Source organism: Actinoplanes sp. NPDC049265, assembly GCF_043197135.1.
Lineage (GTDB): Bacteria > Actinomycetota > Actinomycetes > Mycobacteriales > Micromonosporaceae > Actinoplanes.
This window is the reverse complement of sequence record NZ_JBICSP010000009.1, coordinates 151,485-207,855: the sequence shown is the minus strand read 5'-3', so window position 1 is coordinate 207,855 and position 56,371 is coordinate 151,485. Positions and strand designations below refer to the sequence as shown.

General features: G+C 71.6%; 49 protein-coding genes and 2 pseudogenes (1 of these 51 running past the window's edge). 33 read left to right on the top strand and 18 right to left on the bottom strand.

The features are described from left to right. Window positions 1-707 carry the 3' portion of an RNA polymerase sigma factor gene (locus ACGFIO_RS22665; protein ID WP_392828297.1) on the top strand. 214 nt of this gene lie to the left of the window's left edge, so the window shows 707 of its 921 coding nt (coding positions 215-921); its start codon lies beyond the left edge, outside the window; its stop codon occupies window positions 705-707. Here ACGFIO_RS22665 and ACGFIO_RS22660 read toward each other — a convergent pair. After that, window positions 704-2,455 (bottom strand): ABC transporter ATP-binding protein, encoded by a 1,752-nt coding sequence (locus tag ACGFIO_RS22660; protein ID WP_392828296.1) that lies wholly within the window; start codon window positions 2,453-2,455, stop codon window positions 704-706. The genes ACGFIO_RS22665 and ACGFIO_RS22660 overlap by 4 nt on opposite strands. 70 nt (window positions 2,456-2,525) lie before the next feature. On the opposite strand from ACGFIO_RS22660, the gene ACGFIO_RS22655 reads away from it, so the two are divergent. The 3 genes from ACGFIO_RS22655 to ACGFIO_RS22645 are packed head-to-tail and all read left to right on the top strand — an operon-like array spanning window position 2,526 to window position 4,311. Further along, the gene (locus ACGFIO_RS22655; protein ID WP_392828294.1) at window positions 2,526-2,957 is read left to right on the top strand and encodes a MarR family winged helix-turn-helix transcriptional regulator; all 432 of its coding nucleotides are present in this window, start codon (window positions 2,526-2,528) and stop codon (window positions 2,955-2,957) included. Between the two features lie 9 nt (window positions 2,958-2,966). Further along, window positions 2,967-3,746 (top strand): phosphatase PAP2 family protein, encoded by a 780-nt coding sequence (locus tag ACGFIO_RS22650; protein ID WP_392828292.1) that lies wholly within the window; start codon window positions 2,967-2,969, stop codon window positions 3,744-3,746. Beyond that, entirely contained in the window at window positions 3,688-4,311 is a 624-nt protein-coding gene (locus ACGFIO_RS22645; protein WP_392828290.1) for a phosphatase PAP2 family protein, read from the top strand. Before ACGFIO_RS22650 ends, ACGFIO_RS22645 begins: the two co-directional genes overlap by 59 nt. Window positions 4,312-4,356: 45 nt before the next feature. Here ACGFIO_RS22645 and ACGFIO_RS22640 read toward each other — a convergent pair whose 3' ends face one another. Continuing rightward, window positions 4,357-4,677 carry a hypothetical protein gene (locus ACGFIO_RS22640; RefSeq protein WP_392828289.1) on the bottom strand — a complete coding sequence of 107 codons (321 nt, stop codon included), beginning with the start codon at window positions 4,675-4,677 and terminating at the stop codon, window positions 4,357-4,359. Window positions 4,678-4,849: 172 nt separating this feature from the next. Here ACGFIO_RS22640 and ACGFIO_RS22635 point away from each other — a divergent pair, with 172 nt between their 5' ends. Next, window positions 4,850-5,830 (top strand): helix-turn-helix transcriptional regulator, encoded by a 981-nt coding sequence (locus ACGFIO_RS22635; protein ID WP_392828287.1) that lies wholly within the window; start codon window positions 4,850-4,852, stop codon window positions 5,828-5,830. A 61-nt stretch (window positions 5,831-5,891) separates the two neighbouring features. Next, window positions 5,892-6,887 carry a hypothetical protein gene (locus ACGFIO_RS22630; protein WP_392828285.1) on the top strand — a complete coding sequence of 332 codons (996 nt, stop codon included), beginning with the start codon at window positions 5,892-5,894 and terminating at the stop codon, window positions 6,885-6,887. A gap of 47 nt (window positions 6,888-6,934) precedes the next feature. Here ACGFIO_RS22630 and ACGFIO_RS22625 read toward each other — a convergent pair whose 3' ends face one another. Beyond that, window positions 6,935-8,548, bottom strand: coding sequence for a methyl-accepting chemotaxis protein (locus ACGFIO_RS22625; RefSeq protein ID WP_392828283.1), 1,614 nt, complete (start codon window positions 8,546-8,548; stop codon window positions 6,935-6,937). A gap of 110 nt (window positions 8,549-8,658) precedes the next feature. Continuing rightward, on the bottom strand, window positions 8,659-10,320 hold the full coding sequence (locus tag ACGFIO_RS22620; protein WP_392828281.1) for a methyl-accepting chemotaxis protein: 1,662 nt from the start codon (window positions 10,318-10,320) through the stop codon (window positions 8,659-8,661). Window positions 10,321-10,626: 306 nt separating this feature from the next. Between ACGFIO_RS22620 and ACGFIO_RS22615 the strand changes: the two genes are divergently transcribed. From ACGFIO_RS22615 to ACGFIO_RS22580, 8 genes are read left to right on the top strand one after another with little or no spacing between them, the layout of a single operon-like run. Then, on the top strand, window positions 10,627-11,235 hold the full coding sequence (locus tag ACGFIO_RS22615; RefSeq protein ID WP_392828279.1) for a chemotaxis protein CheW: 609 nt from the start codon (window positions 10,627-10,629) through the stop codon (window positions 11,233-11,235). Then, entirely contained in the window at window positions 11,235-12,065 is an 831-nt protein-coding gene (locus tag ACGFIO_RS22610; RefSeq protein WP_392828512.1) for a CheR family methyltransferase, read from the top strand. Before ACGFIO_RS22615 ends, ACGFIO_RS22610 begins: the two co-directional genes overlap by 1 nt. Further along, window positions 12,058-12,552 (top strand): chemotaxis protein CheD, encoded by a 495-nt coding sequence (locus ACGFIO_RS22605; RefSeq protein WP_392828277.1) that lies wholly within the window; start codon window positions 12,058-12,060, stop codon window positions 12,550-12,552. Before ACGFIO_RS22610 ends, ACGFIO_RS22605 begins: the two co-directional genes overlap by 8 nt. Then, window positions 12,549-13,601: a chemotaxis response regulator protein-glutamate methylesterase gene (locus tag ACGFIO_RS22600; RefSeq protein WP_392828275.1), complete on the top strand. Its 1,053-nt coding sequence runs from the start codon at window positions 12,549-12,551 to the stop codon at window positions 13,599-13,601. Before ACGFIO_RS22605 ends, ACGFIO_RS22600 begins: the two co-directional genes overlap by 4 nt. Continuing rightward, on the top strand, window positions 13,594-14,631 hold the full coding sequence (locus ACGFIO_RS22595; RefSeq protein ID WP_392828273.1) for a methyl-accepting chemotaxis protein: 1,038 nt from the start codon (window positions 13,594-13,596) through the stop codon (window positions 14,629-14,631). Before ACGFIO_RS22600 ends, ACGFIO_RS22595 begins: the two co-directional genes overlap by 8 nt. Before the next feature lie 9 nt (window positions 14,632-14,640). Continuing rightward, window positions 14,641-15,009 carry a response regulator gene (locus ACGFIO_RS22590; RefSeq protein ID WP_392828272.1) on the top strand — a complete coding sequence of 123 codons (369 nt, stop codon included), beginning with the start codon at window positions 14,641-14,643 and terminating at the stop codon, window positions 15,007-15,009. Beyond that, window positions 15,006-15,284 carry a lipid asymmetry maintenance protein MlaB gene (locus tag ACGFIO_RS22585; RefSeq protein ID WP_392828270.1) on the top strand — a complete coding sequence of 93 codons (279 nt, stop codon included), beginning with the start codon at window positions 15,006-15,008 and terminating at the stop codon, window positions 15,282-15,284. Before ACGFIO_RS22590 ends, ACGFIO_RS22585 begins: the two co-directional genes overlap by 4 nt. After that, the gene (locus tag ACGFIO_RS22580; RefSeq protein WP_392828268.1) at window positions 15,284-17,419 is read left to right on the top strand and encodes a chemotaxis protein CheW; all 2,136 of its coding nucleotides are present in this window, start codon (window positions 15,284-15,286) and stop codon (window positions 17,417-17,419) included. The genes ACGFIO_RS22585 and ACGFIO_RS22580 overlap by 1 nt, the downstream gene beginning before the upstream one ends. 262 nt (window positions 17,420-17,681) lie before the next feature. Here the strand turns inward: ACGFIO_RS22580 and ACGFIO_RS22575 are convergent, their stop codons facing one another. From ACGFIO_RS22575 to ACGFIO_RS22555, 5 genes are all read right to left on the bottom strand, one after another. After that, window positions 17,682-19,868: a hypothetical protein gene (locus ACGFIO_RS22575; protein WP_392828266.1), complete on the bottom strand. Its 2,187-nt coding sequence runs from the start codon at window positions 19,866-19,868 to the stop codon at window positions 17,682-17,684. 29 nt (window positions 19,869-19,897) lie between these two features. Beyond that, window positions 19,898-20,530 carry a hypothetical protein gene (locus tag ACGFIO_RS22570; RefSeq protein WP_392828264.1) on the bottom strand — a complete coding sequence of 211 codons (633 nt, stop codon included), beginning with the start codon at window positions 20,528-20,530 and terminating at the stop codon, window positions 19,898-19,900. Window positions 20,531-20,588: 58 nt separating this feature from the next. Next, window positions 20,589-21,833, bottom strand: a complete 1,245-nt coding sequence (locus ACGFIO_RS22565) for a hypothetical protein (RefSeq protein WP_392828263.1) — start codon at window positions 21,831-21,833, stop codon at window positions 20,589-20,591. Window positions 21,834-21,846: 13 nt separating this feature from the next. Further along, complete coding sequence (locus tag ACGFIO_RS22560) at window positions 21,847-22,347, bottom strand: SigE family RNA polymerase sigma factor (RefSeq protein ID WP_392828261.1); 501 nt, start codon at window positions 22,345-22,347, stop codon at window positions 21,847-21,849. A gap of 102 nt (window positions 22,348-22,449) precedes the next feature. After that, a complete protein-coding gene (locus tag ACGFIO_RS22555; RefSeq protein ID WP_392828259.1) occupies window positions 22,450-23,943 on the bottom strand; it encodes a glycoside hydrolase family 43 protein in 1,494 nt (497 codons plus the stop codon). Window positions 23,944-24,104: 161 nt separating this feature from the next. Between ACGFIO_RS22555 and ACGFIO_RS22550 the strand changes: the two genes are divergently transcribed. Continuing rightward, window positions 24,105-24,281 carry a hypothetical protein gene (locus tag ACGFIO_RS22550; RefSeq protein WP_392828257.1) on the top strand — a complete coding sequence of 59 codons (177 nt, stop codon included), beginning with the start codon at window positions 24,105-24,107 and terminating at the stop codon, window positions 24,279-24,281. A gap of 291 nt (window positions 24,282-24,572) precedes the next feature. After that, a complete protein-coding gene (locus ACGFIO_RS22545; RefSeq protein WP_392828256.1) occupies window positions 24,573-26,072 on the top strand; it encodes a diguanylate cyclase domain-containing protein in 1,500 nt (499 codons plus the stop codon). Window positions 26,073-26,189: 117 nt separating this feature from the next. On the opposite strand, the gene ACGFIO_RS22540 is transcribed toward ACGFIO_RS22545, so the two are convergent. The 3 genes from ACGFIO_RS22540 to ACGFIO_RS22530 all read right to left on the bottom strand — a co-directional run bounded on the left by ACGFIO_RS22540 (window position 26,190) and on the right by ACGFIO_RS22530 (window position 31,306). Then, window positions 26,190-26,861 carry a VOC family protein gene (locus ACGFIO_RS22540; protein ID WP_392828254.1) on the bottom strand — a complete coding sequence of 224 codons (672 nt, stop codon included), beginning with the start codon at window positions 26,859-26,861 and terminating at the stop codon, window positions 26,190-26,192. Between the two features lie 310 nt (window positions 26,862-27,171). Next, window positions 27,172-30,039 carry a WD40 repeat domain-containing protein gene (locus ACGFIO_RS22535; protein ID WP_392828252.1) on the bottom strand — a complete coding sequence of 956 codons (2,868 nt, stop codon included), beginning with the start codon at window positions 30,037-30,039 and terminating at the stop codon, window positions 27,172-27,174. A gap of 115 nt (window positions 30,040-30,154) precedes the next feature. Continuing rightward, entirely contained in the window at window positions 30,155-31,306 is a 1,152-nt protein-coding gene (locus ACGFIO_RS22530) for a cytochrome P450 (RefSeq protein WP_392828251.1), read from the bottom strand. 207 nt (window positions 31,307-31,513) lie between these two features. On the opposite strand from ACGFIO_RS22530, the gene ACGFIO_RS22525 reads away from it, so the two are divergent. Next, the gene (locus ACGFIO_RS22525; protein WP_392828250.1) at window positions 31,514-31,867 is read left to right on the top strand and encodes a PadR family transcriptional regulator; all 354 of its coding nucleotides are present in this window, start codon (window positions 31,514-31,516) and stop codon (window positions 31,865-31,867) included. Next, window positions 31,864-32,793 (top strand): permease prefix domain 1-containing protein, encoded by a 930-nt coding sequence (locus ACGFIO_RS22520; protein WP_392828249.1) that lies wholly within the window; start codon window positions 31,864-31,866, stop codon window positions 32,791-32,793. Before ACGFIO_RS22525 ends, ACGFIO_RS22520 begins: the two co-directional genes overlap by 4 nt. Here the strand turns inward: ACGFIO_RS22520 and ACGFIO_RS22515 are convergent. Continuing rightward, on the bottom strand, window positions 32,784-34,277 hold the full coding sequence (locus ACGFIO_RS22515) for an MFS transporter (protein WP_392828248.1): 1,494 nt from the start codon (window positions 34,275-34,277) through the stop codon (window positions 32,784-32,786). The two genes, ACGFIO_RS22520 and ACGFIO_RS22515, sit on opposite strands and share 10 nt — an antisense overlap. A 175-nt stretch (window positions 34,278-34,452) precedes the next feature. Between ACGFIO_RS22515 and ACGFIO_RS22510 the strand changes: the two genes are divergently transcribed. After that, window positions 34,453-35,619 (top strand): RtcB family protein, encoded by a 1,167-nt coding sequence (locus ACGFIO_RS22510; RefSeq protein WP_392828247.1) that lies wholly within the window; start codon window positions 34,453-34,455, stop codon window positions 35,617-35,619. Here ACGFIO_RS22510 and ACGFIO_RS22505 read toward each other — a convergent pair. Further along, window positions 35,616-36,644, bottom strand: coding sequence for an endo-1,4-beta-xylanase (locus ACGFIO_RS22505; protein WP_392828246.1), 1,029 nt, complete (start codon window positions 36,642-36,644; stop codon window positions 35,616-35,618). The two genes, ACGFIO_RS22510 and ACGFIO_RS22505, sit on opposite strands and share 4 nt — an antisense overlap. A gap of 442 nt (window positions 36,645-37,086) precedes the next feature. Between ACGFIO_RS22505 and ACGFIO_RS22500 the strand changes: the two genes are divergently transcribed. Genes ACGFIO_RS22500 through ACGFIO_RS22480 form a run of 5 tightly spaced genes read left to right on the top strand, consistent with a single transcriptional unit; the run spans window position 37,087 to window position 40,335 of the window. Beyond that, complete coding sequence (locus ACGFIO_RS22500) at window positions 37,087-37,254, top strand: hypothetical protein (RefSeq protein WP_392828245.1); 168 nt, start codon at window positions 37,087-37,089, stop codon at window positions 37,252-37,254. A 49-nt stretch (window positions 37,255-37,303) separates the two neighbouring features. Next, the gene (locus tag ACGFIO_RS22495; protein WP_392828244.1) at window positions 37,304-38,119 is read left to right on the top strand and encodes a hypothetical protein; all 816 of its coding nucleotides are present in this window, start codon (window positions 37,304-37,306) and stop codon (window positions 38,117-38,119) included. A gap of 54 nt (window positions 38,120-38,173) precedes the next feature. Continuing rightward, window positions 38,174-38,716: an RNA polymerase sigma factor gene (locus ACGFIO_RS22490; protein ID WP_392828243.1), complete on the top strand. Its 543-nt coding sequence runs from the start codon at window positions 38,174-38,176 to the stop codon at window positions 38,714-38,716. Then, a complete protein-coding gene (locus ACGFIO_RS22485; protein ID WP_392828242.1) occupies window positions 38,713-39,516 on the top strand; it encodes a hypothetical protein in 804 nt (267 codons plus the stop codon). Before ACGFIO_RS22490 ends, ACGFIO_RS22485 begins: the two co-directional genes overlap by 4 nt. Before the next feature lie 24 nt (window positions 39,517-39,540). Further along, the gene (locus ACGFIO_RS22480; protein WP_392828510.1) at window positions 39,541-40,335 is read left to right on the top strand and encodes an ABC transporter ATP-binding protein; all 795 of its coding nucleotides are present in this window, start codon (window positions 39,541-39,543) and stop codon (window positions 40,333-40,335) included. 264 nt (window positions 40,336-40,599) lie between these two features. On the opposite strand, the gene ACGFIO_RS22475 is transcribed toward ACGFIO_RS22480, so the two are convergent. The 4 genes from ACGFIO_RS22475 to ACGFIO_RS22460 all read right to left on the bottom strand — a co-directional run bounded on the left by ACGFIO_RS22475 (window position 40,600) and on the right by ACGFIO_RS22460 (window position 45,554). Continuing rightward, window positions 40,600-41,013 carry a hypothetical protein gene (locus ACGFIO_RS22475; protein ID WP_392828241.1) on the bottom strand — a complete coding sequence of 138 codons (414 nt, stop codon included), beginning with the start codon at window positions 41,011-41,013 and terminating at the stop codon, window positions 40,600-40,602. 127 nt (window positions 41,014-41,140) lie between these two features. Further along, the gene (locus tag ACGFIO_RS22470; RefSeq protein WP_392828240.1) at window positions 41,141-42,097 is read right to left on the bottom strand and encodes a TIGR03885 family FMN-dependent LLM class oxidoreductase; all 957 of its coding nucleotides are present in this window, start codon (window positions 42,095-42,097) and stop codon (window positions 41,141-41,143) included. A 72-nt stretch (window positions 42,098-42,169) separates the two neighbouring features. Continuing rightward, window positions 42,170-44,689, bottom strand: a complete 2,520-nt coding sequence (locus tag ACGFIO_RS22465; protein WP_392828239.1) for a M64 family metallopeptidase — start codon at window positions 44,687-44,689, stop codon at window positions 42,170-42,172. A gap of 25 nt (window positions 44,690-44,714) precedes the next feature. Continuing rightward, window positions 44,715-45,554 carry an alpha/beta fold hydrolase gene (locus ACGFIO_RS22460; protein ID WP_392828238.1) on the bottom strand — a complete coding sequence of 280 codons (840 nt, stop codon included), beginning with the start codon at window positions 45,552-45,554 and terminating at the stop codon, window positions 44,715-44,717. Here ACGFIO_RS22460 and ACGFIO_RS22455 point away from each other — a divergent pair. The 9 genes and pseudogenes from ACGFIO_RS22455 to ACGFIO_RS22415 form a co-directional block, all read left to right on the top strand. Then, window positions 45,435-46,295, top strand: a pseudogene (locus tag ACGFIO_RS22455) (BTAD domain-containing putative transcriptional regulator); the annotation flags it as partial. The gene ACGFIO_RS22460 and the pseudogene ACGFIO_RS22455 overlap by 120 nt on opposite strands. 146 nt (window positions 46,296-46,441) lie before the next feature. Further along, window positions 46,442-46,513: pseudogene (locus ACGFIO_RS22450) on the top strand (hypothetical protein); the annotation flags it as partial. 2,104 nt (window positions 46,514-48,617) lie between these two features. Next, entirely contained in the window at window positions 48,618-49,250 is a 633-nt protein-coding gene (locus ACGFIO_RS22445) for a type II CAAX prenyl endopeptidase Rce1 family protein (protein ID WP_392828237.1), read from the top strand. 283 nt (window positions 49,251-49,533) lie between these two features. Continuing rightward, a complete protein-coding gene (locus ACGFIO_RS22440) occupies window positions 49,534-50,481 on the top strand; it encodes an MFS transporter (protein ID WP_392828236.1) in 948 nt (315 codons plus the stop codon). Next, a complete protein-coding gene (locus tag ACGFIO_RS22435; protein WP_392828235.1) occupies window positions 50,439-51,908 on the top strand; it encodes an ATP-grasp domain-containing protein in 1,470 nt (489 codons plus the stop codon). The genes ACGFIO_RS22440 and ACGFIO_RS22435 overlap by 43 nt, the downstream gene beginning before the upstream one ends. A gap of 97 nt (window positions 51,909-52,005) precedes the next feature. Further along, entirely contained in the window at window positions 52,006-53,217 is a 1,212-nt protein-coding gene (locus ACGFIO_RS22430) for a Rossmann-like domain-containing protein (RefSeq protein WP_392828234.1), read from the top strand. Next, window positions 53,214-54,254: a PLP-dependent cysteine synthase family protein gene (locus ACGFIO_RS22425; RefSeq protein WP_392828233.1), complete on the top strand. Its 1,041-nt coding sequence runs from the start codon at window positions 53,214-53,216 to the stop codon at window positions 54,252-54,254. The genes ACGFIO_RS22430 and ACGFIO_RS22425 overlap by 4 nt, the downstream gene beginning before the upstream one ends. Next, window positions 54,212-55,261: a dipeptide epimerase gene (locus tag ACGFIO_RS22420; protein WP_392828232.1), complete on the top strand. Its 1,050-nt coding sequence runs from the start codon at window positions 54,212-54,214 to the stop codon at window positions 55,259-55,261. Before ACGFIO_RS22425 ends, ACGFIO_RS22420 begins: the two co-directional genes overlap by 43 nt. After that, window positions 55,258-55,815 carry a GNAT family N-acetyltransferase gene (locus tag ACGFIO_RS22415; RefSeq protein WP_392828231.1) on the top strand — a complete coding sequence of 186 codons (558 nt, stop codon included), beginning with the start codon at window positions 55,258-55,260 and terminating at the stop codon, window positions 55,813-55,815. Before ACGFIO_RS22420 ends, ACGFIO_RS22415 begins: the two co-directional genes overlap by 4 nt. The last annotated feature ends 556 nt before the right edge of the window (window positions 55,816-56,371 follow it).

Below are 56,371 nucleotides of genomic sequence, written 5' to 3'. Positions count from 1 at the left end.
TGCGGACCGTGGTGCGCAACGTGTGCCTGGCCCAGCTGCGCCGGCCCCGGCCGGTGTCCACCGACGACCTGGACCGCACGCTGACCGCGGTCGCCGCCGACCCGGCCCAGCTGTTCGACGGCCGGGCCACCCGGGACTGGGTCTGGCACGCGGTCGAGCAGTTGTCGCCGGCCCTGCGGATCGTCGTGCTGCTGCGCTACTTCACGCCGTTCCGCTCGTACCAGACGATCTCGCAGATCTGTGGCGTGCCGGTGGGAACCGTCCGCAGCCGGCTCAGCGAGGCCCGGACCAAGCTGACCGGGCACCTGCGGGCCACCGTCGAGCACGCGCACCCCGACGCCGGTCACCTGGCCCGGCGCCGCCGCCACGAGGCCGAGGACCTGCTGGTCGCGGTGGCCGCCGGGCGTGTCCACGCGGCCCTGAGCGACAGATGGTCCTCGATGGCCGACGTGGCCTGGCCGGACGGCGCCCGGACCTCCGGACTGGGCGCGGTCGTCGACGGCATCACCGGCAACTACGACGACGGCGTGCGCTACCGGCTGGCCGACGTGGTCGCGAGCAGCGACATCGTCATCTGGGAGGTGGAGAACCTCAACCCGGCCGACAAGCCGTGGCACTGCCCGCGGTCCGTCGCGTGGACGCATTTCCTGGACTCGGGCCGGGTCAGCCGGTTCCGCCTCTACTTCGCCACGCCGGCCTCGGCCTAAGCGGCCAGGGTCGCGTAGCTGCCGGCCGCCTCGAGCAGGGCGTCGTGGGTGCCGGACTCCAGGACGCGGCCGTGGTGCAGGACGGCGATCCGGTCGGCGGCGCGGACCGTGGACAGGCGGTGCGCGATGGTGATCGTGGTGCGGCCCCGGGACAGTTCGTCGAACGCCTGCTGGACGGCCCGTTCGGTGGCGGTGTCGAGGGCGCTGGTGGCCTCGTCGAGGACCAGGATCTTGGGGTCGCGCAGCAGCGTACGGGCGATCGCCATGCGTTGTTTCTCGCCGCCGGAGAAGCGATGGCCGCGGGAGCCGACGACCGTGTCGTACCCGTCGGGCAGGTCGCTGATCAGGTCGTGGATCTGCGCGGCGCGGGCGGCCCGCTCGATCTGCTCGTCGGTGGCGCCGGGGCGGGCGTACCGCAGGTTTTCCCGCACCGTGGTGTGCAGCAGGTAGGTCTCCTGGCTGACCACGCCGACGATGCCGGCCAGGTCGGCCAGGCGCATGTCGCGCAGGTCGACGCCGTCGATGGTGACCCGGCCCGAGGTCGGGTCGTGCAGGCGGGCGATCAGGCCGGCGATCGTGCTCTTGCCCGAGCCGGTCGCGCCGACCAGGGCCAGCGAGCCGCCGGCGGGGACGTCGAGGCTGACGTGGTCGACGGCGGGGGAGGGGCTACCGGGGTACGCCAGCGTGACGTCCTCCAGGCGCAGGTGCCCGGTGACGTGCGTGACGTCGGCCGGGTGCCGTGGCTCGGCCACCTCGACCGGCAGGTCCAGGTATTCGAAGATGCGGGCGAACAGGGCCAGCGACGAGGTCACCGACACACCCACGTTGAGCAGCTGGGTCAGCGGGCGGAACAGCGCGGTCTGCAGGGCGGTGAACGCGACGAGCGTACCGATGCTCATCGTGCCGGCCGTGGCCGGAAGCCCGGCGCTCAGATAGATCACCGCGGGGATCGCCGCGAAGATGATGCTCATCGTGGCCATCCGCCAGCGGCCGGCCAGCTCCGAGCGCAGCTCGAGGTCGATCAGCCGGGTGGACGACTCGGTGAAGCGGCGGACCAGCTCGGGGCCGGTGTGCATGGTCTTGCTGAGCTGGATGCCGCTGATCGACAGGCCCTCCTCGACGGTGACGTTGAGGTCGGCCAGCTCGCGCTGCCGCCGGGCGGTGATCGCGCGGCGCATCCGGGCGACCCGGCGCGAAAGCAGCACCGACGGCGGCAGCACGACCAGCGAGATCAGCGTGAGCGGCCAGGACAGCGCGGTCATCGCGGCCACGGTGGCGACGACGGTGGTCAGGTTGGAGGCGATCGAGGTGGCCGTCGAGGTCACCACCGACTGCATGCCACCGATGTCGTTGGTGATGCGGGACTGCACCTCGCCGGTGCGGGTGCGGGTGAAGAAGGCCACCGACTGCCGCTGCAGGTGACCGAACACGTCGACGCGCAGCCGGTGCATGACGCGTTGGCCGACGGTGGTGGCGATCCAGGTCTGTACGACGCCCAGCGCGGCGGTGACGGCGGCGACGGCGACCATGCCCGCCACCAGCCAGCCCAGCAGCCGGAGGTCGGAGTGGGGGAGCGCGACGTCGATGACCTCGCGCAGCAGGAAGGGCTGGGCCATGGAGATCACGGACGCGGCCACGATGATCGCGGTGACGACGGCGAGCTGGGCCCGGTGCGGCCGAAACAGCCGCCAGATGCGGGCGAGCGAGACCTGCTTGGCCTGCTCCTTCTCGAGATTCTTGCTTACCAAGTGCGACTCCTGAGTTAGTGAGGTTACCTCAACATGAGGGTACAACCGCTTCGCCTGTTACGGTATTCCGGTGGCGGAGCAGGGGCTGGGCGAGCTGTTCTGGGCGGTCGCCCGGGAGCTTCGATCGCGTACGCGCGACGCGCTCGAGCCGTGGGCGATCACCCCGTCGCAGTCCCGGGCGCTGAGCGTGCTTCTAGGCGACGAGCAGCACCGGCTCAGCGACCTGGCCGAGCGGCTGCGCATCGCACCCCGCTCGGCCACCGAGGTCGTCGACCACCTGGAGCGCAGCGGGCTGGTCGAGCGCCGCCCCGACCCCGCCGACCGCCGGGCCACCCTGATCGTGCTGACCGGGCGAGGCCGCGCCGCCGCCGACGACATCCGGGCGGCGCGGATCATCGAGGCCGACCGGTTCTTCGGGCGGTTGGAGCCGGCCGACCGCACGGAGCTCGCCCGGATCCTCCATCTGCTCCAGGAAGGTGAACAGGCGGCGAATCCGGGGTAACGCCATGATGTGCGTCCACCTTTGCTGCGCCTCGGCCTCCGCGCCGGCCTGATCATCCTGTTGCTCGTGCCCTTCGCCCTGCTGGCGATCTTCGTGGCCGCGAGCTGGGCCCCGCTGCACGGACTGGACGCCCTGATCAGCGACTCGGTGCACGTGTGGGCCGTCCGGCACCCGGCCGTGGTCGAGGCGATGCGGGTGTGGAGCCTGGTGTTCTCGCCGATGGCGCTGCGGGCCGCCGCCCTGGTGCTGGTGATCTGGCTGTTCCGGCGGCACCGGCCGCGCCTCGCCTGGTGGGTGATCATCGTGATGACCGCCGGTGGCCTCGTCGCGGCCGTGCTCAAACTGCTGGTGGAACGGGACCGCCCGTCGTTCCTGGACCCGGTGGCGCGGGCGGCCGGCTACTCGTTCCCGTCCGGGCACGCCGCCAACGCCGCCCTCGCGTCCGCGGTCTTTCTTTTCATTCTTCTCCCGTACGCCCGGAGCCCGCGGTGGCTGTGGATCGCCGCCGTCACCGTGACCGTGGTGACCGGGCTGAGCCGCATCGGCCTCGGCGTGCACTACACCAGCGACGTGGTCGCCGGATGGCTGCTCGGGCCGGCCGTCGTTTTCCTGAGTATCCGGAGATCCACCTGGGTAAGAACGCGGCGTGTCCGTAACGTTGCAAGCCTTGAAACGAGTGGTCCTGCCGATCGTGGGCTGGCTGGTCGTGATGATCGGGATCGGACTGCTGGTGACCAAGGTCCTGTCCCACGACTGGCCGTTCACGATCGAGGACGGTCTCAACCGTGACTTCGCGGCCGACCGCACCGGCGGCTGGAACGCGATCACCGGCTTCTTCAGCCTGGTCGGCAGCACCCCCGTGATCATCGGCGTGACCGTGGTGGCGGCCCTGGTGCTGCGCTGGCGCCTGCACAGCTGGCGCGAGCCGATCTTCCTGTGCCTGTCGGTGGCGGCCCAGGCGGTCGTCTTCTTCTTCACCACGCTGGCCATCGACCGGGCCCGCCCCGCCGTGCCCAAGATGGACGTCTCCCCGCCGACCAGCAGCTTCCCGTCCGGCCACACCTCGGCCGCGTTCGCCCTGTACGCCGGGCTGGCCCTGGTGCTGGCGACGCTCGTCCGGCGTACCGGGCTGAAGGCCCTGTGCTGGCTGCTCATCCTGGTGCCGGTGGCGGTGGCGCTGTCCCGCCTCTACCGCGGCATGCACCACCCCAGCGACGTGACGGCGTCCTTCGTCAACGGCGCGGTCTGCATCACGATCGCGGCCCGCGCCCTGCTCGACCGCACGGTGAGCTGGACCCGCACCCGCGTCGACCGGATCCGGCCCGGCGCCGCCCGTTCACCCGAACCGGCCTGACCACGCGGCCACGGGCACCCACCCCTGGCCGCGCGACCTGGTTGGTTACGGCTGATTCGTGGCCGGCGCCGGCTGCTCGGCGGGCACGGCCGTCTCGGCGGCCATCTGCCGCTTGGCCTTGCGCGCCTTGAACATCTGCACGATCGCCAGGATCGGCACGATGAACGCGTAGTAGCTGATGATCACCGTGCCGCCATCGAAGGCGAACAGCAGGTAACCGGCGTAGGCCACGAAGGCCGCCGCGAACACGCCGTCGATGATGCGCGCGCCCTTCGACTGGCCGAAGCCGCCGAGGCCGAGCACCGCGAGGATGGCGCCGCTGACAACGAGTAGGGCGATGTATGCGAAGAAAGTGCCGTCGGACACGAGGTCTCCAAATGGAAATGAGGTGAACAGCGCCGGAGACGTTAGGGCCGAGACCGGCTACTTCGCTGTCCCGTTTCAGCCTTCAGTGAGCTGGCTCACAGAAAACTTTCAGGCAACAGTCAGGCGGGCGTAGGCGCCAGGGTGTGTCACCTTGGTCGGGCAGACTCGGGACATGCCGAAGACCTCCGCGCGCCTGCTCGCTCTGCTGTCGCTGCTGCAGACCCGCCGCGACTGGCCCGGGTCGCTGCTGGCCGACCGGCTCGAGATCAGCCTGCGTACCGTGCGCCGCGACGTCGACCGGCTGCGCGAGCTCGGCTACCCGATCAACGCGGTCAAGGGTCCCGAGGGCGGCTACCGGCTCGGCGCCGGCACCGAGCTGCCGCCGCTGCTGTTCGACGACGAGCAGGCCGTGGCGCTGACGATCGCGCTGCAGGTCGCCGCGACCACGCCGGACAACGGGCTGGCCGAGCCGGCCGCCCGGGCCCTGACCACGATCCGGCAGGTGATGCCGTCGCGGCTGCGCCACCGGGTCGGCGCGTTGCGGGTCACCGCGGTCGAACGGCCCACCACCCAGCCGTCGGCCGCCGTCGGGGGCGACACGCTGCTCACCATCAGCGCCGCCGTACACGCCGGGGAGGTTCTGCGGTTCGACTACGGCGACGAGGTCACCGACCGGCCGCCGCGCCGGGCCGAGCCGCACCACCTCGTCACCTGGGACCGGCGGTGGTACCTGGTGGCGTGGGACCTCGACCGCGGCGACTGGCGCACGTTCCGCGCCGACCGGATCCATCCGCGTACGCCCAACGGGCCCCGTTTCACCGCGCGCGACCTGCCCGGCGGTGATGTCGCCAGGTTCGTCACCGGCCGGTTCCGGGGCGCCACCGACGCCGGTGGCGAGTGGCCCTGCCAGGGCACGGTGATGCTGGACATGGACGCCGGAACGCTGACCACCTATGTGCGGGAGGGCGTCGTCGAGGAACTGGGTCCCGGGCGGTGCCGGCTCACCGTGGGCTCCTGGTCGTGGGCCAGTCTGGCCGCCGCGGTGACCCGGTTCGATGTGGACTTCGAGGTGGTCGGGCCGGCCGAGCTGAGCGACGCCTTCGCCCGCCTGGCCGGCCGGTGCGCCCGGGCCGCCGGAAGATCGCCCGGGTGATGTCCGCCACCGTGAGGTCGCTCGCAACCCTCGATTAAGCGACGGACGCTACCTTGCGCGTGTGATCGCCGTGGTTCTGTGCGTGGTGTCCGCTGCGGCGTACGCGGTCGGCGCGGTCTGGCAGCAGCGCGTGGCCGACCTTCCCTTCCTGCGGCAGGCCCGCCACCCGCGGTTCTGGTCCGGCGCCGCGGCCAACTTCGCCGGGATGGGCCTGCACATCCTGGCCCTGCGGTACGGGTCGCTGGTGCTGGTGCAGTCGCTCGGCGTGCTCACTCTCGTGCTGGCCGTCGCCACCCGGGGCCGGCACGCCGGACGGCCCGAGGTGGCCGCGGCCGTCGCCACCGCCGCGGGCCTGGCCGGGCTGCTCGCCTCGCTCGGCACCACCGGCGCGGCCCATCCGGTCGCGCTCACCGGCACCCGCCTCGCCTGGCTGCTCGTGGCGGCGGCCGTGGTCCTGGGTGCGGTGTCGCTCGCCTCGTTGCGGCCCGGGCTGCACACGGCGCTGGGCGGCGGCGTCACCTTCGGTGTCGCGTCGGCGGTCACGCAGACCGTGGTGCTGAACCTCGCGCCGGTCGCGATCGCGGCGCTCTGCGTGCTGCAGCCGTTGGGGATCTGGCTGACCCAGCTCGGCTATCGCCGGGGACTGGCGGCGCCGCTGGCCGCGCACACCGTGGCCAATCCGGTGACGGCGGCCGTGATCGGCATCGTGCTGCTCGGCCAGACGGTCGCCCATCCGCTGCCGGCTGCTCTCTGCGCCGCGGTCGTCGTCTCGGGCATCGTGGTCCTCGCGGCGACAACCCGCCCCACCGCCTCGGCCCCGGTCCCGCCGCCACCAGCGGCGCCGGTCCTGCCGGCACAAGCCCTGGTCTCGCCGACTTCGGCCTCGGTCCCGCGGGCACCGGCCCCGGTCTCGCCGACTTCGGCCTCGGTCCCGCGGGCACCGGCCCCGGTCTCGCCGACTTCGGCCTCGGGCCCGGGGGTGCCGGCCCGGGTCCCACCCGTCTCGGGCCCCCCGGCACCGGCGTCGATGCCCACCTTCAGTGGGCCAGGATCCTAGGACGCACGACGCCGTGCGCCCGGGTGCCACGGGCAGGCGGGCTGGGCTCAGTACTGGAAGTTGGTGACCAGGGACTTCAGATCGGTCGACAGCCGGGCCAACTCGGCCGTCGCCTGCTGCGACTGGGCCACGCCCTCACTGGTCAGGCGGGCCGCCTGGGCCACACCGGTGATGGTGACGGCGATGTCGTTGGTGCCGGACGCCGCTTCGCTGACGCTACGGTTCATCTCAGCCGTGGTGGCGGTCTGCTCCTCCACAGCCGAGGCGATCGTGGTCTGGAAGTCGCTGATCCGGGCGATCACCTGGGTGATCTGCTCGATGGCGGTGATCGCGCCGGTGGTGTCGGCCTGGATGGCCTCGACCCGGCGGGAGATGTCCTCGGTGGCTCGGGCGGTCTCCTGGGCCAGGTCCTTGACCTCGGACGCGACCACGGCGAAGCCCTTGCCCAGCTCGCCGGCGCGGGCCGCTTCGATGGTGGCGTTGAGGGCCAGCAGGTTGGTCTGCTCGGCGATAGCGGTGATGACCTTGATGACGTTGCCGACCTCGGCCGAGGACTCGCCCAGTTTGGTCATCGTGGCCGACGTCGCGGCGGTGACGTTGACCGCCTCCGACGCCACCTGCGCGGCCTCGCTGGCGTTGCGGGAGATCTCCTTGATCGAGGCGCCCATCTCCTCGCCGCCGGCGGAGACCGTCTCCACGCTGCGGGAGATCTGCTCGGCGGCGGCCGACACCGTCTGAGCCTGGGCCGAGGTCTCCTCGGCCGACGCGGCGATCTGTTTCGCGGTGCTGGACATCTCTTCCGACGCTCCGGCCAGCGAGGTCGCCGAGCCGTCGATGGTGGCCACCGTCTGGCGCAGACTGGCCAGCGCGGCGTCCAGGGCCCGGCCCATCTGGCCGGGCTCGTCGCGGGAGGCCAATCCGCTGGTGCGGGTCAGGTCGCCGGCGGCCAGGGCGTCGCAGACCTCCTTGACCGCCCGCAGCGAGCGGACGATGCTGCGGGCCACGATGAAGCCCAGGCCCAGGGCGAGCACGGAGCCGACGACCAGCAGCACGATCGCCTTGGTCCGGCTGGAGTGGTATTTCGACTCGGCGGTGGCCGCCGCCCGGGCGGCGTTTTCGCCTTCTTTTTCGATGAGGATCTGCACGTCCTGGGTGATCTTGTTCATGACGGGTACGACCTGAGCGTCCCGAATGGCCTGATAGCCGGCCAGGTCGTCGGCCCGGGCCAGGGGCAGCAGCCGGGTCTCGACCAGCTCGGCGTAGCTCTGCCATTGTGTTCGCACGTCCTCGAGGACGGCGGTGTCGGCGGGGCCGCTGGCCGTGTACGCCGCGTAGGCCGTGTCGAACTTCTGTTTGCCCGCGGCGAACGCGTTGGCGTACTTGCTCCGGGTGGCGTCGTCGCGGGAGAGGGCCGCGTTGGCCACGTCGGAGCGGGCCTGCTTGACCGTGGCGTCGAGCTTGGCCATGGAGCTGACGCCGGCCACGTTGCTGGTGTAGATCTGCTGGGCCGCGGCGCTGGCGTCTCTCAAGGCCAGCAGGCCCATCACACCGACGACGATCGCGACGCCGACGCTGACCCCGATCGTCGCAAGGATCTTGGTGTTGACCCCGAGATTGTTCAGCAGCCCGCGGGCGCCGACGACCCGGCCCGTTGTCGTCATCGCATTGCCTCCGGGACTCGACCCCGCGTCTCGATGGCCGCGGGTGCGAGTCTCACCCTAGAAGTGGGAAACGGTTGCCTGAGTGGTTTCGCCGATCTTGCCGCGACTTCTCAGAATCGCTCGAACTTGGACTCCAGCTCGCGGGACCCGGTCTCGCCGCGCTGCGTGCTGTTGTGGTTGATCGCTGCGATGTCGCGGCCGCCGCGCTGGTAGGTGTCGTTGCGCCAGCCGCCGCGCGCGCCCGAGTGCGGTTCGGACGTGAGCGCCGGGGCACGGTTGTCGCCGCCGCCGGTGGCGAAGAAGCTCATCAGCTGGGTGAGTTGCGCCGTCTGGGCGGACATCTGCTGGGCGGTGGCGGCCAGTTCCTCGCTGGACGAGGCGGTCTGCTCGGTGACCTTCCCGATCTGGCCCATGGCCAGGTTGATCTGGCGTACGCCGGTGGTCTGCTCCCCGCTGGCGGCGGAGATCTCCTGGACCAGATCGGAGGTGCGGATGATGCTCGGAATGATGGTGGTGAGCAGTTCCCCGGCCCGTTCGGCGGTCCGCACGCTGCCCGCGGCCAGCTCGCTGATCTCGCGGGCCGCGACCTGGCTGCGTTCGGCCAACTTGCCGACCTCGGTGGCCACCACGGCGAAGCCTTTTCCGTGCTCGCCGGCCCGGGCCGCCTCGATTGTCGCGTTGAGCGCCAGCATGTTGGTCTGGAAGGCGATGTCGTCGATGATGCCGATCTTGCTGGTGATCTCCTTCATCGCCGTGACCGTCTTCTCGACCGCGTCGCCGCCCTCCTGAGCCTCGGTGGCCGCCTTGGCCGCGATGCTCTCGGTGGTGACCGCGTTCTCGTTGTTCTGCGCGATGCCCGCGGTCATCTGCTGCATGCTCGCAGTGGTCTCCTCGACGCTCGCCGCCTGCTCGGTCGCGGCCTGCGACAGGCTCTGCGACGCACCGCTGATCTGGGTGGCGGCGGAGTTGAGCTGGGCGGCGGACTCGATGACGGTGCTGACGGTCTCGTTCAGCCGGTTCATGGCGCTGTTGAGGGCGGCGCCCATGCGGCCGACCTCGTCACGGCCGCGGACCTCGAGCCGCCGGTCCAGCCGGCCGTCGGCGAGTCCGGTGAGGACGGTCACCGTCTCGGTCAGGGGCCGGGAGACGGCCCGCGCGATCAGCTGCACCACCACGAACGCCACCACGAGCGCGATCCCGACCAGCACGATGAGCAGGATGCGAGAGGATCGGTAGGCGTCCTTGGACGCGGCGAGGGAAGCGGCGGCGTTCGCGTCCTCACGGTCGATCATGCCGCCGACGGCCCCGTCGATGGCGTCCGAGACCGGGTTCACCTCGCTGTTGCTGATCCGGTTGAACGTGACCAGGTCGCTGGCCACCGCGGCCGGCTTCAATTTGGTCTCGGCCAGTGATTTGTAGGTGTTCCAGGCGGTCAGGAAGGCCTGCTCGTCGCTTTTCTCGCTGACTTTTCGCCGGCTCGCGAAATTGTCCCAGGCCTGGTTCAGCGTCGCTATGGCCGTGTCCACGGACCGGATCGCGGCCGAGGTCTCCGCGTCGCCGCTGGCCATTGCCAGCTTGCGCATCTCGATGCGTACCTGCTTGTAATCGGCCCTGAGGTCGCCGAGCGCGCGTACATCGGTGAGATTGGTCGTGTAAAGCCGCTCGAGCCGGTTCTGGGCGTTGCCCAGCTGGACGATGCCGAGCAGCCCGACCGCGAGCAGCAGGGCGCAGACCAGGGCCGCGAACGTGCGCAGCTTCCAGGCGATCGGCATATCTCGCAGTGATGACCCGCCGCCATGGTGGCGCGTGCCGTTGGTGTCCGCCATGTCCGGAACCCCTTTTCCATTCCCCGCCGGTCCCGCCGCGCCGGAAGATCGCGCCAGGCAATGACGGCCACAGTTTATCGGCGGCCGGTCGTGCGATTCGGTCTTTGGGAAAGGCGCGATCCGGCCGGCGAACCGGACAACCGGGCCGACCCGGGACTTCGGGCATTAGCCGGTACAAGAGCCAGACAGCCTGCGCGGCCGCCGCCCAATCTGGTCGAATGAAAATTCGACGAGTCAGGAGGGAATCCAGCGGTGATCGACAACGTCACGGCAGCGTCCACCTCTACACGGGGGCGTCCGGCAGCGGAATCGTCCCGCTACCTGACCTTCTCGCTGAACGGTGAGTCGTACGCGCTGGACATTTTCCACGTCAAGGAGATCGTCGAGTACCGCAACCTGACCGTGGTGCCGATGATGCCTCAGTTCATCCGGGGTGTGATCAACCTGCGGGGCCGGGCGGTGCCGGTGATCGACCTGGCGGTCCGGTTCGACCGGGGCAGCACCACGATCCGGCGGCGCACCACGATCATCGTGGTGCACATCGACGAGGCGGAGGCCGGCGACGACTCGGCCGGTGGCGCCCGGACCGAGCGGGCCGGCCAGGACATCGGTGTGCTGGTGGACGCCGTGAACAAGGTGGTGACGCTGGAGGACGGCGACATGGAGCCGCCGCCGGCGTTCGGGGCCGGGATCCGGGCCGACTACATCGGCGGTATGGCGCGGCGCGAGGACGAGTTCCTGATCGTGCTGGACGTCAGCCGGGTGCTGTCCATCACCGACATGGTCAGCCTGCGCCAGTCGGCCGACACTGCCCCGGACACCGGCGACATGAACGTACCGGCCGCGACGGAGTCGCCGTGATGTTGCCGTTCGCGACGGCCGCCGGCCTTACCGACACGGAGTTCCGCCATATCGCCAAGCTGTTGCACGAGCACACCGGCATCCGTCTCGGGCCCGGGAAGGAAACCCTGGTCACCGCTCGGCTGGACAAGCGTGTCCGGCAACTCGGGCTGAGCGGGTACGCCGAGTACGTCGACCTGATCGACGACCGGCACGACGAGGCCGAGTTGCATCAGATGATCAACCTGCTGACCACGAACGAGACGTTCTTCTTTCGCGAGCCCCGCCACTTCGAGTTCCTGGCGCAGGTGCTCGTGCCGGCCCGTCCGGTGGGGCGGGCCTTCCGGATGTGGAGTGCGGCCAGTTCGACCGGCGAGGAGGCGTACACCGCGGCGATGGTGCTGGCCGAGCGGATGCCGCCGCCGTCCTGGGAGATCGTGGGCAGCGACATCTCCAGCCGGGTGGTCGAGGTCGCCGGACGCGCGTTGTACCCGATCGAGGCGGCCGGCAAGATTCCCCCCGAGTTGCTGCGCAAGTACTGCCTGCGGGGGCGCGAGGAGTACGAAGGTCTGTTCACCATCGGCCGTGAGCTGCGCGGCCGGGTGGAGTTTCACTGCCTCAACCTGATGGGGGACGTGCGAAAGCTGGGCCGCTTCGACGTCATCTTCCTGCGCAACGTGATGATCTACTTCGATGTCGATACCAAGCGCGACCTGGTCAGCCGTCTGCAGAACATGCTGCACCCGGACGGGCACCTGATCATCGGCAGTTCGGAGTCGCTGAACTCGATCTCCGGTGGGTTGCGGATGGTCGAGCCGTCGATCTACCGCCTGGCGGGCGCGCATGTCTGAGCCGAGGATCGTGCATCTGCAGCCCGGCGACTTCCACTTCGCCGGTGGGGACACCCGCATGCACACGCTGCTCGGCTCGTGCGTGGCGATCACCATGTGGCATCCGGGACGACGGGTCGGCGGCATGTGCCACTACCTTCTGTCCACGGCCGATCCCCGGGTCAGGTCCTCGAAGATGGACGCCCGGTACGCCGACGACGCGGTCGAGTTGTTCGCCCGTGAGGTGGACCGGCACGCCGCCCGGCCGGCCGACTTCCAGGTGAAGATCTTCGGCGGCGCCGACCAGTTCCCGGCGATGCGCGGTCCGCTGTCCGGGGTCGCCGGCCAGAACGCGCGGACCGGGCTGGAACTGCTCGACCGCTACGGCTTCCACGTGACCACCCGGGAGATCGGCGGCGAGGGGTCGCGGCGGCTGATCTTCGAGGTGGCCACCGGGCACGTCTGGGTGCGTACCCTGAAGCCGCTCGACGCGGGGGCGCGCAGATGATCTCCGGAACCGTCTCGGTGCTGATCGTCGACGACTCGGCCGTCGTCCGGCAGGTGCTGTCCGCCCGGTTGCGCAGCAAGCCCGGCATCGAGGTGATCGGAGCCGTGCCCGATCCGATCTTCGCCATGGAGCACATGAACCGGGCCTGGCCGGACGTGATCGTGCTGGACATCGAGATGCCGCGGATGGACGGGCTGACCTTTCTCCGCAAGATCATGGAGACCCGGCCGACCCCGGTGGTGATCTGCTCGACGCTGACCCGGCGGGGCGCCGAGACCACCATGGAGGCGCTGGCGGCCGGTGCGGTCACGGCCATCGCCAAGCCGGCCACCGGGCTGAAGAAGTTCATGGAGGACGACGCCGGTGACATCGTCGCCGCGGTCCGGGCGGCCGCGGCGAGCCGGGTGTCCCGGCTGCGGCAGACCGAACGGGTCCCGGTGCCCGTACCCGCGCAGGGCGGCGCCGCCCCGATTATGCCGGTCGCCGACGTCGGACGGATCGTGGCCGTGGGCGTGTCCACCGGCGGCACCCAGGCGCTGGCGACGGTCCTGCCGGCCCTGTCCCGCGCCTGCCCGGGCGTGGTCGTGGTGCAGCACATGCCGGAGAAGTTCACCTCGGCGTTCGCCGAGCGGCTGGACGGGATGTGCCAGGTGCGGGTGAAGGAGGCCGAGCACGGCGACCCGGTGCTGACCGGGCAGGTGCTCATCGCGCCCGGCGGGCAGCACATGGAGGTGAACCGTACGGGCGAGCAGTACCGCGTACGCGTCTTCGGCGGCCCGCCGGTCAACCGGCACTGCCCGTCGGTGGACGTTCTCTTCCGCTCGGTGGCGAAGACCGCCGGGCGTAACGCGACGGGGGTGATCATGACCGGGATGGGCGATGACGGCGCGCGCGGACTGCTGGAGATGCGCCGCGCGGGCGCGTACACCGTGGCCCAGGACGAGGCGACCTGCGTGGTGCACGGAATGCCACGTGAGGCGGTGCTGCTCGGCGCGGTCGACCGTGAGGCGCCGCTCGGTTCGCTGGCGGAGGTGATCCACCGTGGTTGAGGCGATTGTGGCCGTCGTGGCGCTGGTGGCCGGCTACGGGATCGGCCGCTGGCACGGCCGGCGCAAGGTACCGCCGGCCGCGGCGCCGGCCGCGGCCACCGGAGATCTGGCCGGAGTGGCCGAGTTCGCCGGTGCCGTGGCGCCGGTCTGGTCGGCGCAGGTCACCTCGTCGCGGTCGCAGATGGAGACGGCGATCGGCCGGCTCACCGAGAAGTTCGCCGGCATCGTCGACAACCTCGACACAGTCCTCGCCTCCTCGGCCGGCACGGTGCACGACGGGAACACGGGCGCGTTCGACCGCAGCCGGGCGCGGCTGGGCGAGGTGGTCGGGACGCTGAACAGCGCGCTGACGGCCAAGCGCGACGCCCTTCAGCAGTTGCAGACCCTGCTCGGGCTCAACGACGAGTTGCGGCGAATGACCAGCGAGGTCACCCGGATCGCCGAGCAGACCAACCTGCTGGCGTTGAACGCGGCCATCGAGGCGGCCCGGGTCGGTGAGGCCGGTGCGGCCTTCGGGGTGGTGGCCCTGGAGGTACGCGACCTGGCCGAGCGTTCGCAGAGCACCAGCGAGCGGATCTCGGCGAAGGTCGACGGCGTCACCCAGGCCATCGAATCGGTGCTGGCCGGGGCCCAGCAGAGCGCCACCCAGGAGGACCAGGCCATGGCGCACGCCAACGAGGAGGTCCAGGCGGTGCTGGACGACCTGCTCACCGTGCTGTCCGCGCTGCGCGACTCGTCGCAGGATCTGGAGCGGGCCGCCGTGGGCATCCGCACGGACATCGGCGAGTCGCTGGTCAGCCTGCAGTTCCAGGACCGTGTCGGGCAGGTGCTGGAGCATCTGCGCGACAGCATCGACCAGTTCCCGGCGGTCGTCGCCGAGGCCGCCGAGCGGGCCGGCACCGGGACCGCCCTGGACGCGCAGGCCCTGCTGGACACGCTCGCGGCCAACTACACGATGGCCGAGGAACACGAGGCTCACCGCTCCGGCGCCGTCGCCGCACCGTCCCAGTCCGAAATTACGTTCTTCTAGAGGTGAACGATGGCTAAGACCATCCTGATCGTGGACGACTCTGCCTCCGTGCGGCAGGTCGTCTCCATCGCGCTCAAGGGCGCCGGCTACGACGTGGTCGCCGCCGTCGACGGTAAGGACGCGTTGTCCAAGCTGGACGGGCAGCGCGTGCACCTCATCATCTCGGACGTCAACATGCCGAACATGGACGGCATCACCTTCGTCGGCGAGGCGCGCAAGCTGCCGGCGTACCGGTTCACGCCGATCATCATGCTGACCACCGAGTCGCAGGAGGACAAGAAGCGGCAGGCGCAGGCGGCCGGGGCCAAGGCCTGGGTGACCAAGCCGTTCCAGCCGGACCAGATGCTGACCGCCGTCGCGAAGCTGATCGCGCCATGACCGAGCGGGAAGCGCGCCGGGTCGGCCTGGAGGGCGAGCTGACCATCCTGACCGCCGCCGCGCAGAAGGACCGGCTGCTCGCCGCGCTGGCGGGCAGCGGGGGTCTGCGCGTCGACCTGGCCGCGGTCGACGAGATCGACACCGCCGGTCTGCAGATCCTGCTGGCCGCCCAGCGTGCGGCGGCCAAGGACAACCTGTCGTTCGAGCTCACCGGGCCGTTGCCGGAGATCGCCCGGGTGCTGGCGATGGCCGGGCTGGCCGCCGAGGAGGACTGATGTCGGCCGACGACGAGATGAGAGAAGCGCTCGACACCTTCGTCACCGAGGCGCGTGACCTGGTGCAGCAGCTCGAGGACGGCTTCCTGGAGTTGGAGGCCGATCCGGCGGCGAGCGAGACGATCAACACCGTCTTCCGGGCCGCGCACACCCTGAAGGGGTCGTCCGGCCTGTTCGGCCTGTCCCACATGGTGGAGTTCACCCACGTGGTCGAGACCGCGCTGGGAATGGTCCGCGAGGGCGACCTGGAGGTAACCCCGGGCCTGGTCAGTGCCCTGTTGCCGTGCGCCGACCACATCGGTGAGATCATCGAGGCGGTGGCCGGGGGACAGGTGCAGGCCGACGCGGATCTGGTCGACGCGGGCGCACAGCTGCTGGCGGCGCTGCGGCCGTTCCTACCGGACGCGGCGGGCGTGGCGGTCGAGCGGCCCGCCGCGGTGCCCGAGGATGCCGAGCGGGTCTGGGACCTGAGCCTGCGCTTCGGGCCGGACTGCCTGCGTAACGGCATGGACCCGCTGTCGTTCCTGCGGTACCTGTCGACGATCGGGACGGTCTCGCGGACCACCGCGGTCGCGGACGCGCTGCCGGACGCGACGGAGATGGACCCGGAGACCTGCTACCTGTCGTTCACCGCCGAGCTGACCACGAGCAGCCCGAAGGACGAGATCGAGGGGGTCTTCGAGTTCGTCCGGGAGGACAGCGAGATCCGGATCGCTCCGGCCGAGCGTCAGCGCGAGACGTACGTCCGGGCCATCCGCTCCATGCCCGAGAACGACCGCGTCGGCGACGTACTGATCACCAGCGGCGCGGTGACCCCGCTGGAGATGGCCGAGGCACTGCGGATCCAGCAGGAACAGTCGATCGTCGGTGGCGGCCAGCCCCGCCCGATCGGCGAGATCCTGATCGAGCAGGGCATGGCGCCCCGGGAGATCGTGGACGCCGCGCTGAAGCGGCAACGCAAGACCGCGGAGACCCGGTCGCAGGACACCCAGACCATCCGGATCGACGCGAGCCGGCTGGACCGGCTCATCGACCTGGTTGGCGAGCTGGTCATCGCCCAGTCCAGCATCGGCATCCGGGGCGGTGGCGGTGAGGCCCAGGGCGAGGTGATGCGCCTGGTCGACGAGGTCCGGCACAGTGCGCTGGCGCTGCGGATGGTGCCGATCGGCAGCACCCTGCGCCGCTTCGAGCGGGTGGTCCGTGACGTCTGCCTGGAGCTGGGCAAGGAGGTGGCGCTGACCATCACCGGCGGCGACGCGGAGATGGACAAGGCGCTGGTCGAACGGATCAGCGACCCGCTGCTGCACCTGGTCCGCAACAGCCTGGACCACGGCATCGAGGCGCCGGCCGAGCGACGCAAGCACGGCAAGGCGGCGCAGGGGACGCTGCGGCTGAACGCCTACCACGACGCGGGCAGCATCGTCATCGAGGTGCAGGACGACGGGCGGGGTCTGGACCGGGAACGGATCTTCGAGAAGGCGGTGGAGCGCGGGGTGATCGCCGCCGGCACGCAGCTCACCGACGACGACGTCTACGACCTGATCTTCGAGCCCGGCTTCTCCACCGCGGAGACGGTGTCCAATCTGTCCGGCCGGGGCGTGGGCATGGACGTGGTCCGCCGCAACGTCACGGCGTTGCGCGGCTCGATCGAGGTGGAGACCACTCGCGGGGCCGGCACCACGATCCGGATCCGGCTCCCTCTCACCCTGGCGATCATCGACGGGTTCCTGGTCGGTGTGGGACCGTCGGCGTTCATCGTCCCGCTCGACCGGGTGACCGAATGCGTGGAGCTGCCGCCCGGCCCGCGGTCGCGCGAGTGCATGAACCTGCGCGGCGAGGTGCTGCCGTTCATCCGGTTGCGGGACCTGTTCGCCATCCCGGGCGAACCGGCGCGGCGTCAGAACGTCGTCATCGTGGAGCAGTCGGGGCAGCGTACCGGTCTGGTCGTGGACGCCCTGCTGGGTGAGCTGCAGACCGTGATCAAGCCGCTCGGGGCGCTGTTCAGCCGGCTGCAGTGCATCAGCGGCTCGACCGTGCTCGGCAACGGCGACATCGCGCTCATTCTCGACGTGGGGCCGCTGGTCGCCGACCACGCCAGCCTGGAACAGCGACGTCAGGCGGCGGTCCCGGCCTGAGCCCGGGCCCCTGATCAGGTCACCAGCGCCAGTGGTCGAGCAGCCAGGCGAACGGTTCGGGATCGCCGAGCAGCTGACGGAAGTGCTCGCGCGTCAGTGATCGGGTGTGCTGGGGATTGATCTCGATGAGCAGGGCGGAACCCGTTCGGCTCGATAGGCGGCCACCCTGTGGGCCAGGAGGTCAACGACGCCCAGGCTGTCGGGCACGTCGACGAGGACGCTCGGCGGTTCGGGTCTCTCGTCCATACGCGAGCCTTGTCCGCTAGCTCGCGACGATGGCCGTGATGACGTGACGCAGGGTGGCGAGAAAGCGTTCGTCCTTGTGCCCGATGCCTCGTGCGCTGGGCGCGTCGTGGTCGACGTCGGTGAACGGGCATCGGTCGTCGTCCACCAGCTCGCGGAGCGCGGGAAGAGCGGGCGTGGCGGCGGGGCCGAGCGTCCTGAGCACGTCGGCCATCTCGGGCCAGACCGGGCTGGGCGGTCGTCGCGTGAACGCCGGGACGACCGCCTCGGCGAGGCCGTCGCTGTCGCCGGTCAGCCGCCACAGCGCCAGCGCGGCCGCGGCCGACCGGGGCTCGCGGTCGCGCAGCTCCCGCAGCACCTCCACCAGGGCCGGGTCGCCGAGCTCACCGGCCAGCGCGATCTGCCGGCCGGCGCCCGAACCCGATCGCGAGTTGACGCGGGCGAGGCCGTTGCCGAGGAGGCGCCGCACGGCCGGCACGATCGCGTCGCGGTCGCCGGTGAGCCGCCAGACGAGCCGGGCCACGTCGACCATGCCGCTCTCGCCCGATCCGCCGCGGACCGGCTGGGCCAGCAGCTCGCGTAGGTTCGGAAGCAGCTCACCGGCCCGTTCGCCGAGGCCGTCGAGCAGCGGGACGACGTCGTGGTAGGCCGCCAGGTCGGGGTAGGCCACGATCTCGTCGAGCGCGGTCCGGGCGGCCGCGAGCGCGGGCCCGGCGTCGCCCGCGATGCGCCAGATCGCGAGCCGGGCGTTGACCCGGGCCACCCGGCCGGCCGCGCGTTCGTCGGCACCGGCGGCGTCGATCTCCGCGCGGAGCCATGGCAGCGCCGCGGTGTCCCCGATCGCGGCGAACGTCGCGGCCAGGGCGCGGTTGACCGGCGTGTCCTCGTGGTGGTCCGGGTCGAGGGCGAGCAGGCGCGGCACGGCCGTCGCGGCCGCCGGTCCCCAGGCGGCGAGCAGTTCCAGGATGCTGTCGCGTTCGGACTGGGGGAACCGCCAGATCCACCGGGGCAACCGGGCGGGCGGCGGCGTCTCCCGGGTCAGGAGGCCGAGCCTGTGCAGCAGCGCGTCGCACAGGGCCGCGTCGAAGGCCACCCGCTTGGCCGCCAGCACACCGATCGCGTCGCTGACCGGATGGCCCGCGGCTATCCGGGGCACGAGCAGGTCCGGCCATCGGGGGTCGCCGAGCTCGGCCACGGCCGCCGCGGCCTCACCGGCCGCCTCGTCGGTGCCGGCGGCGGCCAGGCGGGCCAGCGCGTCGATGGCCGTCCGGGCGAGCGGGCCGGCGTCGCGCAGGGCGATCGCGGCCGTCGCGCGGACCGCCGGCACCGGGTCGTCCAGCGCGCCCGTCAGCGCCGGGACCAGGGCCGGCCGGACCGAACGGTACAGACCGATCGCGCGGATCGCGGCGGTCGCCGCCTCGGCCCGGATCTCGTCCTCGGGCAGCCGCAGCAGGACGGCCAGGACCGGTGCCGCCGCCGGGCCGCGCCGGCCCATCCAGCGCAGCAGGTCGCGTAGTGGCTGCGGCCACCACGGGCACGGCCGCGGCACCTCGCCGCCGGACCAGCCGGCCTGGACCGCCGCGGTCGCCTCCGGCGTCCAGGGCGCGTCCGAGCGGGCCAGCACCAGTGCCGCCGCCGCGCGCAGCACCGGCGGATTGTCCGCGTTCAGGGCGGCGGCGACCAGGTCGGTATTCGGTTCCATCCACGCCACCGCCGACAGCAGCAGCGCGCGTACCTGAGGATCGTCCTCCACCGCGAAGCGCTCGCGCAGGCGGCGCACGATGTCCCGCTTGCTCTTCGTGCTCTGCGACACCACGAAGGACATCGCCGCCCGCAGGCGCGGGTCGTCGTCGTGCAGCAGCGGCAGCAGCCGTCCCAGCTCGGCCGCCACGGCCGCCCGGACCGCGCCGAGGTGCCGGGTCCGCTGGTTGCCGTGCGCCACCAGGTCGCCGAGCAGCCAGGCGATGCCAGCGCGGTCGGGCACGGCCGGATCGTCCACGAGCTCGACCAGGAACGGGACCGCCGGCGCCGAGGCGGAATAGGTGGTGCCCTGGTGCACGACACTGCCGCCCAGGCTGCCTCGGGCCTTGTCCGCGGCGACGGTGTCCGGGCCGGCCAACGCCCTGATCAACCCGGGAACCTCGGTGGCCGGACCGTACGCGCCGTGCAACCGATCCCAGTCCACCTCGTGCAGACGATCGAACACGCCGACGACCGTACAGCAGAAGTGCCCCGTCAGAGCTTCTTGCCGCAGGCGTAACCGCCCTCGGGCACGCCCGCGAAGACCCGGCCCAGGGAGAACGACTGATCAGTGCCATGGGGGCAGGGCTTCGGCGAGATCTGCGTCAGCTGGTAGCGGGGCGTGCCGCCGGAGCCGTCGCACGGGACCTCGTCGATGGACTTGCCGTCGACGTTCACGCAGTCCCCGGCGTCGATGGTCCCGCCGCCCCGGCCCGGGTCACCGGGATGAGGCTCCCTGAGGTTGCGCGCACAGAAATAGCCGAGGGTCGACGTGCCGCCGACGTTGCCGGGCTGGCTCAGCGCCAGGTCGGTTCGCGGCGGGCAGTCCGGCCTCGAGGTGAAGCGCTGGTTGCCCTCGGCCGTGCTCACCTTCGTCACCTGGGCCTGTGCCTCCGGCGCGGAACAGGCCACCTTGTGCCAGCCTCCACCGGCCTGGGTGACACAGTCCGACTCCCGCAGCGGTGTGGAGTAGTCAGGTGGCCGCACCGGAGCTTCCGGCCCGCCGCCGTGCTCGACACCGACGCCGACGCCGACACTGCAGCCGGACAACAGGACCAGGACCACACCGGCGACACCCGCCCACATCCGCACCTCCGCAGCGTCCCACCCGTCCGGCCGCGCGTCCATGCCGCATTGGTGCGGCATTGACGTCAGTCCAATGAGTCCATTCAGCCGGTCCGGGACGTCAGCGGCAGCGCCAGAGGGCGGCCTGGATGACGCCCTTGCTGTTGTCGGACTGGCCGGCGATGAGGTGGCCGTCGTCGCTGATCGTGCTGGCGATGGTGGCCGTGCCGTCGGAACGGTGCCGGCCCAGGTCGGGCAGGCGGATCGTGCGGTCTCCGGTGACCAGGGCGGCGTACCCGTCGAGGTCGGTGCCGACCAGCCAGCCGTGCGCGTTGATGTCGTCGGCCGGCTCGCGCAGCTGTTTGATCACCTCGACGTGACCGTCGCGCAGGTTCCATCGCACCGCGTAGACGCGGGTGTCGGCGCGGGCCGTACGCAGCGGGGACGTGCCGGCCATGCCGGTCGCCCAGCCGTCGCGGATCTCGAAGGCCTGGGCGACCGTGGCCGGCTGCTTGCCGTCCAGCAGCGGCATCGGCAGTTCGTGCAACTCGCCGTCGGGTGTCCACATGACCGGCTTGGCGAAGTCCAGGCCGCCGACGATGGTGCCGTCCTCGGCGATGTCGTTGGGCCGGGTCAGCTTCGTGCCGGGCGGCACCGGCAGCGGGACCGGTTCGGCCGTCGGTGACGGCCACATCAGCCCGGCGCCCTGGTCGACCCGGCCGCCGGTCTGGGTGTGGCCGATCACCACGCCGGCGTTGTTGACGGCGCGTGGCTCGGCGTGCTCGGGGCCGCGCATCCGGACCACCTTGCCGCCGGTGTACGCGTACGGCACCGGCCCGGCCTTCTCGCCCGCGCCCTGGTAGCTCCAGCCGACCGCCGTACCGGACGAGTTGACGCCGGTCAGCGACTCCTCGAGGTCGCCGGGCAGCATCACCTCGCGGCCCCGGCCATCGGCCCAGATCACCGCCTGGTAGCCGCCGGATCGCGGGTACGAGCGCCCGACGATGTAACGGCCGGTCGGATCGGCCGCGCTGACCAGGGCCTGCGGTGCCTGGTCGGGGGGCCGGAGCCGGCTGACCGTGCACGACACCGGTGACACCTTGGCCGGCGCCGCCGGGGCGCCGGCCGACGGGCGCGGGGCGCGGGAGGCGGCCGGCTGCGGGACCGTCCGGCCGGGCGCACTCAGGTTGATCGTGACCGAGGTGCCGGTGACAGCGATGGCGGTCAGGGCGGCGGCGCCCGCGTACCCGGCGCTGCGGCGCACCCGGCGGCGCCGCCCCGCGTTCATCGCCTTGCGGATGTCGACGGTCGACGGGGTGTCCGGCTCGTCGTCCAGGGACCGCAGCAGGTCCAGTTCGGTAGGCATCGAGGCAGCTCCTTCAGGGCGTGGCCAGGGCGCGGACGCCGAGCTGGCCGCGGAGGGCGGTCAGCCCGCGGGACGTATGGCTCTTGACGGTGCCGGGGGAGCAATCGAGCATCCGCGCCACCTCGTCGACCGGCAGGTCGTAGAAGAAGCGGAGCACCAGCACGGCTCGTTGCCTGCGCGGCAGCCGGCGCAGCGCGGCCCGGATCACCTCACGGTCCTCGGTGCCCCCGTCGGTCACCGGGGCCGGTTCGGGTGCCTCCCGGAAGAGGCGGACCCTGGCCCAGGCCAGCCGCTTCTCGTCGAGGAAGGTCCGGATCAGCATGGTGCGCACGTACCCGTCGAGGTTGTCCGCCCCGCGGGCGCGCTGCCACTTCACGTAGAGCGTGGTGATGGTCTGCTGGACCAGGTCGTCGGCGCGGTGACCGTCGCCGGTCAGGACGTACGCCAGCCGGCGCAGCGCGGGCACCCGCGCCGAGACGTACCCCACGTACTCATCGTCCGAACCATCCCGCATTCCCCGATCCCTCCCACGGCCGTCACCCCTGAGACGGGTCCGGCCGGCGATCCGGTTGGCATGGAGTTCACACCAAAGTGGATCGCCGGCCGGACGCTGGGTCTACTGGTTGGTGACGACGACGTTGTCGAAGGCCGCGGCGGCGTTGTAGACGCGTGCCCCGGAGGCGCCGGAGGCGTAGGTCGTGTCGGTGACAGTGATCTTCGGGGTGGTCAGGTTGTCGACGTACACCTTGATCGACGACCCGGCCGCCACGACCCGCAGGTGGTAGCGCTGGCCGGCGACGACCGGCAGCGACGCCGCGCCGAGCTGGGTCCAGTTGTTGTTGGCCCGGCCCAGGATCACCCGGCCGGCCGGCGTGATCCCGGCGTAGTAGCCGCGGTAGGCGTCGGCCCCGGTGGCCAGGCTGGTGGCCCGGAACACCAGGCCGGCGTCGCCGACGCCCGAGGTGACGGTGACGTCGAGGTCGTAGGTGGCGTTGACGTGGTTGTCGTCGAGCAGCGATTTCCCGCCGTACGAGGCGGTGGTGCGGTATTGGCCGCCGCTGACCGACCAGGATCCGCCGTACGTGCGCCAGCCCAGCGCGTTGCCGTCGGCGAAGTTGTCCTTGACCAGCATCTTGACCCGCTGGATGGTGCCGTCGGGGTTGAAGTTCATCCGGTCGTAGGACAGCTGCCGCGAGTTGCCGTCGGTCTCCGACAGCGGCCGCCGGTGATAGATGATGTACCAGGTGTCGGTGCCGGGGACGTTGAGCACCGAGTTGTGCCCGGCGCCGCGGGCCACCGCCGAGTCCTGGGCAAGGATCTTGTCGAGGCGGGTGAACGGGCCGGTGGGTGAGTCGGCGATCGCGTACGCCACCGCGTAGTCGGGTCCGGTCCAGCCACCCTCCGACCACATCAGGTAGTACTTGCCGTTCTTCTTGAACATCTGCGGGCCCTCGACGTACCCGCTCGGCGTGATCTCCTTGAACGTGCTGCCGTCGGCGAAGGTGCCGAGGCTGGTCATGTCCGGGTTCAGCTTCGCCACGTTGGCGTGGCCCCAGCCGCCGTAGTAGATGTACGCCTGCCCGTCGTCGTCGATGAAGACGTCCTGGTCGATGGGCTGGGCGCCGTTGTAGAACTGGCCGATCAGCGGGCGGCCGATCGCGTCGACGTAGGGGCCCTCGGGCCGGTCGGCCACGGCCACGCCGATGCCGCCGAGCTCGCTGTTGTTCTGGATGTCGTTGGCCCCGAAGTACAGGTAGTACTTGCCGTTGCGGGTGATCGGGGCGGGGGCCCAGACGGCCCGGCGGGCCCAGCTCACGTTCGCGGTGGTCAGGACGTTCGGGTGCTTGGTCCAGTTGATCAGGTCGGTCGAGGAGAAGGCGTCGAGATAGGTCTGTTCCGCGTACGGGCGCGAAGCGGTCGGGAACACGTAGAAGCGGTTGTTGTAGATGGCCACGTCGGGGTCGGCGTACCACCCGGAGACGAACGGGTTGCCCGCCTCGGCGGTGGTGTAGTCGGGCGGCGCCGCGGACGCCGGTGCGCTGGCCATGGTGGCGGCGAGCACGCCGGCGACGGCGACGACCTTCCGCGCGGTTCCTCCAAGAATCGACATGCTTGGATGTTTGCTTCTGTTGTTCTGTGCGTCAAGGTTGCATTCATTCCCTTCGATCATCACAGCCACTAACGTCGGGCGCATGCCGATCGGCAGACGCGAACTTCTGGCCGGAATGGCCGCCACGACCGCCGCCGGCGTGGTCGCGGCCGAGCCCGCCCGTGCCGCCGCGGCCGGCCGGCGGATCGAGGCCGGCACCGGCACCGACCTGGCTGCACCTGCTCGACCCGGCCACCGGCACTGTCGCGCCGCTGGTCGAAGGGCCGGGGCAGGAGTACGAGCCGGCCTGGTCGCCCGACAGCGGCCGGGTGGTGACCGGCCAGGACGTCTTCCCGTGACGACGGGCCGGTGTGGTCGCCGGACGGGCTGTGGATGGCGTTCGTGGTGGCCAGCGTCCTGTGGGCGGTGCGGGTGCATTCCGACGGGTCGCGAATAGGGCATTTCGTGATGTTCCGTCGTTGGTGCGGCCTTTCGAAGGGGTCACGTTCGCGCCGGGCGTCGCGCCCGCCGGCAAGAGAGCCGCGGACGACCCGCACTGGTGGCACGACCCGGGCTGGGTCGAGGAAGGCCGGAACGCCTGCTGCGCCCAAACTTCTTAGGTACCTGAGAGGGCGGGCGATGTGAGGGGCATGAGACGCGTGCCTGCCCCGCTCGTACCGGCCTTCGCCGCGCTCTGCGGCCTGCCGTCGGCCATCTGGCCGGGCACGATGTTCGCCCACCTGTGCTACCAGATCGGGTTCATCACGCTGGTGGTGATGGGCTGGCTGCGGCTACGCCAGCTGCACGGCCCGCTGCGTACCGGCTTCGGGTTCATCGTCGGCGCGCTCACCGTCTGGGTGGTCGGCGACCTGCTCTACGACGTGCTCGACCGGCTGATCGGGCCACTCGGCGACGTCTCGCCCTCCGACGCCCTCTGGATCTGCGGCTACCCGCTGCTGGCCATCGGGCTGGGCAAGCTGGTCCGGTTGCGCGCCCCCGGCAAGCTGCGCGAAGGCATGCTCGACGCGCTGGCCATGGCCACCGTGATGGCCTGGCTGTGCTGGCAGTTCGTCATCCTGCCGGCCGCCGAGGGCCAGCGCTTCGGGCTGCCCACCCTGGTCGGCGCGTTCTACCCCCTCGGTGACGTGGTCCTGTTCGCCGCCGTGGCCATCCTGATCCTGGCCCCCGGCACCAAGAAGGGCGCCACCGTCTACCTGGCCGCCGCGCTGGTCGTGACCCTGGTCGGCGACGTCTGCATCTCGATGCTGCCGCAGATCTTCCCCGACCTGTCCCGGGCGGTGCAGGCCGACCGCCTCGACGGCGTGCTCCTGGTGGCCAACAGCTTCTTCGTCGCCGCCGTCGTGCACAAGCACGCCGCCCGAATCGCCGAACCGGACGACCAGCACGACCAGCGGCTGCACCCGGCCCGCGTCGTGTTCCTGGGCATCGCGCTGGTGGCGCTGCCGATGTTCGCCGGCCTGCAGACCTTCGACAGCCTGGTCAGCCGGGTCTCGCTGCTGACCTCGATCGCCGTGCTGACCGCGCTGATCCTGATCCGGTTCGTGCTGGTGGTCCGCGAGCAGGAGTACATCCGGGCGATCCTGGCCCACCGGGCCCAGCACGACCAGCTGACCGGACTGGCCAACCGGCAGGCGCTGCGATCCCGGCTCGACCTGGCGCTGCTGCGGGCCAAGGCCCGGGCCGACTCGTACGGTCCGGTGATCTTCTACCTCGACCTCAACGGCTTCAAGCAGATCAACGACCGGCACGGGCACGCCTCCGGCGACTACGTGCTGGTCGAGTTCGCCCGCCGGCTACGCACCGGCCTGCGCCCCGGCGACCTGGCCGCGCGCCTCGGCGGCGACGAGTTCGTGGTGCTGGCCGAGATCGTCGAGAACGAGGCCGACGCCCAGGCCATCGCCGAGCGGCTGCGCGGTCTGACCGACGAGCCGGTGTGGCGCTCGGACGAGTGCTTCACCGTCGGCGTCAGCATCGGTGTGGCCGCCTCCGGTGACCTGGTCGACGTCGACTCGGACGCTCTGCTGGCCGCGGCCGACGGCGAGATGTACGCCGAGAAGACGTCGCGCCGCGACCGCCGCACCGCGGCCGGCCGCCACCGCACCGACCCCGTGACCGCCGACGCCGGCTAGGTTTTTTCCAAAGCCCGACTACTCACGCAGGTGGAGCGAAGCGACCTCGGCGGGAGCGGCGGTCAGCACCACCCACTCAGCCACGACATCGATCTTCTCGGTCTTGACGCCCGTCCTCTAATCGCGGCCCTGCCAGGTGGTGATGCAGGCCTCGTTGCCCTCCGGGTCGGCCAGGACCCAGAAGGACGGCGCCCGCAGGTCGGACAGCAAGCGCCCGCCGGCCGACAGGGCCGCCTTCAGGCGCCGCTCGGCCTCGTCGTGCGGGACGCAGACGTCGAAGTGGACGCGGTTGCGCTCGGGGCGCGGCTCGTCCATCTGCTGGAACCAGACCGCCGGGCCCTGGCCGACCGGGTCGCTCAGGGCGCCGTCGTCGTCCACGTAGCCCAGCACCGCCGCCCAGAACGGCCGGACCCGCGGGATGTCGAGCGCGTCGATGCCGATCTCGACGATCTGGAGCGAGCGGGGCGCGGTCGTGCCGATCTCGGGCGTGCCGCGCAGGCCGAGCTCCCGCACGGCGGCGGTGATCCGGTGGGCCAGGTCGGTGTCGACCTCGGTCACCCAGGCGGTCGCTCGCGACTGGAGTTCCAGAACGACGCGGTCGGGGCGCAGATCGGCCCGCAGGTGGCCGTCGGCGTGATCACCACAGGCCGCGACGGCCGCCGCGACCACCGACGCTCCCTCGGTGAGCGAGCCGACCGGGACCGCCGTACGCAACGTACCCAGCAGAAACCGCCACCCCTGCTCGCCGACCGCCTCCGAGGCCGCCTGTCGGCTCAGTGCCTGCTCCATCCGCATCCCCCTCAGTGCAAAGAGGGTCCACTCTGTCAGGTGACGGCCTTCTGTGTCTCCATCCGGCCGCCGTCGTCGCGGCATACGTACACGTCCGGCCGGTGTCTTACGGCCAACGGGGCCACGGTTCAAATAGGTCAAATCGGACACCGGATGGGGTGAGGCCGGGAAATCGGAAAAGACCGGGAAGGGCGGACAAGAAAGGCCGAGGTCGTAGCTGAGTGGGTGGCGCTGACCGTCGCTCCCGCCGAGGTCGCTCCGCTCCACGTGCGTGAGCGGTCGCGCTTTTGAAAAACGCGACCACCGTGCCTCAGCGGATGCGTTCGCCACCGTCCAGATACCACATGTGCAGGCCGTTGCCGCGGTCGCCGGAGGCCACCACGGTGCGCCCGCCGACCTCGGTGGCGGCCAGGCCGGTGACGGTGGCGCGATGGCCGCGGTACTCGAACTCGCCGGCCGTCTCGTGCGGGTCGATGACCACGACCGCGTCGTCCGCCGCGAGCAGGACGACGTCGCGGCCGGCGGAGCGGGCGGTCGTGGCGTGCTGGTTCCCGCCCCGCCTCTGCCGGTGCCGTCTCAGCACCGTGCGCGTGGCGACGTCGACCACCTGCACGTCCGCGTGGGTCTCGGGGTGGTCGTCGTCCTGCGGTTCCCCCTGGACCGCCACGAGTTGCCCGTTCAGGGGCGCCAGCGTGCCCAACGTGCCGGAGTCCTCCGACACCGTCACCGGCTCGGAGAGCAGCCGGCCGGTGGCGACGTCCCACAGGGCGAGCATCGGGTCGTCGTCGCCGTCGTGGTAGGCGATGGTCAGCGCGATCAGCCTGCCGTCCAGCACGCCCGGATGCGTGTGGCTGACCACCACGTCCGTGCCGGGGCGGAACTCGGCGTGGTGCCGGCCGGTCACGGCGTCCCAGACGTGGAGGCCGTCGTCGGTGCCGATGCCCACCATGCCGCGGCCGTCGACGTCGGCCGGGCCGATGCCGGTGATCCTCTTCTCCAGCCGCGCCAGCGGTTCGCTGTGTGGTGCGCCGTCCCGGTGCTGCCGGCGCACCACGACGCCGTTCTGGTCGCCGGTGATGAGGATGTCGCGTCCGGGGCCGCCGAAGGTGACGTGGGTGACCGGGGCGGCGTGGTCGGTGAACGCCGGGCCGAGCGGCACCCCGGTGGCGGCGTCCCACAGCCGTACGCTGCGGTCGTCGCCGCCGGAGGCGAACACCGTCCGGCCCGCCCACCGGCCGGCGGCGACCGTCCGGACGGCGTCGGTGTGCCCGGCGTCGGTGGCGCGGGCACGCAGCCGCCACAGGCGCGGCGGGCCGCCACGTGGGTAGGACAGCGCGACCGGTTCGCCGTTCCACTCGATCACCTCCGCGCGGTGGATGGCATCGCTGTGGCCGCTGCTCCACGGCGCGCCGACGGCCTCACCGGTGGTGGCGTCCCAGACCCGCACGGTGTTGTCCCGGCCGACGGACACCAGCACGGCCCGGCCGTCGGACCGGCCGAGGGCCAGTGCCGTCACGTCCTGCGAGTGGCCGGCCAACGGTGGCACGACGGCCTCGCCGGTGGCCGGGTCGAACAGGTGGATCAGCTGGTCCTGGCCGCTGACCGCGATGACCGGGCGGTCACCGGCCCGGCCGGCGGCGATGGCCAGGATGGACGGGCCGAGCCCGGGGTACGGGCGGCCACGTGGTTCGCCGGTGGCGGCGTCCCACGCGCGGACCGTGCTGCCGATCACGACGGCGGCCGCCACATGCCCGTCGATCTCGGTGAACACCACCTTGCCCGGGCGGTGCTCGCCGGTGGTGAACGCCTCCAGGGTGACCTCGGCGACCAGCACGTCGGCGCGGGGATCCCAGATGGCCAGTGTCGCGGGGACGTCCCGGTCGCCGCAGACGACGGCGATCACCGGCCGGCCGTCCAGCCGGCCCGTCGCCGAGCTGGTGATGCCGGGGAACGATCGGTCGAGCCGGGCCACCGGGACGCCGGCCGCGAGGTCCCACCGGCGCATCGGGCGCCCGCGCAGGATCAGCGTGCTGTCCATGGCGCCGACGATGTCGCTGTGCACCGGCCCGCCGTAGAAGGGGCTGCTGAACTCCGCCGCGGTTCGGGCATCGAACAGGCGCAGTTCGCCGTACGCGTCACCGAGGACCACCGTGGGTTGTCCGTCGACCGTGCCGAGCGCTGTCCGGAACATCGCACCGCCGGTCAGCGTCGTACGTCGCGTTCCGCCCGCGGACGACTGCCACAGCCGGGTCCCACCGGCGTCGGCGGTGACCGCGAAGAACCCGTCGTCGAGGCGGCCGAGGGCCAGCCCGGTGCAGTCGCCGTCGTACCCGGCGAAGAAGTCCGGGAGCACCTGCCGCCCGGCCACCGGATCCCACAGGACCAGCCGCGGCCCCGACGTTCCCGACCGTCCGGCGAGCAGCAGCGGCCGCCCGTTCACCACGGCCAGGTCGATCAGCCGGACATCGTCGAACGGCGGAACCGCCGGCAGTTCGACGCCGGCCGTCGCATCCCACAGCGTGACCCTGGTGTCGTTGACGCCGTCGAGGAACGCGACCAGCAACCGGCCGTGGTGGTCGACCGCCGACAGACGGAAGACGCCCAGGCAGTTGTCGCAGGGGATCGGTTGACCGAAGCGCTCGCCGGTCAGCACGTCGTACATCGTCAGCGATTCGATCTTCTTCTCGGCCAGCAGGAGCAGGCGTCCCTGACGCGTCGCGAAGTGGCGGCCGGAGAGACCGTCGGGCCGCGTGATCAGCGCACCGGTCGACACATCCCAGACCGACAGACCCGGCGCCATGGCGGCCAGCACCGGCCGCCCGTCGGCCGTGGCGAGGGCCAGCGCTCGCGGCTGGCTCCCCAAGGCGATCGGCGGGCCGGCCGGCGAGCCGGTGACCGCGTCGCGGACGACGACGGTCTCGCGGTGCGGCCCCAGCGTGGCCAGGAGGCGTCCGGCGCCGAGGGCCAGGACCTCGTGCCGGTCGTAGCGCAGCAACGCGCGATCCGGCAGGGGCACGCCGGTGGCCAGGTCGACCGCTTGGACCAGACCGGATCCGCTGCCGAGCCGGGCCGGCAGGGCGAGCACCGGGCGCCCGTCGACCGTCACCACGGCGTCGCCGGAGCTCTGCGTGACCGGCCCATCCAGCACGAGGTGAGGAGGTGCCTCGGGATCCGGCATCCACCTGGATTCCACCGACGGATCGACCGGCATAGTTGTCTCCTCGATCGGTGCAGGCGGCGGCAATCTTACTGGGAGCGGACGCGAGCAGCTCGTCCAGTGCGATGTGGATGGACTATCCGCTGGTGGTCAGCTTGACCGCGGTGTAGGCGCGCAGGACGAAGGTCGGCCGCTGGACCGGCTCGGCCGCCAGGGCCAGGCGTGGCGCGTGGTCGAGCAGGGCCGACAGGCCGGCCTGGAGTTCGATGCGGGCCAGCGGCGCGCCCAGGCAGAAGTGCAGTCCGGCGCCGAAGCCCAGATGCGGGTTGGGGTCGCGGGCCACGTCGAAGCGGTCCGGGTCGGTGAACACCGCGGGGTCGCGGTTGGCCGCGCCCAGCAGGGCCGCCACCTCGCCGCCGGGCGGGATGGTCACGTCGCCCAGGCGGACCTCGGCCGCGGCCGTGCGGATGAACATGTGCAGCGGCGGGTCGTAGCGGATCATCTCCTCGGCCGCGGTGGGCAGCAGGGCGCGGTCGGCGCGCAGGCGGGCCAGTTCGGCCGGGTGGCGCAGCAACGCGACCACGCCGCCGCCGAAGGCGTTCACCGACGCCTCGTGGCCGGCGTTGAGCAGCAGGATGGCCGAGGCCACGAGCTCGTCGGCGGTGAGCTCGGGCACGGCGGCCAGGTGTGAGATCAGGTCGTCGCCGGGTTCGGAGGCGCGGCGGGCGGCCAGGTCGCGCAGGTAGGCGGCGAACTCGCGGCACGCCGTCAGGGCCGCCGCCTCCACCTCGGGGGTGCGTGTCACCTCGTACATGCGCACGATCGCGGCCGACCATGGCCGCAGGTGGTGCCGGTCGGTGGCGGGCACGCCCAGCAGTTCGGCGATGACCGTGACGGCGAGGGGTTCGGCCACGTCGGCCAGCAGGTCGAACTCGGGGCCGAGGCCGGACAGCAGCGCGGCCGCGGTGGCGGCGACGGCGGGCCGCAGCCGGGCGACGTGACCGCGGGCGAACGCCGACGCCACGATCGAGCGCAGGCGGGTGTGGGCCGGTGGCTCGTTCTCCATCATCTGGTTGCGGTGCAGGAGGTTGAACGGCTCGTAGACCTCGGCCGGGGCGCGGTCCTGCCACAGGCGTCCTAGCCGCCGGTCGCGCAGCACCGCGCCGGCCGTGGCGTGCCGGGCGGCCAGCCACCGGCCGGTGCCCTCGTCCCAGCTCAGCGGGGGCAGTTGCCGCAGCGCGGGGTAGGGGTCGCGGATGAACGCGGGGTCGGAGAAATCGATCGCCACCACGGCACGCTACCGGGCGGTGGTAGCCGGGGGCGGTATCCGCACCGCGGATACCGCCCCCGGCTACCACCGGGTTTTTGGGGCGTGCCCACTTACGCAGGTGGAGCGAAGCGACCCTCGGCGGGAGCAGCGGTCTGTACCACCCACTCAGCTACGACATTGGTTTGTTCTTCACAATGGTGTGTGTCGCACAGTATGGTGTTTGGCATGACAATGGATGCGGCGCTGCCGGGGCACCTGCAGGAGTTGCGGCGGGGGACTGTCGTTGTCGCCAGCCTGACCGTGCTGCGGAGTCCGGGGTACGGCTATTCGCTGCTCGAGACGCTGAGCGAGGCCGGCTTCGAGGTGGAGGCCAACACGCTCTACCCGCTGCTGCGCCGGCTCGAGGGGCAGGGGCTGCTGACCAGCTCGTGGAACACCGACGAGGCGCGGCCGCGGAAGTTCTACACGACCACCGAGCAGGGCGACGCGCTCGCGGTCGCGCTGCGTGAGGAGTGGGCGCGGCTCGACCGTGCCATCACCGACCTGGACGACCACGCCGGCACGGGGAGCAACCAATGACCACGTTGATCGACCGTTACATCTTCACCGTGCTGCGCCGGGTGCCCGAGCGTCAGCGCCCCGACATCGACCGCGAGCTGCGGGCCAGCATCGCCGACGCGGTCGAGGCCCGGCTCGGTGCCGGCGAGCCCGAGGCGGCCGCCGTCGAGGACTCGCTGCGCGAGCTGGGCGACCCGCGCCGGCTGGCCGACGGGTACGCCGACCGTCCGCAATACCTGATCGGCCCCGAGATGTTCCCGGTCTGGCGGCGCCTGCTCACCGTGCTCTTCTCGACCGTGCTGCCGCTGGTGGTCGTCGTGACGATCGTGGTCCAGGTGCTCGAGCGCGGCCCGATCGTCGGCGAGGCGATCAGCACCGCCATCACCGTGGCGGCGCACCTGGCCTTCTGGACCACGGCCACCTTCGCGATCCTGGAACGCACCGGTGTGCCCGCGCCCACCCTGAAACAGCGCCCGTGGACACCGGACGACCTGCCCTGGTACGAGCCCGGCTTCCTCACCGCGGCCCAGCTGGCGGGCAACCTGGTCTGGCCGGTGCTGCTGCTGGTCGCCCTGCTGCTGCAGCACTTCGCGTTCCACGCGCCCGTGCTCAACCCGGAGAACTGGACCTTCTGGTGGCCGTACCTCGCGGTCGTCCTGAGCCTGGAGTGCGTCTACGTCGTCTGGGTCTTCCGCCGCGGTGCCTGGTCGCACACCGTCACCGCGGTGAACGCGACGCTGGCGGTGCTGTCGGCCGGTCCGATCATCGGGCTACTGCTCACCGACCGGTGGTTCAACCCGGGCTTCCTCCACGGGAAGGCGTCTTCGAGCACCTGGCTGAACTGGACCCTGGCCACGACGGTGGCGGTGATCGCGGTCATCGACGTGGCCGACACCGCGATCAAGGCCGAACGTGCCCGCCGGGCCCGGGCCCAGGCCTACATGTGAGCCGACGGGGCGGCGTCCGGGCTCGTCGACAGCGGGCCCGAGCGCAGCAGCGTGCCACTGACAACGGCTCCCAGCGCGAAGAAGCCGGCCACCCACGCGAACGTGGTCGTGTAGCTGTGCACCGTCGCCGCCGCGATCACCTCCGGGCCGGGCACCTTGCCGCCGAGGTAGGACGTGGCGGCCGACGCGGCGATCGTGCTCAGCACCGCCGTGCCGACCGAGCCACCGACCTGCTGGGCGGTGTTGACCAGGGCGGACGCCACGCCGGCGTCGGCCGGGGCGACACCCGACGTGCCCGCGGTCATGGCCGGCGCCATGGCCAGGCCGATGCCGAAGCCGACGACCAGCAGCGGGCCGAGGATGTCGGCGGCGTAGGCCGACTCGACGCTCAGCCGGGTCAGCCACAGCATGCCGGCCGCGCCGATCACGAATCCGGCCGGCACCAGCGGGCGCGGGCCCACCCGGGGCACGACCAGGCTGGTGGCCGTGGTGGCGGTGACCGCGAGCGCGCCGATCATGGGCAAAAACGCGACGCCGCTGCGGATCGGTGAGTAGCCCAGGTTCTGCTGCAGGTAGTAGGTGAGGAACAGGAACACCGCGAACATGCCCACGCCCAGCGTCAGCACGGTGATCAGCGCGGCGCCACGGGTGCGGTCGAGCAGCAGGCGCAGCGGGATCAGCGGGTGCGCGACCCGCGTCTGGATCGCCACGAAGGACGCCAGCAGCACCACGGCCGCGGCCAGCCAGCCCCACACCGCGACGTCGTCCCAGTCGTGGGTCTCGGCGTTCGCGAAGCCGTAGACCAGCGCGAACAGCCCGGCCGAGACGCTCAGGGTGCCGGGCACGTCCAGCCGCTGCCGCTGCGCGGAACGCTGGTTGCGCAGCCACAGCGACGCGCCGGTGACCGCGGCCACGGCGAAGATCACGTTCACGTACATGCACCAGCGCCAGCTCAGGTACTCGGTCAGCACGCCGCCGAGGAGCAGCCCGGTCGCGCCACCGGCGCCGGCGATGGCGCCGTAGATGCCGAACGCCTTGGCCCGCTCCTTGGCGTCGGTGAAGGTCGTGGTCAGCAGCGACAGCACGGCCGGGGCGAGCAGCGCGCCGAACAGGCCCTGCGCGGCGCGGGCGGTGACCAGCAGGCCGTAGGACTCGGCGGCGCCACCGACGGCCGACGCCAGCGCGAACCCGGTCAGCCCGGTGAGCAGCGCGGTCTTGCGCCCGAGCAGGTCTCCGACGCGCCCGCCGAGGGGCAGCAGCGCGCCGAAGGCCAGCGCGTACGCGGTGACGATCCACTGGCGGTTCTCGTTCGAGAAGGCCAGGGCCTTCTGCGCCGAGGGCAGCGCGATGTTGACGATGGTCGCGTCGAGCACCACCATGAGCTGCGAGAGGCCGAGGATGCCGAGGATGAACCAGCGGCGGGTGTGGTTCGGGTGGGGCTCGGCGGCGGCCGGCTGCTCCGCGCGCTGCATCAGAGTGGTCACGGCCAGTGATTCGGACAGCGCCGGCGGGTGTCTGAGGTTTTGCGGAAAAAATCAATGTCGTAGCTGGGTGGGTGGCGCTGACCGTCGCTCCCGCCGAGGTCGCTTCGCTCCACCTGCGTGCGTGGGCGCGCTTTTTCGGGCGACAGCCCAGCCGATCCTGCCTACCGTGATCGGCATGCGGAAGATCAACGAGCGACTGATCAACTGGGCCAGCCTCCTCGAGGACGAGACCCTCAAGCAGGCCGAGAAGGCCTCCCGACTGCCGTTCATCCACCCGCACATCGCCCTGATGCCGGACGCCCACCTGGGCAAGGGCGCGACGGTCGGCTCGGTGATCCCCACGCTGGGCGCGATCATCCCGGCGGCGGTCGGGGTGGACATCGGCTGCGGCATGGCCGCGGTGCGCACCCAGTTCCAGCGCGAGGACCTGCGACCGGACCTGGCCGTGCTGCGCAACGCGATCGAGCGTGCCGTCCCGCTGTCCGCCGGCACCTACAACACCCGGCTGACCGCGTCGGCCAACGAGCGCGCCGAGCGGCTGACCGCCCAGGCCGGCAAGGCCGGCTTCGACCCGGCCCGGTATGCCGGCAACTGGAAGCTGCAGCTGGGTTCACTCGGCTCGGGCAACCATTTCATCGAGGTGTCGGTGGACGAGAACAACGCGGTGTGGCTGTTCCTGCACTCGGGTTCGCGCGGCGTCGGCAACAAGATCGCCCAGCATCACATCAAGGTCGCGCAGGAGGCGATGAAGCGCTGGTGGATCGACCTGCCCGACCCGGATCTGGCCTACCTGCCGGAGGGCACCGACGAGTTCTGGGCGTACATCCGCGAACTGCGCTGGGCCCAGAACTTCGCGCTGGCCAACCGCGACGAGATGATGGACCGGGTGGTCGAGTGCCTGGCCGGATTCATGGGCGAGCCGGTGCGCGAGCTCGAGCGGGTGCAGTGCCACCACAACTACACCGAGCAGGAGGAGCACTTCGGCAAGAAGGTGTGGCTGTCCCGTAAGGGGGCGATCAACGCGGCCAAGGGCACGCCGGGCCTGATCCCGGGCTCGATGGGCGACGCGTCCTATGTGGTCGTCGGTAAGGGCGACCCGGTGTCGCTGAACTCCTCGCCGCACGGGGCCGGCCGGTCGTACTCGCGCTCGAAGGCCCGCAAGACCTTCACCCGCGAGCAGCTGCGCACGGCGATGGCGGGCATCGAGTACCGCGACACGGACGCGTTCCTGGATGAGATCCCGCAGGCCTACAAGCCGATCGACGTGGTCATGAGCGACGCCGGCGACCTGGTGGAGGTGCGGCACACCCTCCGCCAGATCGTCAACGTCAAGGGGGATTAGCCCAGCCGCAAGGTGTCGCGGATGCTGCGGTAGGCGGGCTTGCGCTCGAAGTCGGCGGTCAAGGGGGTGGCCTCCCCTTGACCGTCGAAGACGCCGGGGACCCAGTTGTAGCGGTCGGTGAAGCCCCACAGGGTGTACGAGACGCAGCGCTGGGCCAGTAGGCACGCCTGCATCAGCGTGGTGAAGCCCTGGGCCTGGGCCTGCACCTCGGCGCTGTCGGCCGGCAACGGGATGCGCACGTCGACCTCGGTGAAGGCGGTGTCCAGGCCGAGCCTCTCGAAACGGCGCAGGTTCTCCAGGGTGGTCTGCGGTACGCCGTACTGGGTCGCCAGGTGGCCCTGCACGCCGTACCCCTGCACCGGCACGCCCTCGGCCTTGAGCTGTTGGACCAGGGCGTAGTAGGCGTCGCTCTTCGGGCTCAGGCCCTCGTTGTTGTAGTCGTTGAGGTACAGCTTGGCCGCCGGGTCGGCGCGGTGGGCCCAGCGGAAGGCGTCGGCCACGAAGCCCGGGCCGAGGTTGCGGTACCAGATGGTGTCGCGCCAGGTCCCGTCGTCGTTGAAGATCTCGTTGACCACGTCCCAGTGCCACACCTTGCCCTTGAAGTGGGTCACCGTGTCGACGATGTGCTCGCGCAGGATCTGGCGCAGTTCGGCCGGGGAGTAGTCGCCGCCGGTCAGCCAGGCCGGGTTCTGGCTGTGCCAGACCAGCACGTGGCCGCGCAGTTTCTGGTCGTGCTGCCGGGCGAACTGGACCAGCTCGTCGGCCGGGCCGTAGTTGTGCACGCCGCGGGTGGGTTCGAGGGTCTCCCACTTCATCACGTTCTCGGCGGTGACGGTGGAGAACTCGGCGCCGACCAGGTCGCGGTACCGCGCGTCGGAGTCCAGGGCGGACATGTCGACCGCGGTGCCGATCCGGATGCCGGCGCCGCGGGCGGCGGCCCGCAGGGTGTCGGGGGCGGCGGCCTGGGCGGCGCCGGTCGGCAGGACGAGGGCCAGAGCGAGGGTGAGGGTGAGGGTTCGTCTCATGCGGACTCCTCCTGAAACTTCCGGGTGGATGCCGGAAACATAGGCTGCCTGTCCAGGGCGGTCAAGACCTTGACGTTGATCAATAGAGGCTCCTTGACTGCGGTGGGCGGCCGGGTCCTGCGTTACGGAGATCTGTCCGCACGATTACCGAAAGTTTCGGGGCGACAGTTCGCCGCACGACATTGGCCCGTCGGCTGATGGATCCCCCCGCCGGGCGCGCGCCTTACCACGGCTGTAAAAGTTGTCGCGGTGCAAACGTGACCGTTCGGTTTTGGCGGCTGGCCGAAAGTATGAGTTTCTGCAGCTCAGCGCCGGTGCAAGCTGGGCGTTTTGTAACTGAATGACGTGTCTTCCCTACCCTCCGGAGGCGCGTCCGACTTGCCAGGTGCAATTTGCAGATCCATGTTGGCTGGGTCAGGTGTGACGTTTGGGGGGGGCCGGCATGCGAGTCGCATTGGGTACGAGACTGCGTACCGGCGACGTGTGCACACAAAGTGGCGTCTGGCGTGTTCTCAAGGTCGACCGGTCGAGCACGCCGATGCAGAAGGGCCAGGCGATGCCCGACCTGGCCGGCCGCAGCGTGGTCTGGGAGCTCGTGCAGGCCTACTGAGGCGGCAAGCCGATCCGCTGAGCCCGGCGCCGCCCGGTAGATTCCCGGGATGCGCACGGTCACCCGCAAGCTCGCCCTCTGGCGCAACGACCTGGACAACGGCGTCTGCGCCGTGCCCGAGGAGCTGCGCGACCGCGAGGCCATGACCGTGGTCCTCGAGCACCGTTCCCGCGGCGTCACCCCGCTGCGGCTCGAGTTCGCCTCGGCGCTCCAGCAGGACGTCGAGTGGCAGCTCACCGGCATCGACTGGCCCGACGACGTACGCCCCGGCGTGCTCGTCAGCGTCACCTGGTCCGGCCGCGACCAGGTGACGCTGCGGACCACCCCGCTGGACGAGCCGGTCCGGGTCGACGGGCTCGACTACTTCCACGAGTACGACCCCAAGGTGGCCACCCGCGAGTTCGACTCCGGCACCTCCAACCGGGGGCGCGTCCTGCACGCCGTACGCCGGCAGGGCCGCATCTTCGACGACGGCAGCGCCGCGCTCGCCGCCTCCTCGGTGGCCAAGCTGGCCGGGCTCGGCCGCGGGCAGCGCGGCACCTTCCTGCTCGACAACGCGCTCGACCAGCTGACCCGCGAGGGCTACCTGACCCGGGTCACCGGCAGCCTCGACTCCTCCGGCTATCCGTCCTATCCCGCCGTGCCCGGGCAGAAGACCGCCGAGATGCTGTTCTACGCTCCGCTGGTCGAGCCGGTGCCGATCGACGACGACCGGGCCGAGCACTGGGTCGACGGCTTCGTCCGCAAGCTCCCGCGCGGCGCCCAGGCCTCGGAGAAGCAGGTCACGCTGCACGACGAGGTGGACCCGGACGCGCCGTTGGAGCCCGGCTACACGTACGTGAAACGACACCACCGCAGTGGGTGACGCAGGTCACTCCTGGGCGAGAACCGATCCCTCGGATCCGTCGTCTTGCCTGGTGTGAGAGCAAGCCTGGACGAAGCCGAGCTGATCCGCCGCACCGCGGCCGGTGACCGGCAAGCGTTCGACGAGTTCTACCGGCGCACGTCGGCCTGGCTCGCCGTCCGGCTCCGGCGGCGCTGCGCCGACGACGACGTGGTCGCCGACGTCCTCCAGGAGACCTACCTGGCCGTGTGGCGGGCCGCCGGCAGCTTCGCCGGCCAGGCCGCGCAGGGCAGCGCGGTCGGCTGGCTCTGGACGATCGCCGCCAACCGGCTGGTCGACGCGTTCCGCCGCCGCGCCCGCCTGGCCCAGGTGCCACCGGCCGTGCTGGCCGAAACGGTCGTACCCGCCGCCGAGGACGAGGTCATGGCCGGCCACGTCGGCCAGGAACTCGAACGGGCCCTGCTCGACCTGCCACCGGAACTGCGCCAGGTGCTGCGCGCGATGGTCCTCGACGGGCTGTCCGTACGCGACACCGCGTTGTTGCTCAGCGTGCCCGAGGGCACTGTCAAGACCCGCGCCCGCCGGGCCCGGATCGCGTTGCGGGAGGCCCTGTCGTGACCAAGCACCCCGACCCGGCCGTGATCACCGGATACGCCGGCGGCGACCCCGCCATCGACGAGGCCACCCTGTGGTCGGTCGAGGTCCACCTGGAAACCTGCGCCGAATGCCGCGCCCGGCTCGCCGGCGGCGCCCCCGCCGGCACCCAGGCCCTGCTCGACCGGGTCGCCGCCGGCCTCGACCGGGAGATCGCCGCCGGCCCCGCCCCCACCGCCCGATCCCGCACCTGGACGGCGGCCCGCCGCCGCTGGCTGGTGTGGTCGCTGCTGCCCTGGCTGACGATGACCGGAGTCCTGCTCGGCGTGGCCGCCCTGCTCGCGCTGGCGCAGCCGAGCATGCCGTCACTGGTGCTGCTGTCCGCACCGATCGCCCCGTTGCCCGGAGTGGCGGTCGCCTGGGGCCGGCGCAACGACCCCGCGTGGGAACTGGTCGCCAGCGCCCCGCGCGCCGGGCTGGGCATGCTGCTGCGGCGTACCCTCGCGGTCCTCGTCGTGATCATCCCCCTGCTTGCCCTGGCCGGCGCCGGAACCGGCGTCTCACTGGCCATGACGCTCGTACCCTGCCTGGCCTTCACCGCCGCCACCATCGCCCTCGGCGCCGTCCTCGGCGTGGCCCGGGCGGCGATCGGACTGACCGTGGCCTGGGTGCTCGCCGTGCTCACACCCAGCGTCCTGACCCACCACCTGCCGGTCCTGCTCCGGCCCGGCAGCCTCGGAATCTGGCTGCTCCTGACCGTGGCGATGGCCGGCTTCGCCCTCTCCCGCGCCGACAGCTTCCGGCGCATGTCCAGCACCAACTGACCCCTTTTCCATGGAGGATCGATGATGCGCACGGTCAGTGCGGCCGAGACGGCTCCCACCGCGTACGCCTGGGCCGTCCACGCCGAGCAACTCCAGGTCCGCGCCGGCCGGCACCTGGCCGTCGACGGCCTCGACCTGGCCCTCGGCACCGGCGTACACGGCCTGCTCGGCCCCAACGGCGCCGGCAAGACCACCCTGATGCGCGCCCTGGCCACGGTCATCAAGCCGGCCGGCGGCCGCCTGACCCTCCTCGGTCACGCCGCCGACGGGCGCACCGACCTGCGCCGGGTCCGCCGCGCCATCGGCTACCTGCCGCAGCAGTTCGGGTTCTACCCCCGGTTCACGGTGCGCGAGTTCATCGAATACATGGCCTGGCTCAAGGAGATGCCCAAGGAGGCCATTCCCGCGGCGGTGCAACGCGCCATCGACCGCGTCGGCCTGGCCGCCAAGGCCAACGCCCGCATGAAGACCCTGTCCGGCGGCATGCTCCGCCGCGCCGGCATCGCCCAGGCCATCGTCAACGACCCCGAGGTGCTGCTCCTCGACGAGCCGACCGTCGGCCTCGACCCCGAGCAGCGTCTCGACTTCCGCGAACTGATCCGCGACCTCGGCGTCGACAGCTGCGTGCTGGTCTCGACCCACCTGGTCGAGGACGTCGCGGTGGCCTGCACCGACGTGGTTCTGATGAACGAGGGCCACCTGGTCTACCAGGGCAACCCCGACGAGCTGGCGGCCTACGGCGACCAGGGCGGCGCCGGCGACAGCGCGGCCGAGCGCGGCTACTCGTTCCTCCTCCGCCGCCACCGCGAAGGCTCCTGACCGTCCCCTTCGCACCTCGCTCCACCGGCGTTGACCTGCACCCCAGCGAATCCACAGCTGATCGGTCGGAGCGTCCTGCGACGGATCGCGGCGAAACGGGGCGGATCGACGCCGGCGCGAGCAGATGTGGGCCTGGACAGCACTGCCGGGCCCGCAGGCCGCGATTCCGTACGCGCGAACCGGCCCGCATGGGTCGCTGGAACGCGCGGGGCCGGCCGCCGGGAGGGGAGCCGGCCTCGCGCGTACCCTCGCGCGTGCCGGAGGTCAGCGGTCGCTGACGCTGCAGTGGGCGTTGGTGGGGTCGAAGACGACCGGGAAGGTGCCGGCCGCGCCGTCCTCCCACGTGAAGTCGACCTCGGTCACCACGGCCGTGGTGACGTCCGCCGGGACGTACTGGAAGAAGGCGTAGTCCGAGTTGCCGGCGGGCAGGGTGGCCGGCAGGCCCAGCACGTAGCCGTGGTCCTCGTTCACGCGGGCGGTCACGGTCACCGGCGTGGTGCCGCCGCGGACGGCGGCGTGGAACTGCACTTCCTTCTCGAACGGGTTGTCGTTGTAGACGGTGCAGCTGATGTATTTCGCGAAGTAGTTCCCGGCGGCGGCCGAAGCGGGGACCGCGGCACCGGCGGTGACGAGCAGGGCGGCGGCGGTCACGGCGGAGGCTTTCACGAGGGACTTCATGGGTTCCTTCCGGTCGGGCGGGTCGTCGCCCGGAACCGTACTCAAGATGCGAACCAATTTCATGTTGGCGTGACGAGAAGCACCGAGACCAGCAGTGTTTGGCCTCCCAGATGAGACGTCCCACGGCTCAGCGCAGCGCCGGGAGGACCTTGGCGCCGAAGGTTTCGATGAACGGGCGCAGGTCTTTTCCTACGTGGTGCAGGTAGATGCGGTCGAAGCCGAGGTCGACGTAGCCGCGCAGCCGGTCGGTGTGCTCCTCCAGGTCGGCCGAGATGTTGACCGTCTGGGCCACCTGCTCGACCGGCACGCGTGCGGAGATCACATCGAACTCCTCGGCGGTGGCCAGGTCCCAGCACACCGGCGGCGGGAAGATGTTGCTGCGCCACTGGTCGTGGGCGATCGCCTCGGCCTCCGCGCGGGTTGGCGCCCAGCTCAGGTGCACCTGCAGGCAGGCGGGGCCGCGGCCGCCGGACTCGCGGTAGGCGGCGATCATCTCGCGCAGGTGCGCCTCGGGTGCGTTGACCGTGACCAGGCCGTCGGCCCACTCGGCGCACCAGCGGGCGGTGGCGGTGCTGACCGCCGCGCCGATCAGCGGGGGCGGGGTCTCGGGGCGCGTCCACAGCCGGGCCCGGTCGACCTTGACCAGGCCGTCGCGGGACACCTCCTGGCCGGCCAGCAGGTCGCGGATGACGTCCACCGACTCGCGCAGCCGGGCGTTGCGCACCTCCTTGCGCGGCCACGCCTCACCGGTGATGTGCTCGTTGCTGTACTCGCCGGTGCCCAGCGCGGCCCAGAACCGGCCGGGATACATCGCGGCCAGGGTGCCGATCGCCTGCGCGATGATCGCCGGATGGTAGCGCTGGCCGGGCGCGTTGACCACGCCGAAGGACAGGCTGGTGGCCTGCAGCGCGGCGCCCAGCCAGGACCAAGCGAAGGCCGACTCGCCCTGGCGTTCGCTCCAGGGCGAGAAGTGGTCGGAGCACATGGCCGCGTCGAAGCCGGCGCGCTCGGCGGCGATCACCGATTCGAGGAGCGCGCCGGGCGGGATCTGTTCATGGGAGCAGTGAAGGCCGAACTCGGTCATGCCCCCTCATACCCCAAAGTCGTCACAGCAACTCGCGGTTCTCCCGCTGGTCGCGCAGTTCCCGATTTGTCGTCAGAGCGTGGCGCAGTCCCCGAGGCGGGCGCCGGTGACCTCGGTCGGTGCGCCGAAACCGGACACCGGTGCGCTGTTGCCGGTGCAGGTCAGGGTGCCCTTGACGCGGGAGCCGGCCAGGATCGGGCCGTAGGCGCCGGCCAGCCGGGTGTAGCGCTCGCTGGCCGTCGCCTGGGTGTTGTCCTTCAGGGTCAGTGCGCCCTTGAAGGTGCTGCCGGCGATGGTCACGTCGCGGGTGGTGCCGGTCAGGCGGGTGGCGCCGACCAGGGTGCTGCCGAAGATCTGCACCGCCTGGGCGCCGTTGGTGTTGAGCGCGCCGGTGATCCGGCTGTCCCGGACGACCAGCGCGGCGCCGGGCTTGACGGTGACCGTGCCGCGCACGGTGGCGCCGGTCAGGCAGGTGACGCCGGTGGTGGCCACGACCGTGGCCTGGTGGCCGGTCAGCGTGCTGGTGCAGGCGGGGGAGGAGCCGGGCAGGACCGTCGCCTGGTAGGCGCCGACGGGTCCGATGTTGCCGGCCGGGTCGATCGCCCGGTGCTCGACGGTGTGCGTACCGAAGCCGGGAATGAAACCCCCGGACGGGTGATCGTCGGGCAGTTCCTGCTCGAACGCGGCCTTGGACAGGCCGCCGGTGCCGAGGTTGCCGTAGGTCAGGGCCTTGACCACGGTGCCGGAGTGGCTGAAGTGGAACGGCGAGGCGGGCATCGGCCGCTCGGGGAACCCGAAGTAGTTGAACCAGCCGTCGTGGTCGAGGCGGAACTGGCCGACGACGTACCGGCCGGCCTGGTCGTCGCCGGGGTCGAGCCACATGTCCCAGCCGTCGAAGTAGACCGGGTGCTCGACGCGGCCGGGCAGCGTGGTCAGCGGCTCGGACAGAGTGCGGGCGGCGGTCGGCGGGGTGTTGTCGATCGTCCAGGTGACGGTGTCGGTGGTGCCGCGGTCGGTGGCGGTCGCGGTGAGCGTGTGGTTGCCCTTGGCCAGGCGCTTCGCGCTGAGGTCGAGGGTACGGGCGTTCGCCGGGTTCGCCACCGGTCGGCCGTCGAGGGCCCACGACACCCGTACGACCTTGTCGGCGGGGTGGTTGGTCTCGACGAACACGACCTCGTCACGGGCCAGCGGCTGGGTCGTCATGGTCGACGCGGTGATCTCGGCGGCCGGCGTCGACGTGGGGGCGGACGCCGGGGCGACGATCCACGAGCGCTGCTGGACGAACCGCGGCCCGTTGAAGCCCGAGTCGTCGGCGGCGTTGTTGGTCGACGGGTTGCGTACCCAGTCGGTGCCGTCCGGGCCGACCGGATCGCGTACCTCGAGGGTCACGACCGTGCCCACCGGAAGAGGGTGGGCCGAAAGGTCCAGGTTTTGATCCGTGCCGATCACCTGGCCGTCGGCGCGCCAGGTGAACGAGAGTGTGTGGAAGCGGGGGCGGCCGGCCTCGGCCCAGAGAACGCCGTCGTGCGGCACCCTTCCGGTGGGCGTACCGCGCACGACCATCTGCCCCGAGTTTCGCAGGCCGGTGATCCGGGCGACCATGTTCTCGCGGCCGACCTGGTCCCAGTCGAAGCCGAGCCAGCGCATCATCGAGTGCTCGCTGGGCCGGCGCTGCCCGCACGGGTACGTGCCGCCGCCCTCGTGCAGCCCGACGCGCCCGCCGGACAGGCTCGGCTCGCCGAGCCAGCGGAACCACTTGTGCTGGTCGGCGATCATCTGCTGCTCGGAGGTGTAGATCGTGTGGTGGAAGCTGCTCGGCTCGGGGCCGGTGTAGCAGGGGCGGATCACGTCGCGGGAGCTGTACGGGTACTCGTCCAGCAGCGTCCCCAGCGAATGCCCGAGCTCGTGCAGCGAGATCAGCGGCCCCTGCGGCGAGCCGCCGGAGGTGGTGGCGCTGGTGCCGCCGATCCCGCCGTACGTGAAGGTGTTGAAGATCGCCAGGCTCTGCAGGTTTTGCGCGTTGCGGGGGATGCCCAGCGCCGGCGTGACGTAGGTGTCGAGGATCCGGTTGAGCGCCTGGTTGCCGGTCTCGCACGGCGCCGGCCCCGGGTGGGACGCGCAGCCGACCGGGGCGCCGCCGTAGACGACGCCCCGGGCCAGCGGCTCGGCACAGCCGTTCTGGAAGATCATTCGCAGGGCGGTGTCCTTGGTGTCGAGCGGGCCCTCCCGCTCGCCGGTGTCCCGGATGGTGCCGTCCGGGTTGCGCTTGCGGCCGTCGGGGTCGCAGCGGACGCCGTAGTCGACCGAGGCCAGCTCCACGGCGTACACGTTGATGTAGTCCCGATAGGTCCGGAACGGCTCGGTGGCCCACATGACGGCCAGGTTCCGGTCGACGTCGGCCCGGAACAGCGACTGCTGGTCGGCCTGATAGCCGTCACCCAGGATGATCAGGTTGAGGCGCTCGGCGGCCGGGCCGGTCACCTGGATCGGCGTGACCTTGGGCTCGGGCAGCGGCTCGGCGGCGGCGTGCGCGACCGACGGGGTGGCCAGCAGGCCGAGGGTGAGGAACGCGGCGACCAGGAGTCTTCTCACAGCGTGACTCTATCCACATAGGTCGCTACCCGCGTAGAGCCTCGACCACCAGTTTCGGCGCCTCCTCGGCCATGAAGTGTCCACAGCTGACCAGCTGGTGGGTCAGGTTCGGGGCCCAGGGGCGCCAGACCGCGGCCGCGTCGTAGCCGAGCTGCGCACCCCAGTCCTGCTGCAGCACGGTCACCGGCATGGTCAGGGTGCGCCCGGCGGCCCGGTCCGCCTCGTCGTCGGCGATGTCGACGGTGGCCGAGGCGCGATAGTCGGCGACGATCGAGGGCACGTGCGCGTTCAGGTACTCGGCGCGCACCTCAGGGGGAATGGCCGTCGGATCCTTGGTCCAGATGTCCAGGAAGTATCCGAAGAAGGCGTCCGGTGCGGCCCCGATCAGGGTTTCCGGCAGGCCCGGCGGCTGGGCCATGAGAAAGAGATGAAAACCGACGGCCGCCTGTACGCCGTGCAGCACGTCCCACATGTCGAGGGTGGGCACGATGTCGAGCAGGGTCAGCCGGGTGATCCTGTCCGGGTGGTCGAGGCCGGCGCGGAACGCGACCAGGGCGCCGCGGTCGTGGCCGGCCAGCTCGAACCGGTCATGGCCGAGTTCCGCCGCCAGCGCCACGATGTCGGCGGCCATACGCCGCTTGGAGTAGCCGTCGGCCGGTTTGTCCGATCCGCCGTATCCTCGCAGGTCGGGGCAGATCACCGTGTGGTCGGTGGCCAGGTCGGCCGCCACGTGCCGCCACATCAGATGCGTCTGCGGGAAGCCGTGCAGCAGCACGATCGGCGGCCCGTCACCGCCCACGGCCACGTTGAGGGCGACGTCGCCGTCGACCGGGATGCGCTGGTAGTCGAAGCCGGAGATCCGCATGCCGCCCAGCCTGCCTCGGCCCGATCAGCAGATGATCAGCGTTACGGTTGGCCGGTGCGGTTCGGGGTGCTCGGTCCGCTGCTGGCCCGCGACGACGCCGGGCCGGTGGACCTCAAGGGGCCGCGTCATCGGGCGGTGCTGGCCCGGCTGCTGATCGCCCGGGGCCGCGTGGTGCCCGTCGACACCCTGATCGCCGACCTGTGGCCCGATCCGCCGGAGCGCGCGGCCGGGGCGGTGCAGACCTTCGTCGGCGCGTTGCGCCGGGCGATCGAGCCGGACCGTCCGCCGCGTACGCCGCCACGGCTGCTGATCACCGAAGGTCCCGGCTACGCCCTGAGGCCGCCCTCCGACGCGGTGGACGCGTGGCGGTTCGAGGCGCTGGTGCGGGCCGGCGTCGACCTGGACGAGGCGCTGGCCCTGTGGCGCGGTCCGGCGTACGCGGACGTGGCCGCCCAACCGTGGGCCCGTGCCGAGATCGACCGGCTCGACGCCCTGTGGCTGCTGGCCCAGCACCGCCGCGCCTCGACCTGGGTCGACTCGGGCCGGGCGGCCGACGCCGTGCCCGCCCTGGAGGCGCTGGTCAAGGAGCATCCGCTGAGCGAGGAGACCCGCCGGCTGCTGGCGCTCGCGCTGTATCGCAGCGGCCGCCCGGCCGATGCTCTGGCCGCCCTCCGGGAGGCTCGCGCGACGCTCGCCGACGAGCTCGGCCTCGACCCGAGCCCCTTCCTGCGCGAGCTGGAGACCGACATCCTGCGGCACGCTCCCGCCCTGGCCACGCCCGCGGCCGGCTTACCCGCGGCCGGGCCTTCTCCGATCGGGCCTTCCTTGAGCCGGCTTCCTTTGAGCGGGCTTCCCTTGAGCGGGTCTCCCTTGAGCGGGTCTCCCTTGAGCGGGTCTCCCTTGAGCGGGTCTCCCTTGAGCGGGCCTTCCTTGAGCGGGCCTCTCTTGATCGGCCGTGATGCCGAGATGGCCGCGCTGGTCGCGGCCATCGGCCGCGTCGGATCTCCACCCTCGGCCGGTCACGGTCGAGTGGCTCTGGTCGGCGGCGAGCCCGGCATCGGCAAGACGGCCCTGGTCGCGGCGTTCGCCCGGGGCCGGCGCACGCTCTGGTACCGCAACCCGGCCGAGCTGGGCATCCCGGCGATCGGCGGCGACCCGGCGACCGCCGAGGTGCGCCGGCGCCGGGCCGTGGCCGAGCACCTGGCCGACCTGGCCCGCGTCGAACCATTGGTCGTCGTGATCGAGGACCTGCACGCCGCCGACCCGGCCACGGTCGCCTTGATCGAGCACCTGACCGATCCGCCGCCGGCCGAACCGATCCTGCTCGTGGCCACCTACCGCACCACCGAGGCGCCCCGCGCGCTGCTCGGCCGGCTCGCCCACGCCGACCCGCTGCGGATCACGCTGGGTGGTCTGGCTCCCGAGCAAACCCGTTCCCTGGTACGCGCGACGCTGGGCCGCGACGTGCCGGACGCCACGCTCGAGGTGATCCAGCGGCGGTCCAACGGCAACCCTTTCTACGTACGCGAACTCGCCCGTCTCGTCGACAGCGGCCTGGACGGCGTCCCACCCGGCGTCCGCGACGTCGTCCGCCACCGCCTCGCCCAACTCCCCGCCCCCACCCAGGACCTGATCCGCCGCGCCTCGATCCTCGGCCGCACCTTCACCCTCGCCCACCTCCCCGCCGCCCCCCACCCTTCTGAAGTGGCAGCTCAGAGCGGTATTCGCCCACCGGATACCGCCCTGGCCTACCACTCGGGGTCTGGGCATGGGGGGCTGGACGCGGTTGAGGAGGCGGTGGCGCGGGGGTTTGTCGAAGAGGTGGGGGCGGGGCGGTTCCGGTTCGCGCACGCGCTGGTGCGGGACACCGTCTACGACGATCTGTCGCGCACCCGGCGGGCGGTGTGGCATCTGGCCGCCGCGGAGGCGCTGCGGGACGACCCGTTCGCGTTCGCCCACCACCTCGACCTGGCCGGCAGCCCGGACGCCGCCGACGCCGCCCGGGGCGCGGCCGAGCTCGCCGAGAGCCGTTTCGAGCAGCATGAGGCCGTCCGGTGGTGGCGGACCGCGCTGCGCCACGGTTCCGGTGCTTCCGCCCGTACCCGCGCGGAATGGGTCATGGGTTTGGCCCGCTCACTCGCGGTCACCGGGGAGTTGGCCGAGGCCCGGCGCCGGCGCGGGGAGGCGATCGCCCTGGCCGCCGGCGACGCGGCGCTGACCACCCGGGTGATCTGCGCGTTCGACGTGCCGGCGAGCTGGGCCGGGAACGACGACCCGGCGCTGGCCGCGCGCATCGTCGAGGCCGCCCGTGACGCTCTGCGATCTCCGCGGTCGGACGCCGACCGGTGCCGGCTGCTGGCGACGATCGCGATGGAGGCGCGCAACACCGGCGGCCCGGACGCGCGGGCCGCGGCCGAGGCAGCGGTCGAGCTGGCGCGCGGGCTGGCCGACCCGGCATTGCTCGGGTACGCGCTCAACGGCCTCTACCTGCAGACATACCACCGGGCGGGACTGGCACCGGCCCGGGCCGCGATCGCCACCGAACTGCTGGGCCTGGCCACGCGGCACGGGCTGGTCACCTACCGGGTGCTCGGTCATCTGCTGCTGATGCAGGCGCGGTCGGCGCTGGGCGACTTCGCGGCGGCCGACCGGCACGCCGCCGACGTCGACGCGCTGGCCGGGGAATATCGGATCCCGCTGGTCGACGTGTTCACCGCCGGCTATCGGGCGATGCGGTCGGGGCGGGCGGCCGATACGTCGAGCCGGGCCACCGAGGCCGGGATGCCCGGAGTCGACCAGCGGCTCGACCGGCCGGCCAGCGCCGACGCGATGCTCGAGGCCCGGCTCTGCCACCAGGCCCGGGCGGCGATCGCCCGCGGTGACCGGGCGGCGATGGCGGCGCTGGCCGAGCGTCTGACCCCGGCCGCGGGCGAGCGGGCGGCCGGCAGCGCCCTGGTCGACCTCGGACCGGTCGCCGACGTGCTGGACGCCCTGGCGAACTCTGCGTGAAGAGATCATTTCTACCCTGACGTGCGTGGATCCGCCCGCAGTAGCGTCGGCCGGGTGCGTCGGGCCTGGTTGACGGTGGAGTTCCTGCTGCTGTTCTTCGGGGTGGTCGGCGCCTACGCAGCGCTGGGCCGCCCGAGCAGCCCGATCCCGCCGCTGCTGCTGCTCGGCCTGGTCGCGCTTCTCTGGTTGCGGCGACGGCCGGGCTTCGACCGCGGCAATCTGCTCCGGCCGGCCGGACTGCACGAGGCCCTGCCGACGATCCTGATCACCTGGGCGGTCGCGGCCGTCGCCGGCATCGTCGTGGTGGCCGTGGTCGAGCCGGCCGAGCTGTTCGACCTGCCACGCACCCAGACGCTGCTCTGGGTGCTGATCATCGTGCTGTACCCGCTGCTCTCGGTCTACCCGCAGGAGCTGATCTACCGGGCGTTCCTGCTGCACCGCTACGAACCGATCCTCGGCCGGGGCCGGCTCGCCGCGGCGGCCAGTGCGGCGGCGTTCGGCTTCGCCTACATCATCTTCGGCGCCGTGGCGTCGGTGCTGCTCACGCTGGCCGGTGGCTGGCTTTTCGCCCGCCGCTACCAGCGCACCCGTTCGCTGCTGGCGGCGTCGGTCGAGCATGCCCTCTACGGGGTTCTGGCGTTCACGATCGGCCTCGGTGACCTGTTCTACCACGGTGCCGTGCGCTGACCCTTTCGGCCTTGCTCGAATGGCACCGCCACCGGCCCTCCGCATGCACTCGAATGGATGACGTCGGAAGGAGGCCACGATGGAGAGCCACGGATCGCTGATCGCGACGCTCATCGCCGCGCTGCTCGGTGCGTGAGGGGGAGGCATCGATGCACACGCACGGTTTCACTGAGTTCGTCAGGCTCGTCGCTCAGCTGCTGGGCGCCTGAGGAGGAGCCGGGCCCGCGGCGGGCCCGGCCCACCGGGGTTGCCCATCGACGTCGCTTGATGTTGTGATGCCGAAATGGGGGAGCGGGCCCGGAAACTGCTGCCGCCTCCGGGCCTGCCCCGGCAGCTGGTGGTGCAGGCGGCGCTGGTGGCGGTCGGGTGGGGCGTCTATCTGACCGGAAGCGTCGTGTTCTTCACCGTCTATGTGGGACTGTCGGCGGTGCGGGTCGGGGTCGGGCTGTCGATCGCGGCGTTCGTCGGGCTGGTCGCGGCGTTGCCGCTCGGGCATCTGGCCGACCGGGTCGGCGGGCGTGCGGCCTGGGTGATCGGGGCGTTCGCGGGGGCGTGCTGCTTCGGCGCCTATCCGCTGGCGCGGGGCTTCTGGTCGTACGTGCTCATTCTCGGCGTGCAGACGCTGGCGGTGGTCCTGGTCGACGCCGGGCGCAACGTGTATACGGCCGCGGCGGTGCCCCGGGAGATCCGGGTGCGGACGATGGGGTTCGCCCGAGCGTACCTCAACGCGGGTTTCACCGTGGGCGCGGGCATCGGTTCGGCGGCGATCGGGCTCAACTCGCGTGCCGGGCTGTTGATTTTGGTCCTGGCCAACGCGGCCGGTCAGGCCATCAGCGGGTTGGTGGTGTCGCGCTGGCCGGCGATCCACGCCACCTCGGAGGGCCCGCGCCCGGCGCCGTGGCGGGTGCTGCGGGACCACGCGTTCATGGCGCTGACCGGGATCTTCTCGATCCTGCCCCTGAACGAGATCATCTTCATGACGATCGTGCCGCTGTGGGCGATCACCCGCACCGATGCGCCGAAGCCGGTCCTGGGCGCGCTCTTCCCGCCAGTGCTCTGCTCGTACGCCCCGTCTTCGCCTGGGTCGGACGCACCCAGCGCAACGTCGTCACCCACCCCGACCCCGAGGTCCGTCACCCTTAATGGCAATGGTTATCATCTCCGGGAACTCGACGAAGGGGTCCGGAGATGGCGCACGTACTGCTGGTGGAAAGCTGGGTCGGGGCGATGAGCCGCCTGCTGCCCCGCGCGATTCTCGAAGCGGGGCACGGGTTCTCGTTCCTCACCCGCGACCTGCACCACTACCTGCGCGGCGCCCCCGCCGGCGGCGCCCATCCACTGCTCGCGGCCCGCAACCTGCTGACCGCCGACACCAACGACGTGCCCGCGTTGCTCGAGCACGTGACCCGCCTGCACGAGGCGATCCCCTTCGACGGCGTGATCACGTCGTGCGACTACTACCTGGAGACGGTCGCGCTGATCGCGGCGCGGCTCAACCTGCCCGGGCCAAAACCCGATGCGGTGCGTACGGCGTACCGCAAGGATCTGACCCGCCGAGCGCTCGACCGGGCCGGCCTGCCACAGCCGAGGTTCGCCCGGGCCGAAGGGTGGACTGAGGTGTCCCGGGCGGCCGGCGAAATCGGGTTCCCGCTGGTGCTCAAGCCGGTCGACCTGTGCGCGGGCATGTACGTGCGCCGGGTCGCCGACGCCACCGAACTGCGGGCGGCGTTCGACGCGGTCGCCGGCTTCCCGGTGAACGCGCGGCGCCAGGCCCGGGTACCCGCGGTGCTGCTCGAGGAACTGATGAGCGGGCCCGAGGTCAGCGTCGAGACCGTCACGGTGGACGGATCGACGACGGTGATCGGGGTGACCGACAAGTCGCTCGGCGGGGCCACCGGCTTCGTCGAAACCGGCCACATGTTCCCCGCCGACCTCGACCCGTTGTTCCTCGCGGCGCCTGCCGCCGCGGCGTCCCCTTCTCCCGCGGCCTCTTTCCCGGCACCCTTCTCCGTGGTGCACCCGTTGCCCGCGGCCTCCTTTTCGACGCCTTCCGCCGCGGCGCGACCTTTGCCCGCGGCCTCCACCTCGGCGCGGCCTTTGTCTGCGAGGCCTCCTTCTCCCGCGGCGTCCCTTTCCTCCGCCGCGCCGTCCTTCCCTGCGGGATCTCGCGGTTTCATGGGCGTGGCGGAGGTTGCGGTGGCCGCGCTTGACGCCGTCGGGCTGGACCACGGGGTCGCGCACACCGAGCTGCGGCTGACCGCCGACGGGCCGAAGGTCGTCGAGATCAACCCACGGCCGGCGGGAAACGAGATCACCGAGCTGATCCGCCGGGTCACCGGGATTGATCTGCCCATGGTGTACGCGCAGCTGGCGCTGGGCGAGACACCGGATCTGAGCCGGCGGGACACCGGCGTGGGCAGTGCCGCCGTCGCGTTCGTCCTGCCGACCCGGGCTGGAACGATCCAGGAGATCAGGCGCTGGCCCGACGACGAGCGGATCGTCGACTGGTCGCTGCGCGGGCCCGGCCACCGCACCGGCGACGCGAGCAGCAACAACGACTACCTCGGCCACGTGATGGTGGTCGACGAGAAGCCGGCCGGCGCCCGGCCGGTGGCGGACGCGCTCGCCGCCGGCGCCCAGGTGGTGTATGCCGCATGATCAGGGTGGGACGCGCTCGTTGTCGGCGCGCTGGTGGTGTGTGTCGCATGATCAGGGTGGACTTGCTGGTTGTCGGCGCGCTGGTGGTGTGTGTCGCATGATCAGTGTGGACTCGATCATTCGGGAAGCGATCGATGATCCCGGCGACCCGCGGGTCAGCGTCGCCTTCGTGACGCGGCAAGGTGCGCGGCACGCCGGTCGCGGCCGTGGCTATCGCAACCACGTGTTGAGCCTCCGGGTCGAGGCGGCGGTCGGTTCCTGTGCCATCGAGCCCGGGGCCCTTCCCGACGACCTTGTTTACGATTGTGTCGGCGTACCCGTCAAAGATCTTCTGTCCCATGAAACGCTGCCGGTTCGGGTGGCCGCCCTCGACGCGTACCTCATGTCCCGCGCCCCCCACGCCGGTGTGGCCGTGACCGTCGCCGGTGGCACCTCGCTGGCCAAGTCCCGGCAGCGCGCCGAAGCCGTCGCCGGCCTGCTGCCGGAGCCGCGCGGACGCACCGTGCTGGTCGTGGGCGTGGTCAACTCGCTGCTGGCGAGCCTGCGCGAGCGAGGCTGGCGCTACCTGCCGTGCGACCTCGCCGGCGGCACGACAGAGTGGGGCGAACCGTGCCTCCCCGACGCGGCCGCGCTGCTCGACCGGAGTGACGCCATCCTGGCCTCGGGCATGACTCTGGGCAACGGCACCTTCGAGCCGCTGCTGGCGCATGCCGCCGCCACCGGTAAGCCATTCGTCGCGTTCGCCCAGACCGGCAGCGCCATCCTGCCCCGGTTCGTTGGCGCCGGGCTGTCGGCGGTCAGCGCCGAGCCGTACCCGTTCTTCTGGCTCGACGGAGGACCAACCACGATCTTCCGGTACGCGGCAGCCGACGCGCCACCGTGGCGCAGCCCTTCCGGGGAGCCACCGTCCCCGACCGCCCCGGTCAGCTCGCCGGCCTCAGAAGCGTTCGACGGGCCAGCGGTCGGTGGGCCAGCGGTCGGCGGGTCCGCGGTCGGTGGGCGTGTGGTCGGCCGGTGTGCGGTGGATGGGTCGGTGGTCGGTGGGCGTGTGGTCGGCCGGTGTGCGGTGGATGGGTCGGTGGTCGGTGGGTGTGTGGTCGGCCGGTGTGCGGTGGATGGGTCGGTGGTCGGTGGGCGTGTGGTCGGCCGGTGTGCGGTGGACGAGTCGGCGGTAGGTGGGCGTGTGGTCGGCGGGTCGGCGGTCGGTAGGCCTGCGATCGGCCGGCGTGCGGTCGACGAGCCGGCGGTCGATGGATCCGTTCTCGACCGGCTCGCGATCGAGCGGGCTGCGATCGGCTGGTCGGCGTGAGTGCGCCGCAGCTGCTCAATCTGGTTGGCGGCACGCCCGTTGTGTTCGTCGACGCGCCGCTGCCGCATCCGCATCCCGGGTTCTGGGCCAAAGTCGAATGCGCGGCGCCGGGCGGGATGAAAGCGCGCGCGGCGGTGGCCATGTTGACCGGGGCGCGCGCACGGCGGGAGTTGCGGCCCGGCGCGGCTGTGGTCGAGTCGACCAGTGGCACCCTCGGTGTCGGGCTGGCCTTTGCCGGGCAGGCGCTCGGGCATCCAACGGTGCTCGTGGTCGACGCCGAGCTGGAACGTTCCATGCGGGCACTGCTGCGCGCCCACGGTGCCCGGCTGGAGATCGTCGACCGGCCGCACCCGACCGGCGGCTGGCAGCAGGCCCGGCGCGACCGGCTAGCCGAGGTGCTCGCCACGCTGCCCGGCGCCTACTGGCCCGACCAGTATCACAACCCCGACAACCAGGATGGTTACGCCGGGCTCGCCGACGAGGTGGCCACGCAACTCGACCAGGCGGACGTGCTCGTGTGCAGTGTCGGCACCGGCGGGCACAGTGGTGGCCTGGCCCGGGCGCTGCGCCGGCACTGGCCCCGGCTGCGGCTGGTCGGGGTGGACACGGTCGGGTCGGCCATCTTCGGGCAACCGTCGCGGGCCCGGCTGATGCGCGGGCTGGGCAGCAGCATGCATCCGTCCAACGTGGACCATGCGGCGTTCGACGAGGTGCACTGGGTCGGCCCGGCCGAGGCGGTGGACAGCTGCCGGCGGCTGGCGCGATCGGCCTTCGTCACCGGCGGATGGAGCACCGGGGCGGTGGCCCGGGTGTCGGCGTGGATCGCGCGGACGCGGCCCGGCGCACGGGTCGTGACCGTCTTCCCGGACGGGCCGCACCGCTACCTCGACACGATCTTCGACGATGACTGGTGCGCGGCCCACGGCCTCCTGCACGGCGCCGCGCCCGGGCATCCGGTGGAGATCCCGCACCCGCGCGCGGTCGAGGTCACCATGTGGAGTCGCTGCCGGACGGTGATCAGCCCGGTGCCCGCATGAAGCTGACCTGGGAGAGCTATCCGCTCCGGCTGCGGGAACCGCTGCGCATCTCGCGCTCGACCATGGCGTTCCGCGGCGCGGTACGCATCTCGCTGTCGGACGGCGAGCACACCGGCCACGGCGAGGTGGTGACCAGCGTCCACCATCGGCTCGACCTCCCGACGATCACCGCCGCATGCGAGACGCTCGCCGGCCCTCCCGCGCTTGGTGGCTTTCCGGCTATCGCGGCGGGCGGGTTGGGTCCTGTTCCGCCCGGAGTGCGAGCCGCGGTCGACGCGGCGTTGCTCGATCTGCGGGGCAAACAGGCCGGGATGCCCGTGTACGCCCTGCTCGGCCTGCCCGCTGCCACGGCGGTCGTCACCGCGTACACCATCGGTCTGGTTTCTCCGAACGACGCCGCGACCGCCGCACTCGGGTTGGCCGCGGGCGGCTTCGGCGTACTCAAGATCAAAGCCGGTGATCAGTACGACGTGGCCCGGATCGCCGCGGTTCGGCGGGCCGCGCCCGGCGTCCGGCTGTGGATCGACCCCAACGGTGGGTGGACGCCGACCGAAACGCTGCGGGTGCTGGCGGAATGCGAGCAGCACCGGATCGACATGGTGGAACAGCCCGTCCCGCCCGGCGCCCCCGACCGCCTCGCCTGGATCAGCGAACGCACCCCGATCCCGGTCGTCGCCGACGAGGACGCCGCCACCGAGGACGACGTCGACCGGCTGGCCGGGGCGGTCGACGGGATCAACATCAAACTGGCCAAGTGCGGCGGCGTCACGGCCGCGTTGAGCCTCGCGGCCAAGGCGCGTGAGCACGGGCTCGAGATCATGCTCGGCTGCCTGGTGGCGAGCAGCCTCGGGATCGCGCCCGCCGTGCACCTCGCCGGGCTCGCCCGGTGGATCGACCTGGACGGGCACCTGCTGCTGAACGACGACCCCCACACCGGCATCGGCGGCCACGGCGGCACGCTGCGGCTGTCCGGCGAACCCGGACTCGGAATCAGGAGGAAGATATGAAGACGAACGTCATGCCCTACCGGCTGCGCGAGGCCGGCCCCGCCGACGTCAGCGGCGCGCGCAGCGTCATGCTGGACACGTTCTACCGGGTGTTCGACGTCGGCTACCGGCCGGACTGGCACGCCGACGTCATCGACCTCGAAGGCACCTACCTGCGGCCGCGGCATCATGCGCTGTTCGTCGCCGAGCACGAGGGCGAGATCGTGGCGACCACGGCGGTCCGGGCCGCCGCCCCGAACAGCCCGCCACACCCGCGCTGGCTCGTCGACCGCTATCCGGCGGACACCACGGCGCAGCTGTTCCGGGTCTACGTGCGGCCCGAGCACCGGCGTCAGGGGCTGGCGCGGTCCCTCGTACGCGAAGCCGTGTCTTTTGCCTCCGATCAACCGATTTACCGTGCGATCTACCTGCATACCGACACCCGCGTGGCCGGCGCCGAGGCCTTCTGGCGCACGATGGCCGAGCTGGTGCACGACCCGCGCGACGGCGGCTCCGGGTGCTCGCAGACGGTGCACTTCGAGATCCCGATTGAACGTCAAGCCTGCCGTTCCTGAAACCGGCTGGACTCGTCGCGCCCACGCGTGCGCCCGGTGGTGGGGTGGTTGGCTGCTGGTGTTGCGGGTGGGTCTGGTGGTGGGGTGGTTGGCTGCTGGTGTTGCGGGTGGGTCTGGTGGTGGGGTGGTTGGCTGCTGGTGTTGCGGGTGGGTCTGGTGGTGGGGTGGTTGGCTGCTGGTGTTGCGGGTGCGTCCGTGACGGGGCGGTTGGCTGCTCGTGCTGCGCCTATTCCCCGTGGTGGGTCGGTGGATCGTGGCGCGGTCCGTCCGGTGGCGGAGCGCTCGACAAAGCTTGATGGCGGTTCTCTGGGCGGGGCAACTGGGCGGCGGGGCGGGTGCGGGAGGCGGCGGCGACCGGGACAACGGTCGGACTCTGACTGAGGCCGGACAATGACGATGGTCGCGGTTGGACGGGTCTCGGGTTTGCGGCCGGTCGGGTGACGGGTTCTGCTGCGGCGGCGGGTCTCGGGTTTGCGGCCGGTCGGGTGACGGGTTCTGCTGCGGCGGCGGGTCTCGGGTTTGCGGCCGGTCGGGTGACGGGTTCTGCTGCGGCGGC

What these genes read in the sequence shown, in the direction of transcription:
- ACGFIO_RS22635 (WP_392828287.1), top strand. Translation starts at nt 4,850, where the DNA reads ATGCCGAAGACCTCCGCGCGCCTGCTCGCTCTGCTGTCGCTGCTGCAG.
- ACGFIO_RS22625 (WP_392828283.1), bottom strand. Translation starts at nt 8,548, where the DNA reads ATGACGACAACGGGCCGGGTCGTCGGCGCCCGCGGGCTGCTGAACAAT.
- ACGFIO_RS22620 (WP_392828281.1), bottom strand. Translation starts at nt 10,320, where the DNA reads ATGCCGATCGCCTGGAAGCTGCGCACGTTCGCGGCCCTGGTCTGCGCC.
- ACGFIO_RS22610 (WP_392828512.1), top strand. Translation starts at nt 11,235, where the DNA reads ATGTTGCCGTTCGCGACGGCCGCCGGCCTTACCGACACGGAGTTCCGC.
- ACGFIO_RS22605 (WP_392828277.1), top strand. Translation starts at nt 12,058, where the DNA reads ATGTCTGAGCCGAGGATCGTGCATCTGCAGCCCGGCGACTTCCACTTC.
- ACGFIO_RS22600 (WP_392828275.1), top strand. Translation starts at nt 12,549, where the DNA reads ATGATCTCCGGAACCGTCTCGGTGCTGATCGTCGACGACTCGGCCGTC.
- ACGFIO_RS22590 (WP_392828272.1), top strand. Translation starts at nt 14,641, where the DNA reads ATGGCTAAGACCATCCTGATCGTGGACGACTCTGCCTCCGTGCGGCAG.
- ACGFIO_RS22585 (WP_392828270.1), top strand. Translation starts at nt 15,006, where the DNA reads ATGACCGAGCGGGAAGCGCGCCGGGTCGGCCTGGAGGGCGAGCTGACC.
- ACGFIO_RS22580 (WP_392828268.1), top strand. Translation starts at nt 15,284, where the DNA reads ATGTCGGCCGACGACGAGATGAGAGAAGCGCTCGACACCTTCGTCACC.
- ACGFIO_RS22570 (WP_392828264.1), bottom strand. Translation starts at nt 20,530, where the DNA reads ATGGACGCGCGGCCGGACGGGTGGGACGCTGCGGAGGTGCGGATGTGG.
- ACGFIO_RS22565 (WP_392828263.1), bottom strand. Translation starts at nt 21,833, where the DNA reads ATGCCTACCGAACTGGACCTGCTGCGGTCCCTGGACGACGAGCCGGAC.
- ACGFIO_RS22560 (WP_392828261.1), bottom strand. Translation starts at nt 22,347, where the DNA reads ATGCGGGATGGTTCGGACGATGAGTACGTGGGGTACGTCTCGGCGCGG.
- ACGFIO_RS22555 (WP_392828259.1), bottom strand. Translation starts at nt 23,943, where the DNA reads ATGTCGATTCTTGGAGGAACCGCGCGGAAGGTCGTCGCCGTCGCCGGC.
- ACGFIO_RS22545 (WP_392828256.1), top strand. Translation starts at nt 24,573, where the DNA reads ATGAGACGCGTGCCTGCCCCGCTCGTACCGGCCTTCGCCGCGCTCTGC.
- ACGFIO_RS22540 (WP_392828254.1), bottom strand. Translation starts at nt 26,861, where the DNA reads ATGGAGCAGGCACTGAGCCGACAGGCGGCCTCGGAGGCGGTCGGCGAG.
- ACGFIO_RS22535 (WP_392828252.1), bottom strand. Translation starts at nt 30,039, where the DNA reads ATGCCGGATCCCGAGGCACCTCCTCACCTCGTGCTGGATGGGCCGGTC.
- ACGFIO_RS22525 (WP_392828250.1), top strand. Translation starts at nt 31,514, where the DNA reads ATGACAATGGATGCGGCGCTGCCGGGGCACCTGCAGGAGTTGCGGCGG.
- ACGFIO_RS22520 (WP_392828249.1), top strand. Translation starts at nt 31,864, where the DNA reads ATGACCACGTTGATCGACCGTTACATCTTCACCGTGCTGCGCCGGGTG.
- ACGFIO_RS22510 (WP_392828247.1), top strand. Translation starts at nt 34,453, where the DNA reads ATGCGGAAGATCAACGAGCGACTGATCAACTGGGCCAGCCTCCTCGAG.
- ACGFIO_RS22505 (WP_392828246.1), bottom strand. Translation starts at nt 36,644, where the DNA reads ATGAGACGAACCCTCACCCTCACCCTCGCTCTGGCCCTCGTCCTGCCG.
- ACGFIO_RS22500 (WP_392828245.1), top strand. Translation starts at nt 37,087, where the DNA reads ATGCGAGTCGCATTGGGTACGAGACTGCGTACCGGCGACGTGTGCACA.
- ACGFIO_RS22495 (WP_392828244.1), top strand. Translation starts at nt 37,304, where the DNA reads ATGCGCACGGTCACCCGCAAGCTCGCCCTCTGGCGCAACGACCTGGAC.
- ACGFIO_RS22480 (WP_392828510.1), top strand. Translation starts at nt 39,541, where the DNA reads ATGCGCACGGTCAGTGCGGCCGAGACGGCTCCCACCGCGTACGCCTGG.
- ACGFIO_RS22475 (WP_392828241.1), bottom strand. Translation starts at nt 41,013, where the DNA reads ATGAAGTCCCTCGTGAAAGCCTCCGCCGTGACCGCCGCCGCCCTGCTC.
- ACGFIO_RS22470 (WP_392828240.1), bottom strand. Translation starts at nt 42,097, where the DNA reads ATGACCGAGTTCGGCCTTCACTGCTCCCATGAACAGATCCCGCCCGGC.
- ACGFIO_RS22460 (WP_392828238.1), bottom strand. Translation starts at nt 45,554, where the DNA reads ATGCGGATCTCCGGCTTCGACTACCAGCGCATCCCGGTCGACGGCGAC.
- ACGFIO_RS22440 (WP_392828236.1), top strand. Translation starts at nt 49,534, where the DNA reads ATGGGGGAGCGGGCCCGGAAACTGCTGCCGCCTCCGGGCCTGCCCCGG.
- ACGFIO_RS22435 (WP_392828235.1), top strand. Translation starts at nt 50,439, where the DNA reads ATGGCGCACGTACTGCTGGTGGAAAGCTGGGTCGGGGCGATGAGCCGC.
- ACGFIO_RS22430 (WP_392828234.1), top strand. Translation starts at nt 52,006, where the DNA reads ATGATCAGTGTGGACTCGATCATTCGGGAAGCGATCGATGATCCCGGC.
- ACGFIO_RS22415 (WP_392828231.1), top strand. Translation starts at nt 55,258, where the DNA reads ATGAAGACGAACGTCATGCCCTACCGGCTGCGCGAGGCCGGCCCCGCC.